Source organism: Streptomyces sp. XH2, assembly GCF_049725035.1.
GTDB classification, from domain to species: domain Bacteria; phylum Actinomycetota; class Actinomycetes; order Streptomycetales; family Streptomycetaceae; genus Streptomyces; species Streptomyces roseoverticillatus.
Genome location: NZ_JBMMMZ010000011.1, coordinates 236,612 through 292,230, shown reverse-complemented (window position 1 = coordinate 292,230; position 55,619 = coordinate 236,612). Strand labels below are relative to the sequence as shown.

Genomic DNA, 55,619 nt, shown 5'->3' with positions numbered 1-55,619 from the left:
GGGCACCGCGGTGTTCGAGCTGGCAGCAGGCCACTATCCGGCCGCCCCGCTCGACCACCAGCAGCCGGCTCGCCGGGTCCGTCACCACGGCCTCGACGCCCTCGGGGTCGGTGCGCTGGCCGTCCAGCAGGTCCGCCTCGGTCGTCCAGCCGGCGCGGCTCGCGTCACCGCGGTAGGCCGACTCGACGAGCTCCACGAGAACGGGCACGTCATCGGTGGTCGCGTCCCGGAAGCTCGTCTCGGTGCTGGTGGTGGTGTCCATCGTGTTCCTGGGGTCCTCTCCGTACGGCGGTTCCGGCTCCACGTGAACACTAACCCGGCCCCGGCGCGCGGCTGCCGCCCGCTTGCGCGCCCCTGACGTGCCACCGCGCGTGCGCGGGCGCACATCCATCCACCCGGTCCCCCTCATGTGCGCCCATGCGCCCCCATGTGCACTCGTCGCCCGGGGAATCAACCGGAGGTGGGTCTGCGCGTCCGGGGAGGTGTGCCGTGCACGGACCGCCGCTGATCGGCTGGCTGCTGGTGGCGCTGTGCGCCGCGACGGGCGCGTACTGCCTGGTGCGCCTCCACGCGGGCCCGGGAGGGGAGCGCCGGGCCGTCGGGAGCGACGCCCTCATGGGGCTCGGCATGGCCGCCATGGCCGTTCCGGCCACGGTCCTGGACACGCGGCCGTGGGGCGCCCTGCTGTTCGCCGTCGTCTTCGGGGCCGCCGGGGTGCACACGCTGGTGGCCGTCGCCCGGAGCCGCCTGGACACTCCTCACCTCCACCACGCCGTGGGCGCGTTCGCCATGGTCTACATGGCGCTGGCGATGGCCGGCGGCCCCGTGGGCGGAGGGAGCGTGCACGCGGGCACGACCGCACACGCCGCGGCGGCGCACGAGCCGGCCGGCACCCCGCTGCTGACGGGGCTGCTGCTGGTGTACTTCGCCGTGTACGTGGTCCGCACGGTGGCCGTCCTCGTCCCCGTCACCGTCGCCTCGGGGCAGCTCACGTGGCCGGGCCGGCCGGACCTCACGCACGCCTGCCGGCTGTCCATGGGCATCGGCATGCTGGCCATGCTGCTGACGCTCTGAGCGCGCGCCCCGGCCGCCCGTGGCATGCGTCACTTCGCGAACGGGACCGTACCCCTGCCCGCGCCGCCGCTCATAGGCTGACGGCCATGATGGTCCCGCTCGCGCTGCTGGTCCTCGGCGCACTGGTCGCGGCGCTGGCGCCGCGTGTGCTGACGCGCTCCGACTGGCCCGACCGCGAACCGGTCGTGGCGCTGTGGGTGTGGCAGTGCGCGGTGGCGGCCGTGCTGCTGTGCTGTCTGCTCGCCATGGCGCTGAGCGCCGCCGCGGCCTGGGAGGCCGTGCGCGGGCACGTCTTCGCCGCCGCGCCGCACGGTGTGGTCGAGGCGTACGCCCTCACCGCCTACGCCGCCTGGGCCGCTCCGCTGGCCCTGACGCTGGCGAGCGGCGCCGCGTGGACGGCGTGGATGCTGAGCCGCGAGATCCGCTGGGCGCGCGCCCGGCGCCGCAAGCGCCACGCGGAGCTGCTGGTGCGCTCCCCTCTGCTGCCCGGCGAGGAGCCCGGCGAGGACCGGCTCGTGGTCCTGGAGGGCGACCGCCCGGACGCCTGGTGGCTGCCCGGCGGCCCGGCACCCCAGCTGGTGATCACGACGGGTGCGCTGCGCCGCCTCAAGGGCTCGCAGCTGGATGCGGTGCTGGCCCACGAGCAGGGGCACGCCCGGGCCCGGCACCACTGGCTGCTGCACGTCTCCTCGGCGCTCGCCAACGGCTTCCCGCAGGTGCCGGTGTTCGCGGCGTTCCGCGACCAGGTGCACCACCTGGTGGAGCTGGCGGCGGACGATGCCGCGTCGCGCCGCTTCGGCCGGCTGACGACCGCCCTGGCCCTGGTGGAGCTGAACGAGGACCGCGGGGTGTTCGGGCCGTGCCCGTCCCGGCTGTCCCAGGTGCCGACGCGAGTGCAGCGGCTGCTGGCCCCCGCGCCCCGGCTGACGGCCGCGCGGCGGCTGCGGCTGACGGCGGTGGCGTCCCTGGTGCCGGCGGTCCCGCTGCTGGTCACGTTCATGCCGGGCCTGAGCGCACTGAGCCGGTCCGGCTCGTAAGCGCGGCGCGGCCGGATCGCCGGGGACGGGCGGTCGTTGCGAACGAGTAGCCCTGCCGGCGCACCATGGGCCACGATCACCCCATGCACGCCCCGCCGCGGCCTTCGCCCGCACTCCCCCGCTCCCCTTCCCGCACGTCCGCCCGGCCGGTGGCGCTCCGCACCGGCCTCGTCCTCGCCGCCGTGTTCGGCGTGCTGCTGGCCCTGGTGGCCTGCGCGTGGGAGCCGCTCGTCTCGCTCGACCGGCACGTCGCGGACGGGCTGCACCCCGTGGCCGTGGAGCACCGCGGCTGGACGCGGTGCGTGCGTGTGCTCTCCGACTGGCTGTGGGACCCCTGGACGATGCGCGCCGCCCTGGCCGTCGCCGCGCTGTGGCTCGCACGGCGGCGCGACTGGCTGCTCTGCGCCTGGATCGCCGGCACGTCGGCCCTGGGCACCGCGCTCCAGCAGGGGCTCAAAGCGGCGGTGGGACGGGCCCGTCCGAGCTGGCCGGACCCGGTGGCGACCGCGCACTACGCGGCGTTCCCCTCGGGGCACGCCCTGACGGCGACGGTCGCCTGCGGGCTCCTCGTGTGGCTCCTGTGGCGGCACGGCGTCCGGGCGGCGGGGCTGCGGGCCGCTCTGGCGGCCGGCGCGGTGTCGGTACTCGGGGTCGGCTTCACCCGGCTGTACCTGGGGGTCCACTGGCTGTCGGACGTCGTGGGCGGATGGCTGCTGGGCGGAGCGCTGGTGGCGGTCTCCGCGGGGTTGTTCGGCACGCTGACGGGCAGGCGGGCGGAGGGGGCGGGAACGGGTGGCGCAGTGCGGCCGTGAGCCGATTCGCGGTCTGCGGCCACCATGCCCTGCCCCCGTGCGACGCTGGCCTCTCTGACATCAAGCCGGCTTCTCCTGCATCAAGCCGGCTTCTCCGACAGCGATCAATGAGCCCGCCGTCCGCTCGCACGGACGGGGGCGAGGGGGCGTCATGACGGTCAAGGGTGTGCTCTTCGACTTCTCCGGCACGCTGTTCCGGGTCGAGTCGGCCGTGTCGTGGCTGACCGCGGCGCTGGAGCGGACGGGCGTACTGATGGGTGAGACCGACGTGGCCGGGGCCGCCCGGCAGTTGGAGGAGGCGGGCGCGCTCCCGGGCGGAACGCCGCCGCGCTCCGTACCGCCGCACCTGACCGGGGCGTGGGCCGCGCGCGACCGCAGCGCGGAGGAGCACCGTGCCGCGTACACCGGGCTGGCGCGCGAGGTGCCGCTGCCCCGGCCCGAGGTCTACGACGCGCTGTACGAGCGCCACATGGAGCCGGCCGCCTGGCGCCCGTACGCCGATGCGGCCGGTGTCCTCGGTGAACTGCGGCAGCGCGGTGTGCGAACGGCCGTGGTCAGCAACGTCGGCTGGGATCTGCGGCCGGTGTTCCTGGCGCACGGCCTCGACACATGGGTGGACGCCTATGTCCTGTCCTTCGAGCACGGCGTGCAGAAGCCCGATCCACGGCTGTTCCTGGCGGCCTGTCAGGCGCTCGGATTGGCTCCCGGGGAAGTGCTGATGGTGGGGGACGACCGCCGGGCCGACGGTGGCGCCGCAGCGCTGGGCTGTGCGGTGCATCTGGTGGACCATCTGCCCGTCGAGGAGCGGCCGGCGGGCCTGCGGCCGGTGCTCGGACTGGCCGGCTGACGGCCGCCGGCAGGCTTGCCGGCGAAGCCTGCTGCTGATGACGTCCCCGTAGCCGTATGAGCCCGCCACGCTGGTCTGGGCGGTCCCCCGCGCCGCCCAGGCCAGCCGGCACACCGGAGTCGTACCACGCCGGGGGCGGGCAGGACGGCCGGACAGCCCCTGAGTATATTGGCCCGGAGCCAGTCAACGCAGGAGTTATGGAATGTCCCCGCGCAGCGCGTCGGCCAACGAGGAGATGCGCCGCCGTTCCCGTGAGCGGCTGCTCCGGGCGACGGTCGAGCTCATCGGTGAACGCGGGTACGAGGCGACGACGCTCGCCGACATCGCCGACCGGGCGGGCACGGCGCGCGGCCTCGTCTCGTACTACTTCCCGGGCAAGCGGCAGTTGCTGCAGTCCGCGGTGCACCGTGTGATGCACTTGGAGCTCGAGGCCGGCCTGGAGCGCGCCCCGTGCGCCCGGGACGGCCGCGAGCGCCTCGCCCGCGCGATCGACGCGATCCTCGGGCTCGCGCGGGACCGGCCGCTGCTGATGCGCACCCACATGGCCGGAATCCTCCAGGCGGAAGGATTCATCCAGTGTCCCGAGCAGCAGCGCCTCGCGCACCTGCTGCACGACACGGTGGCGGCCTACGGCTCCCCCGACCCCGACACGGACTACCCGCTGCTGCGCGCGCTGCTGATGGGCGCGGTCGTGGCGGTCCTGCTGCCGGGCGCCCCCATGCCGTTCGAACGCCTGCGCGCGGAGCTGTTCCAGCGCTACGGGCTCGACTGGGAGCTGGGCGTCCCGCCCGGCCCCGAGCCGCCGCCCGCGGGCACCTGAGCCGCGGCCCCGCCCCGTCCGGCCCTCCCGAACCGGCCACGCCCGCCTGTCGCCCTGCCGTCCCGCGCCCCCCGGTGCGATCCTGGAGGGACCTGCGGGACACCTGCGGAGATCCGCGGAAAGGGGCCCACCGTGCTTCGCATCGCCGTCGTCGGGTCGGGGCCGAGCGGGGTCTACACCGCTCAGGCCCTGGTGCAGCAGCAGGACGTCCCCGGCGTGACGGTGGACGTGCTGGACCGGCTGCCCTGCCCGTACGGGCTGGTGCGCTACGGCGTCGCGCCCGACCACGAGAAGATCAAGTCGCTGCAGAACAACCTGCGGGCCGCCATGGAGCACCCGGGCATCCACTTCTTCGGCAACGTCCCGGTGGGCGACGGCCCCCGCGGCCTCGCGCCGCGCAGGCTGCTGGAGCTGTACCACGCGGTGGTCTACTGCGTCGGGGCCGCGACCGACCGGCGTCTCGGCATCCCCGGCGAGGACCTGCCCGGCAGCTTCTCGGCCACGGAGTTCGTCTCCTGGTACAGCGCCCATCCGGACGCGGCGCCGGACGGGTTCGTGCTGGGCGCGCGCTCCGCGGTCGTCATCGGCGTGGGGAACGTCGCCGTCGACGTGGCCCGCGTGCTGGGGCGCGGCCCCGGCGAGCTGCACCACACCGACGTGCCGGACGCCGCCCTGGGCGCGCTCGCGGAGAGCCGGGTGACGGACATCCACATGGTCGGCCGGCGCGGGCCGTCGCAGGCGAAGTTCACCACGAAGGAGCTGCGCGAGCTGGGCGCACTGCCGGGCGCGGAGCCGCTCGTACGGGCCGGGGAGGCGGCGCTCGACCCCGCATGGGCCGACCCCGGCGGGCTGCCCGCGGCGGGGCGGCGCAACGTCGAGGTCCTGCGCGACTGGGCCGGACGCCCTCCGGCGGACCGGCCACGCCGCATCCACCTGCGGTTCTTCCTCCGGCCCGTCGCCCTGCTCGGCGATGGGGCGGTGCGCGCCGTGCGCTTCGAGCGGACGGCCCCGGACGGTCGCGGAGGCATCGCCGGGACCGGTGAGTTCGAGGACGTCGAGGCGCAGTTGGTGCTGCGCTCGGTGGGTTACCGCGGTGTGCCGATCGCGGGCCTGCCGTTCGACGGCGAGCTGGGGACCGTGCCGCACGCGGAAGGCCGGGTGCTGCGGGACGGCGCACCGTCGCCCGGCGAGTACGTGGCGGGGTGGATCAAGCGCGGTCCGACGGGCGTGATCGGCACGAACCGCTCGTGCGCGAAGGAGACGGTGACGTCCCTGCTGGCCGACGCCGCGGCGCTCGCGGAGCGGACGCCCGCGACCGCCGAGGAGGCGCGGGCCGCCCTGCGGGCGGCGGGGCGGCAGCCCGTGGAGTGGCCGGGCTGGCTGGGCATCGAGGCCGCGGAGGCCGCTCTCGGCCGGCGGCTGGGGCGCGGGCCGGTGAAGATCCCGGACTGGGCAGGGCTGCTGTCCGCGGCGCGCGCCGGCGGCTGACGCCCCCCCCGGGCCGGAGTTTCCCGTCAGGGCGCGGCATCCAGGCGGGACGCCTGGAGCGACGCCGCCGTGAGGACGGAGTCGAGCAGCCCGGGGAACAGCTCTTCGAGGTCGTCGCGGCGCAGGGCGTTCATCTTGGCGGTGCCCCGGTAGATCTGCCGGACCACGCCGTTCTCGCGCAGCACGCGGAAGTGGTGGGTCGTCGTCGACTTGCTGACGGGGAGGTCGAAGACCGAGCAGTTCAACTCGCCCTCCTCCGCGGCGAGCTCACGCACGATCTGCAGGCGCATGGGGTCGGAGAGCGCGTGCAGCACGCCCTCCAGGTGGATGTCCGTGCGGTCGGGGTGCTCCAGGGTGCGGACGCCCGACGACGGCTGTTTCTGCGCTGACACGGCAGCTCCTCCAGGTGCGCCGGGAATCTCCACGACGCGCTCATTGTACGAGGACCCTCGTAGTTTGACATCTCTCGTAGTACGAGGGTTATCGTACGAGCAACCCGCCGTGGAGACCCCCGGCGCACCTGGAGGAGCCCGCTGTGACTGCCGTGACCGCCATGACCGCACTCTTCACTCCGTACGACCTGCGCTCGCTGACCATCCCCAACCGCGTCTGGATGGCCCCGATGTGCCAGTACAGCGCCGAGGCCTTCGGGCCGGGTGCCGGCGTCGCCCACGACTGGCACTTCACGCACTACGCCGCCCGCGCGACCGGCGGCGCGGGGCTGATCCTCGTGGAGGCGACCGCGGTCAGCCCCGAGGGCCGCATCAGCCCGGCCGACCTCGGGCTCTGGAACGACACCCAGGCCGGGGCGCTCCGCCGCATCGCCGCGTTCCTCAAGGAGCGCGGCACCGTGCCGGGCATCCAGCTCGGGCACGCCGGCCGCAAGGCGGCCACCGACCGGCCGTGGCGCGGCGGCGGGCCGGTGGGCCCGGACGAGGGCTGGCAGACGGTCGCCCCGAGCGCGCTGCCGTACGCACCGGGCCACCCCGTGCCCGAAGCGCTGACGGTGGAGCAGATCCAGCGGATCGTGCGGCAGTTCGCCGAGGCGGCGCAGCGCGCCCTGGCCGCCGGCTTCCAGGTCGTGGAGGTGCACGGCGCCCACGGCTACCTCATCCACGAGTTCCTGTCCCCGCTCAGCAACCGGCGCACCGACGCCTACGGGGGTTCGTTCGAGAACCGGGCGCGCTTCGCGCTGGAGGTCGTGGAAGCGGTGCGCGCGGTGTGGCCGGAGGAACTTCCGGTGTTCTTCCGGACGTCGGCGACGGACTGGATCGCGGAGAACCCCGAGGACGGGCGTGACGGCTGGACCGCCGACGACACCGTGCGCCTCGCGCGCGAGCTGCGGGTCCGCGGCGTGGACCTGATGGACGTCTCCACGGGCGGCATCACCTCCGGCATCCGCATCCCCACCGGCCCCGGCTACCAGGTCCCGTTCGCCCGCCGGGTCCGCGCGGAGGCGGGCCTGCCGACCGGCGCGGTCGGCCTGATCACCGAGCCGCAGCAGGCCGAGAAGATCCTCGCCGCCGGGGACGCCGACGCCGTCCTGCTCGGCCGCGAACTGCTCCGCGACCCGTACTGGCCCCACCGCGCGGCGGCCGCGCTCGGTGCGGCGAAGCGCATGCCCGACCAGTACGGCTGGGCCGTCTGAGACACAAGGGGCAGCCCTGGCGCGCGGGCCACACGTACGGCTGAATCCACCGGGCGGGAGCGGGCGGGCGTACGCGCTGCTCCCGCCCGGCCCGGCCGCCGGAGCCGGGATGCGGAAGCGACCCCTCCCTCGCGTACGATCCTAGACTTGCGCAACTGCCAGCAGTCTGTTTACAGGGAGGGGCGGCAGCTGTGGCTGCACGACCTTTGCACGAGATCGTCGAACCGGGCTGGGCGAAGGCCCTGGAACCGGTGTCCGGCCGGATCGCCGCCATGGGCGACTTCCTGCGCGCCGAGATCGCCGCGGGCCGCACGTACCTGCCGTCGGGCGCCAACGTGCTGCGCGCCTTCCAGCAGCCGTTCGACGACGTCCGGGTGCTGATCGTGGGTCAGGACCCGTACCCGACACCGGGGCACGCCGTCGGGCTGAGCTTCTCGGTGGCGCCCGAGGTACGCCCGCTGCCCGGCAGCCTGGAGAACATATACCGCGAGATGCACACCGACCTGGGGCTGCCGCGGCCGTCCAACGGCGACCTCACGCCGTGGACCCGGCAGGGCGTCCTGCTCCTCAACAGGGCGCTGACCACCGCCCCGCGCAAGCCCGCCGCACACCGCGGCAAGGGGTGGGAGGAGGTCACCGAGCAGGCGATCCGGGCGCTGGTCGAGCGGGGGCGCCCGCTGGTGGCGATCCTCTGGGGGCGCGACGCCCGCAATCTGCGGCCGCTGCTGGGGCAGGTGCCGTCCGTGGAGTCGGCGCACCCCTCCCCCATGTCGGCCGACCGCGGCTTCTTCGGCTCGCGGCCGTTCAGCCGCGCCAACGACCTGCTGGCGCGCCAGGGCGCGGCCCCGGTGGACTGGCAGCTTCCGTGATGTGCGCGGGCGCCCTTTCGGTGCGACCGGCCCGGTGAGCCCGGCGAACGGTCACGTCCTCGGCGTCGACTCCGGCGGCTCGGGGATCCGCGTCGCCCTGCGCGCGGTCCCGCGCGGCGGCCCGGACCTGACCTGGTCCTCCTCCGTCCCGGCCGCCGTCGGCGAGCAGGGCATCGATGCCCGGGACCTGCTCGGCCAGGTGCTGCCCGCGGCCCGGAGCCTGCTGGCGCGGGCCGGGGCGCAGCGCTGCGAGGCCGTCTGCGTGGGCGCCGCCGGCATGGTCTCGCTCGGGGCGGACCTGCACGCCGTCCTGCCCTCCGCCCTGCGCGAGGCCCTCGGCATGCGCAGGCTCTCTCTGGCCTCGGACGCCGTCACCGCCTACGCCGGCGCCCTGGGACAGCGGCCGGGAGCCGTCGTCGCCGCGGGCACCGGGCTGATCGCGGTGGGCACGGACCTGACCACGGAGGGCGGCTGGCGGCGCGCCGACGGCTGGGGCCATCTGCTCGGCGACTGCGGGAGCGGCGCGTGGATCGGCCGTGCCGGGCTGGAGGCGGCGATGCGGGCGTACGACGGGCGGGCCGGCGGTTCGCACGCCCTGCTGGAGCGGCTGCAGGCGGTCTTCGGCCCGCCGCCGGAGCTGCCCGCCGCCCTGTACCCCCGGGCGGACCGGCCCGCCGTCCTCGCCTCGTTCGCCCCGGAGGTGTCCCGGTGCGCCCCGGCCGACCCGGTGGCGGCGGGCATCCTGTGCCGGGCGGCACGGCACATCGCCGAGGCGGCCGCGGCGGTCTGCCCGCCGCCCCGGCCCGGCCGGGAAGCACTCCCGGCAGCAGCCGGCCGGCAGGCAGGTCTGGCGGATCCGGCCGACGAGGTGTATGGGACCGGCAATGCTTACGACGTGGCCGTTACCGGGGGCCTCCTCCGCATGGGCGACCCCCTGCTCGCACCCCTGCGCGAGGAGTTGCAGTTGCAACTCCCTCACGCACGTCCGGTCACCGCGGCGGGCGAGCCCCTGGACGGCGCATTGTGCGTGGCCGAAGCCCTGCTGACGGACGATCTGCTACTGCCGGCCGATCCGCCGATGCTCCGCGTCGTTTGCTGAACCACTCCCGACCGCGTCCGTACGCTTCTGCGATGAGCGTATTTTTGGGCGAATAAATCCGGACAGACGCCACCGGGACGCCCCCACCCGAACGGCCCAGCGCCTTGAACGACTAACATGCGGCGCCATGAGCTCCCCCACAGGGCCTGCGCCTGGCCTGCCTGTACGAATGCCGCGACCCCGTCAGCCCGGACGGCACCGGCGGCCGGAGCCGGCGGCCGCCCCCGCCGGCGCGCCGCCGCTGGTACTCGCCGTTCCGGGGGTCCCCGACACGGCGACGCGCCTCCTCGCCGAGGAGGTCCTCAGCATCGCGCGCTCCGAGCTTCCGGGCCTCGACGCCCGCATCGGCTACGTGGACGCCGACGGCGGCGCCGAGGGCTACCCGTCCCTCGAGTCCGTCCTCGCCTACGCCGCCGCGCAGCGCACCGCTCGCGCGAGCGAAGCCCGCGAAGCCGGTGCCGAGGACGGCGCCGCCGACGCCTGGGACCAGTGGCCCCCGGCCATCGTGGTGCCGCTCCTGGCCGGCCCCGACAACGCCCTCCTGCGCCGCGTCCGCCAGTCCGTCATGAGCAGCGGTTCCGCCGCCGAGCTCACCGACGCGCTCGGCCCGCACCCGCTGCTCGCCGAGGCTCTGCACGTCCGCCTGTCGGAGGCCGGCCTGGCCCGTGCCGACCGCGCGCGACTGTTCACAGTTGCAACGGCGGCGGACGGGATCATCCTGGCGACGGTCGGCGGCGAGGAGGCCGTGCAGGCCGCCGGGATCAGCGGCATGCTGCTCTCCGCCCGCCTCGCCGTGCCGGTCCTCGCGGCCGCTCTCGACGTCGACGGCGACATCGCGCGCGCGGCCGACCAGCTGCGCGGCTCCGGCTCGCGGAACCTGGCACTCGCCCCCGGCCTCATCGGCCCGGAGATCGCCGAGGGGGTCGCGGACGCCGCCGCCAAGGAGGCGGACTGCGCGGCGGCCGCGCCGCTCGGCGCCTACCCGGCGATCGGCAAGCTCGTCCTGGCCAAGTACGCGGAGGCACTGGGCATATCCGTGCAGCCGGCCCAGAGCCCGGCGCGCTGACCGTCCTCGCCGACTGCGTTTTCCGTACGGGTCCTGCGACCAGAGGGTGCCGTGACCGTCTGACCGCTCGACCCGCCCGTTTCCCGGAAGAGGGGCTCCTGCACTGCGGAGAGCCCCTCTCGGCATTCCCGGGCCCAGGGCTCGGGGCCTGGGCCCTGTTCCCGGGCCCAGGGCTCAGCGCCCCGGTCTCGGTGTCTTGAGGGCGGTGCCTCGGCTCAGTTGAAGATCACGCAGGATGCCGCCGGCACGGCGACCGTGCCGGCGAAGGCCGGTATGCCGGTGTCCGGGTCCACGGTGAACCACGAGACGTCGCCCGACCGCTCGTTCGCGGCGTACAGATACCGGCCCGACGGGTGCGGAGTCAGGTCCCGGGGCCAGACGCCCCCGCAGCCGACGACGTCGCGGAGCCCGAGGACGTCCCCCGATCCGTCGAGGGCGAGGACCGAGATGCTGTCGTGGCCCCGGTTGGCGATCCAGAGGAAGCGCCCGTCGGCGGAGACCACGGGCTCGGACGGATACGTCGGGACGCCCTCGCCGGGCGGCAGGACGCGCGTCTCGCCGAGGGGCGCAAGCGTTCCGTCCGCGCTGTTCCAGCGGCAGACGGTGACACTCGGCGCCAGCTCGTTCAGCACGTAGACGCGATCGGCTCCAGGAGCGAACGCCAGGTGCCGCGGGCCCGTGCCGGACCGCAGCCGGGTCTCGCCGTGGGGACGCGGCAGGCCCGTCACCGGGTCGAGGGCGTACGTCCACACCGAGTCCGTGCCGAGGTCCGCGGCGAGGAGCACACGGCCCGAAGGGTCGGGCACGACGGCGTGGGCGTGCGGGCCCTTCTGCCGGTCCGCGACCGGGCCGCTGCCCCGGTGGGCGAGCACCGCCGCCGGGGCGCCGAGCCCGCCGCCCCGGCGGACGGGGAGGGCGCTGACGCTGCCCGAGCCGTAGTTGGCGGTGAACACGTGGGTGCCGGTGACGGCCAGGTGGGTGGGTGCGTCGCCCCGTACGGGCACCGCCTCGCCGAGCGGCCGTGGCCGGACGGGGTCGGCGAGGGAGAACGCCGCCACGGCGCCCTCGTCGGTCTCGCTCACCGCGTACAGCACGTCGGCCCCGGGCGAGAGCGCGAGGAAGGAGGGGTTCGCCACGGCGTCCGTGGAACCCAGGAGCTTCAGCGCGCCCGTGCCGGGGTCGGTCTCGGCGACCGTGACGCCCCGGCCGCCGGCCGCCGTGTACGACCCGATGTACGCGAGCCGCCCGCGCTGCCCGGCCTGTCCGCCGCTGACCGTCATGCCGCCCTCCCCGCCCCGAAGACTGTGATCCCGACGCTACACGGCACCACCGACATACCGGACGTCAGGCCTCCGCGAACACTCCGCGGGGACCGCTGCGCAGCGGCTCGGCCAGCGAGGACAGTGCGGCCTCCAGGTCGTGCAGATGGGCGAGCGCGGCCTCGGCGCCGGGGTGGTGGTGCGGGGCCGCCCCGGGGAGCACGGCTGCCGACCGGGTTTCCCCGCCGGGTGCGACGAGGCCGAGCAGCGCCGTCTCGACGCGCTGGCAGGCGGCGGTGAGCCGGGCGTCGTGCGAGGCGTCGGGGTCCGCGGCGACGGCCGCGAGGCCGCGTGCCTGCCGGGCGCAGTCGTCGAGGTGCAGCATGACCTGCCGCGCGCGCTCCTTGCGGGTGCGCAGCGGGCTGAGCGGGTGCAGCAGCGGGGCCAGGGAGACACGGACCCTGCCGAGGAGGAGTTCGAGCTCGGCGACGTGCGGCGCGGGGTCCGCGGACGCGTCGCCGGCCAGCCGTCGCGCCGAGTCCGCCGTGCAGTGCCGCACGGCGACCAGGGCGCGCCGGATCCAGGCGTCCGTGGCGGCGTGGGTGGTGACGGGCAGGACGAGCGCGACGGCGACGGCGGCGCCTGCGGCTCCGACCAGGGTCTGCTCGAAGCGCAGGGCGAGCAGCCCGGGGTGCAGGACGCCCAGCAGCCCGTAGAGGAGACCGGCCATGACGGTCACGAAGAACATCATCCAGCTGTACGAGGGGGCCGCGGTGTAGAAGATCCCGAAGACGCAGACGGCGACGAGGACGGCGGTGGGCCCGGGCGCGCCGTGCAGCGGGACGGCCACGAGGAGGCCGGCCGCGATGCCGGCAAGGGTGCCGATGACGCGGCGGAAGCCGCGGACGAGGGTCTCGCCGCGCGAGGCGGTGTTGACGAAGATCCACCAGGCGGTGCCCACGGCCCAGTACCAGCGCTCGTCGGAGACCAGCTGGCCGACGCCCAGGGCGACGGCGCAGGCGACGGTGTTCTGGAAGGCCAGGCGGGTGGTGGGGCGGGCGAGGCCGCGCCCGGCGAGCGGGGCCGGTCCGGCGGGCGGCGGGGTGCGGCGCTCGATGCACCACAGTCCGAAGCGCACCAGGCCGCAGGCCGCGAGGGCCATGATCACGGCAGCGTAGAGGTGGGGGAGCTGGGCGGGCACGGCGTGCAGGAACTGCGTGGCGAAGAACATCATGAAGCCGAAGATGCCGAGCGCCTGTCCGCGCGGTCCCCAGCGCCGGGCGTAGACCCCGCAGAACACGACGGCGAGGAACGCCGCGTCGCGCACCAGGGGCGTGCCGTGCAGGGCCGCCGCCAGGGCGAGCACGGGGAACCCGACGGCGGGCAGCAGCGCCGTGGTGACCACCTGGCGGCCCGGCGTCGCGTCACCGACGGTGAACATCGCGAGGAGCGCCGCGAGGCCTCCCGCGATGGAGGCGGACATCGGCAGGCCGGACAGCTCCACGACGGTGACCGCGAAGCCCACGCCGATGACGGCGCGGACGGCGGTCCGCAGCCGGAGCAGGCCCGGATCCGGAGCCACGAAGATCCTCTTCAGTGCTGCCGCCCCCTTCTCCCCGATTGTGGGTACGCGCGCGCACGCACGCGTACGGATGGTTTTCTGGTTTTCGGCATGCGCTTTTCGGCATGCGTTCCGGCATGACAAAGGCGCTGCGGGGGTCCGGCGCGGCTCCTTCGCCGCCCGGCGCAGCCCATCGCAACGCCATCGATGGGTAGAGGAAAACATCTGTGACCCCAGTGGCTCAACAGCGCGCCCGATGACTGGGCCATTGGTACAGTTACCGGCCGGAAACTCCGACCACGAGGAGGCCGATGGCCCATGGCCGTGGACGCACTGGACGCGAAGATCCTCCGGTTGCTGCTGGAGCAGCCGCGGACGAGCGTGCGCGAGTACGCGCGCGTGCTGGGCATCGCCCGCGGCACGCTGCAGGCCCGGCTGGACCGGCTGGAGCGCGAGGGGGTGATCACCGGTTCGGGACCGCGTCTGTCACCCGCCGCCCTGGGCCACCCCGTGCTGGCGTTCGTGCACATCGAGGTCACCCAGGGGCACCTGGACACGGTCGCCGAGGCGCTGGCGGAGGTCCCGGAGATCATGGAGGCCTTCTCGACCACCGGGGGCGGCGATCTCCTGGCCCGGGTGGTCGCGCGGGACGCGGCGCACCTGGAGGACGTGATCCAGGTGCTGGTCCGGACTCAGGGGGTGGTGCGCACCCGTACGGAGATGGTGCTGCGCGAGCGCGTGCCGTACCGGGTGCTGCCCCTGGTGGATTCCGTGGGACGCGCGGCGCAGCGGGGCGGGTGAGGGGCTGCCGGGCCGTCTGCAGCATGCTGGTCCGCATGAGCTTTTCGCGCCATTCCCGGAGCCCTGCGGTCATTTTCGATCTCGACGGAACGCTCGTGGACAGCGAACCGAATTACTACGAAGCGGGTCGCCGGGTGCTGGAGCAATACGGCGTGCCCGGATTCAGCTGGGAGGAGCACACCCGCTTCATCGGGATCGGCACCCGGGAGACGCTGGAGGTCCTCCGCCGCGAGTACGGCATCGAAGCGCCGGTCGACGAGCTCCTCGCCGCCAAGAACAGCGCCTATCTGGAGCTGGCCGGGGCGCACACGGAGGTGTTCCCGGAGATGCGCCGCTTCGTGGACCTGCTCCACGGGGCGGGCGTACCGCTCGCGGTGGCGTCGGGCTCCTCGCGGACGGCGATCGAGGCGGTGCTGGCCCGTACGGGGCTCGGCGGGCTGCTGACCACGCTGGTCTCGGCCGAGGAGGTCGAGCACGGCAAGCCCGAACCGGACGTGTTCCTGGAGGCCGCACGGCGGCTCGGGGCGGCGCCGGGCGACTGCGTGGTGGTCGAGGACGCCCCGCCCGGCGCCGAGGCGGCCCGGCGGGCGGGGATGGAGTGCGTGGCGGTGCCCTACGTGCCGGGGACCGCCGGCGATCCCGCTTTCGCGTCGGCGGGGCTGCTTTTCCCGGGCGGCCAGAAGGAATTCGACGCCCGGCGGGCCTACGAGTGGGTCACCGAAGGAAACTGAGGCGCCCCCAGGTTCTCGCCGTCAAGGAACCGGTGCGATTATCGGCTCGCTCGGCAATACGGGCGAGTCGCATCGCCCGGCTCAACACGCGAGGAACAGAGGCATACATGGAGCGATCCGGAAGACAGGTCCGCCGCTGGGGCGCGGCCGCGGTCGCATCGACCGCAGCGGTCGCCGTCGTGCTCCCGGCGACCACCGCCGAGGCCGCGAGCGGCCCGTCGGTCAGCGCCAAGGGCGCGTTCCTGCTCGACAGCGGCAAGAACAGCGGGCTGTGGGGCAAGGACGCCGACACCAGGCGGCAGATGGCCAGCACCACCAAGGTGATGACCGCGGTGACCGTCCTGGACACCAAGGGCGTGGACCTCGACAAGAAGGTCACCATCAAGCAGTCGTACCGCGACTACGTGGCCCGCCAGGGCGCGAGCACGGCCGATCTGCGCACGGGCGACAAGCTGACCGTGCGGCAGCTGCTGTACGGCCTGATGCTGCCCTCGGGCTGCGACGCCGCGTACGCGCTCGCGGACACCTTCGGCAGCGGCGGCACCGAGGCGGCGCGGACGGCGTCGTTCATCGCCAAGATGAACAAGAAGGCCGCCGGCCTGGGCCTGAAGAACACCAAGTACGACTCCTTCGACGGCATATCCCGGGCCGGGAACAACTACACGTCCCCGCGCGACTCGGCGCAGCTGGCCCGGCACGCACTGGGCAACAGCACGTTCCGGACGGTGGTCAAGGCGCAGGCGACCCGCCAGAAGGCGGCGAATGTCAACCGCACCTACTACTGGGACAACACCAACAAGCTGCTCGGGTCGTACAAGGGCGCCATCGGCATCAAGACCGGCACCGGCACGGCCGCCGGTGCCTGCCTGGTCTTCGCCGCCGAGCGGAACGGCCGGACGGTGGTCGGCGTCATCCTCAACGACGGCGCCGACCGCTACCCGGACGCCGTGAAGATGCTGGACTGGGCCTACCGGAGCAAGACCAGCGTGAAGCTCCGCCAGCTGCCGGAGTCGGCGCAGAAGGACTGACGGACCCGGCCCCGGCGGACCACGGCGGACCACGGCGGGCCCGCCGGCTCAGCCGAGGAACGTCAGCCGCACCTGGCGGTCGGGGTTGTCCCTGTTGGTGTCGACCAGGCACACCGACTGCCAGGTGCCCAGCTCCAGCCGCCCGCCGATGACCGGCAGGGTCGCGTGCGGGGGCACGAGGGCGGGCAGCACGTGGTCGCGCCCGTGGCCGCGGCTGCCGTGGCGGTGCCGCCAGCGGTCGTCCGCCGGGAGCAGGTCGTGGAGGGCGGCCAGCAGGTCCTCGTCGCTGCCGGAGCCGGTCTCCAGGACGGCCACGCCGGCCGTTGCGTGCGGGACGAAGACGTTGAGCAGCCCGTCGCGGCCGGCGGCCGCCTCGCGCAGGAACGCCTCGCAGTCGTGCGTGAGGTCGTACACCGTCTCCGCGGAACCGGTGGCGATGTCGAGGACGTGGGTGCGGAAGGAGCCATGGGTGTCTGCCATGGCTCCATTTTCGTACGCGGGAAGAGATCTCCCCTCCCCCGGGTTAGTAGAACCATGAACAATCCTGGGGTGCGTGAAACCGAGGTCGTGGTGATCGGCGCCGGGCAGGCGGGACTGTCCGCCGCCTACCACCTGCGCCGCGCGGGGTACGAGCCGGACCGGGACTTCGTCGTCCTGGACCGCTCCCCGCGCCCGGGCGGCGCCTGGCAGTTCCGCTGGCCGACACTCACCTACGGCAAGGTGCACGGCATGCACGCCCTGCCCGGCATGGAGCTGACCGGTGCGGACGACTCCCGGCCGTCGTCGGCCGTGATCGGCGGCTACTTCGCCGACTACGAGCGCGCCTTCGACCTGCGCGTGCACCGGCCCGTCGGCGTGCGCGCGGTGCGCGAGGGGCAGGACGGGCGGCTCATCGTCGAGAGCTCCGAGGGCCCGTGGTCGGCGCGGGCCCTGATCAACGCGACCGGCACCTGGGACCGGCCCTTCTGGCCCCGCTACCCCGGCCAAGCAGCCTTCCGCGGCCGTCAGCTGCACACCGCGCGCTATCCCGGCCCCCAGGCGTTCGCCGGGCAGCGCGTGGTGGTGGTCGGCGGCGGCACCTCCGCGGTGCAGCACCTGCTGGAGATCGCCGAGGTGGCCGCCGCGACGACGTGGGTCACGCGCAGACCGCCGGTCTTCCGCGAGGGCCCCTTCGACGAGGAGTGGGGCCGCGCCGCGGTCGCCCGCGTCGAGGAGAGGGTGCGCCAGGGGCTGCCGCCGCAGAGCGTCGTCTCGGTGACCGGGCTGCCGATGACGGAGGCCATGGAGCGGGCACGGGCGGCCGGCGTGCTGGTCCCGCGGCCCGTGTTCGACCGCGTGACCCCCACCGGTGTGGCGTGGGCCGACGGCAGCTCCGTCGACGCCGACGTCATCCTCTGGGCCACCGGCTTCCGGGCCGTCGTGGACCACCTCGCCCCGCTGAGACTGCGCGAGCCCGGCGGCGGCATCCGCCTGGAGGGCACCCGCGCGGCGCGCGACCCCCGCGTCCACCTCGTCGGCTACGGGCCGTCGGCGAGCACCATCGGGGCCAACCGGGCGGGCCGTGCGGCCGTACGGGAGATCCGCGCACTGCTCGGTTCTTCACAGCCGCTGGTCCCTGCGGCAGTATGAGGCCCTCCGGATGATCACCGCGGGAACGCCGGTGACGGGATCCGCCGTGCGGTGACGGCCGCCGCCCGGCGAGCGAGGAGGGGTCATGCGCGTCGGGCTGTTCGTGACCTGCGTCAACGACACCCTCTACCCGCACACCGGCCGGGCCGTCGTCACCCTCCTCGAACGGCTCGGCGTCCCGGTGGACTTCCCCGCGGAGCAGAGCTGCTGCGGTCAGCCCCTGTTCAACACCGGCTACCGGCACCGGACCGAACCCCTGCTGCACCGCTACGCCGCCGCCTTCCGCGACCACGACTACATCGTCACCCCTTCCGGTTCCTGCGCGGCCATGGTCCGCGACAACTACCCGCGGATCGCGGCGAAAGCCGCCGCCGAGGGCCGGGGCGGAGCGGTCCCCGAGGCCGTGACCGAGGCCGCGGCCAGGACCTACGAGCTGACGGAGTTCCTGGTCGACGTCCTCGGAGTGACCGACGTGGGCGCCTGCTATCCGCACACCGTCACCTACCACCCCACCTGTCACGGACTGCGGGTGCTCGGCCTCGGCGACCGGCCGCGCCGGCTCCTGGAGCACGTCGAGGGCCTGGAGCTGCGGGAGCTGCCGGGAGCCGAGGAGTGCTGCGGCTTCGGCGGCACCTTCGCCGTCAAGAACCCGGCCGTCTCCGCCGCCATGGGCGCCGACAAGGCCCGGGCCGTCACCGCGACCGGCGCCCGCGCCGTGTGCACCGTCGACAACTCCTGCCTCATGCACCTCGGCGGGATCCTCGCCCGTGAGGGCTCGCCGGTCCGCCCCGTGCACATCGCCGAAATCCTGGCCCGGACCAAGGACGACCCGGTGCGTCCGCACGGCACGGCCCGCGGGGGAGGCGCCCGGTGACCGGCACCTACCTGGGGATGCCGTCCTTCCCGCGCGCCGCCGAGACCTCGACGCGTGACGGGCGGCTCCGCGCCAACCTCCGCCGCGCCACCCGCACCATCCGCGCCAAGCGCGACCGCGCCGTCGCGGCACTGGACGACTGGGCGCGGCTGCGCGCCGCCGGAGCCGCGGTCAAGGACCGGACCCTGCGCCACCTCGACCACTACCTCGTCCAGCTCGAGGAGTCCGTGACCCGGGCCGGCGGCACCGTCCACTGGGCGGCCGACGCCGCCGAGGCCAACCGGATCGTCACCGATCTGGTGCTGGCCACCGGCGAGCGCGAGGTGGTCAAGGTCAAGTCGATGGCCACCCAGGAGACCGGTCTCAACGGAGCCCTCGCGGCGGCCGGTATCCGGGCGTACGAGACCGATCTCGCCGAGCTCATCGTGCAGCTGGGCGACGACCTGCCCTCGCACATCCTGGTGCCCGCCATCCACCGCAACCGGTCGGAGATCCGCGACATCTTCCGCAGCCGTATGGCGGACTGGGGCCTCCCGGCGCCCGAAGGGCTCACCGACACTCCCGCCGATCTCGCCGAGGCGGCGAGGCGGCACCTGCGCGAGAAGTTCCTCCGGGCGAAGGTGGCCGTTTCGGGGGCCAACTTCGCGGTGGCGGAGACCGGCACGCTCGTGGTGGTCGAGTCCGAGGGCAACGGGCGTATGTGTCTCACCCTTCCGGAGACCCTGATCTCGGTGGTCGGCATCGAGAAGGTCGTGCCCACCTGGCGCGACCTGGAGATCTTCCTGCAGCTGCTGCCGCGCTCGTCGACGGCGGAGCGCATGAACCCGTACACCTCGATGTGGACGGGCACCACCGACGGCGACGGCCCGCGCGCCTTCCACCTGGTCCTCCTCGACAACGGCCGCACCGACACCCTTGCCGACACGATCGGCCGCCGGGCACTGCGCTGCATCCGCTGCTCGGCCTGCCTGAACGTCTGCCCCGTGTACGAGCGGGCCGGGGGCCATGCGTACGGCTCGCCGTACCCGGGGCCGATCGGGGCCGTGCTCACGCCCCAGCTCCGCGGCCTCGCCTCGCCCCTGGAGGAGTCGCTGCCGTTCGCCTCCTCTCTGTGCGGCGCCTGCTTCGAGGCGTGCCCGGTGGCCATCGACATCCCCGAAATCCTGGTCCACCTGCGGGAGCGGGTCGCCGAAGGAGGACCGGTGACGGTCCGGGGCACTCGCACCGTCATCAGGCCCGCGAAGCGGCACGGCGCCGAGCGCGCCGTGATGCGGGCCGCGGGCTGGGCGTTCGACCACCCCCGCGCGCTGCGCCGCGGCCAGCGGCTGCTGGCCCGCACCCGCGGCCTCCATCCCCGGCGGCTCCCCGGTCCGGGCCGCGCCTGGTCGGACACCCGCGACCTGCCGGACATCCCGCCCGAGTCGTTCCGCGACTGGTGGGCCCGCACCCGAGGCGGCACCGGCCGTACAGGAGGCACCTCTTGACCGGCGATTCCGGCAGGGAACGGATCCTCGGCCGGGTTAGGCGGGCGCTTTGCGACGTGCCGGCGGCGGAGCAGCCGGCCGATCACCCCGTGCCGCGCGACTACGCGGACCAGCACGGCGAGCGCTCGCACGACGCGACCGTCGGCCTCCTCGCGGAGAACCTGGCGGACTACCGCGCCCTCGTCCACCGCACGGACGCGCCGGGACTTCCCGCGCTCCTCGCCCGTCTGCTCCGCGAACGCGGCGCCCGCCGGGTGGCCGTGCCGGAGGGGCTTCCGGCCGGCTGGCTCGCCGGAGAGCCTGCCGAACTCGTCGTCGACTCCCCTGATCTGACGGCACATGACCTCGACTCCGCCGACAGCGTCGTGACCGGCTGCGCGCTGGCGATCGCCGAGACCGGGACGGTCGTGCTCGACGCGGGGCCGGACCAGGGGAGCCGCCGCCTCACGCTCGTGCCGGACCACCACATCTGCGTGGTGCGGACCGGCGACCAGGTCGTGGACTCCGTCCCGCAGGCCGTCCGGCGGCTGTCCCCGGCACGGCCCCTGACCTGGATCTCGGGACCGTCGGCGACGAGCGACATCGAGCTGGAGCGGGTCGAGGGCGTGCACGGGCCGCGCACCCTGGAAGTGATCCTCGTGACGGGCGACCCTCGCGAGCTGTGAGCAGTTTTCCATGGGCGCGACACTATGCCCGGTGCGATCGCCGGTGCGGCGGGCTGTCCACAACCCCTGTCATATGAACTGCCCGGTGGGAGGAGTCGAGTTGAAGCTGCCCCTGCACGACGTCACGGTCGTCGCCCTCGAACAGGCCGTGGCCGCCCCGTTCGCGACCCGCCAGCTCGCCGACCTCGGCGCGCGCGTGATCAAGGTCGAGAGGCCGGAGCGCGGGGACTTCGCCCGTGACTACGACCGCAGGACCAAGGGGCTCTCCGCCTATTTCGTCTGGGTCAACCGCGGGAAGGAGAGCGTCGCCCTCGACCTCAAGGCCGGGGAGGACCGCGCCCTGCTCGACCGGCTCCTGGCCCGCGCCGACGTGTTCGTCCAGAACCTGGCCCCCGGGGCGGCAGGACGGCTGGGCCTCGGGAGCGACGTGCTGCGCGCCCGGCACCCCCGCCTGATCACCTGCGACGTCTCGGGATACGGCGCAGAGGGTCCGTACCGCGACAAGAAGGCCTACGACCTGCTGGTGCAGTGCGAGACCGGGCTGGTCTCGCTCACCGGGGACGCCGGCGCCCCGGCCCGCCCCGGGATCTCCATAGCCGACATCGCGGGTGGCATGTACGCCTACACCGGCATCCTCACCGCCCTCTACGAACGGGAGCGCACCGGCGAGGGCACGGCCCTGTCGATCTCGCTCTTCGACGCGCTCGCGGAGTGGATGGGGCAGCCGTACTTCGCGGAGGCCTACGGCGGCGCTCCGCTCACCCGCAGCGGGGCACGCCACCCGTCCATCTCCCCGTACGGGCACTACCGCTGCGGCGACGGCGAGCAGGTGTTCCTGAGCGTGCAGAACGACCGGGAGTGGACGGCCCTGTGCGAACAGGTGCTGCGGCGGCCCGACCTGGTCCGCGACCCCCGCTTCGCGGACAACCCGCTGCGCCGGTCGCACGACGACGAACTCACCGCCGTCATCGAGGAGCGGTTCGCCCCGCACACGGCGGACGGGGTGGCCGCCCTGCTCGACGGGGCGGGGATCGCGAACGCCCGGCTGCGGACGGTGGCCGGTTTCACGGCCCATCCGCAGCTCGCGGCGCGTGACCGCTGGCGCGAGTTCGGCTCCCCCGCCGGTCCGCTGCGCGGGCTGCTCCCGCCGGTCGAGGTGCGGGGCCGGGAGGCCGCGATGCGGGCGGTGCCGGCGCTGGGGGAGCACACGGACGCCGTCCGCGCCGAGTTCGCCGCACCGGACGGCACGGCGGCGACGGTCTCCGAACCCGGGGAGGAGCGGAAGCCGACGGGCTAACCGGTCCGGTCGAGCGGCCGCTTCGCGGTCTCCGGGAGGATCACGTAGACGCACGCGGACACGACGCAGAGCCCGGCGACGTACCAGGGGAACGCCCCCGGGTGGCCCGCGTCCTTGAACCAGGTGCCGAGGTAGGGCGCGGTGCCTCCGAAGAGTGCCACGGTCAGCGAGTAGGGAAAGCCGATCCCCGCGGCCCGCACCCGCGCGGGGAAGACCTCGGCGTTCACGGCAGCGGCGATCGAGGTGTAGCCGGTGAGCAGCACCATGCCCGCGCACTGCACGAGCAGCAGCGACGCGAAGGAGCTGCCGATCGCGCGCAGCAGGGGGACGGCCAGGACGGCGAACCCCGCTGCGAAGCCGATCAGCAAGGGCTTGCGGCCCACGCGGTCCGACAGCAGTCCGCCGAGGGGCTGCAGCGCGGCGAAGAAGGCCAGCGAGATCGTTCCGGCCGCGAGCGCATCGCCCTTGCTGATGCCGGCGTTCATCTGGGCGTAGGTCGGCAGGTAAGTGGTCCAGGTGTAGTAGGCCAGCGTGCCGCCGGCGGTGATGCCGCAGATCAGCAGGGACTGCCGCGGGTGGCGGCGCAGCGCCTCGAAGACGGCCGGGCGCTCGGACGCCTTGCCGGGCACGTCGTGCGTCTCTTGCGCACCCTGCCGGATCCAGAAGCCTGCCAGGCTGATGAGCGCGCCGAGGAGGAACGGCACGCGCCAGCCCCAGTCCCCCATCTGGCCTTCGGTGAGGAGGTGGGCGAGCAGGGCGGCCGTGCCCGAGGCGAGTAGCTGGCCGATGGTGGTGGACACGTACTGGAAGCTGGAGAACAGCCCTCTGCGTCCCGGGCCCGCGGATTCCACGAGAAACGTCGTGGATGCGGCGAACTCCCCTCCGACCGAGAGCCCTTGGACCAGCCGGGCGACCACGAGGACCACCGGAGCGAGGATGCCCGTGGCGGCGTAGGTGGGGGTGACGGCGAGGAGCAGGCTTCCGGCGCCCATCAGCAGGATGGTGACGGTGAGGGCCGCCCGCCTGCCGCGCCGGTCGGCGACCGCCCCCATGAGCAGGCCGCCGACGGGGCGCATGAAGAAGCCGACCGCGAAGACGGCGAAGGCCGAGAGCAGCGGCACGAGGGAGTCGCCGGAGCCCTTGGGGAAGACCTGGTCGGCGAAGTAGACCGCCAGGAAGGAGTAGGCGTACCAGTCGTACCACTCCGCGGCGTTGCCGACGGACGCCGCGGCGAGCTGGCGCAGGGAAGAACGGGGCGGGGGTGGGGAGGCGTACGGGGCTCGTTCACGGCCGGTCCCGCGGGTGGTCATGCCGCCGTCGGCGGGCCCGGACAGTGGCTCGGATTGCGTCATGATCCCTTGGATCCCCCCGGCGACGACCCCGCACACCCGTACGAACCTCTTCATGGACCGGGTTTCACGCGCCGACATCACGCGCCGGCCGTCACGCGCCCTTCGTCCCGGCGCACGAGCGCGGCGTAGTGCCCGTCCCCCGCGAGGAGTTCCTCGTGGGTGCCGCGCTCGGTGACCCGCCCTCCGTCGAGGACGACGATCTCATCGGCGTTGCGGACGGTGGAGAGGCGGTGGGCGATGGTGATGGTGGTCCGGCCGGCGGAGAGGGTGTCGATGGCTTGCTGGACGGCGTGTTCGGTGCGGGTGTCCAGGGCGCTGGTGGCCTCGTCGAGGATGAGGACGGGAGGGTCGCGCAGGATGGTGCGGGCGATGGCCAGGCGCTGTTTCTCGCCGCCGGAGAAGCGGTAGCCCCGCTCGCCGACGAGGGTGTCGTATCCGTCGGGGAGGGTGTCGATGTGGTCGTGGATCTGTGCGGCGCGGGCCGCCGACCTGATTTCCTCGTCCGTCGCGTCGGGTTTGGCGAAGCGGAGGTTGTCGGCGACGGAGGCGTGGAAGAGGTAGGTCTCCTGGGAGACCACTCCGACCGCCCTGGCGAGGGTGTCGAAGTCGAGGTCGCGGACGTCGACGCCGTCGATCAGGACGCGGCCGCCGGTGACGTCGTAGAGCCTGGGGACGAGGTAGCTGAGGGTGCTCTTGCCGGAGCCGGTCGGCCCGACGACGGCGAGGCTGCCGCCCGCCGGCACGGTCAGGTCGATCCCGCTGAGCGTGGGGGCCGCGGGCTCGCGCGAGCCCGGTGCGTCGTAGGCGAAGGCCACCTCCTCGAAGCGCACTTCGCCCCGCACCTTCTCCAGCCGGACCGGCTTCTCCGGCTCGGCGATGTCCACCGGCAGGTCGAGGTATTCGAAGATGCGCTGGAAGAGCGCCATGGAGGTCTGCATCTGCACGCCCGTGGACAGCAGGCTGACGGCGGGCCGGAACATGCCCTGCTGCAGGGAGACGAAGGCCACCAGCGTGCCGGTGGAGATGCCCGGGCCGCCCGTCTGCAGGGCGACGCCCGCGGCCCAGTAGATGACGGCGGGCATGGCGGCCATGACGACGCCGATGGTCGACATGCGCCAGCGCCCGGCCATGTTCGCCCGCACTTCGAGGCCGACGAGCCGCTCGGACTCCTTGCTGAAGGCCTGGGTCAGGGAGTCGGAACGGCCCATCGTGCGGCCGAGGAGGATGCCGCTGACGGAGAGCGACTCGGTGACCATCGCGGCCATGACGGCCATCTGCTTCTGCCGCTGCGAGGTGATCCTCTTGCGCTCGCGGCCCACACGGCGGCTGATCGCGACGAACACCGGCAGCAGGAGCAGCGAGACGACGGTCAGCCGCCAGTCGAGGGCCAGCATCGCGACCACCGTGGCGATGACGCTGGTGAGGTTGGAGACGAGCGAGGTGGCCGTGGAGGTGACGGTGGCCTGCATGCCGCCGATGTCGTTGGCGATGCGGGACTGCACCTCCCCGGTGCGGGTCCGGGTGAAGAACGCGAGCGGCATGCGCTGGAGGCGGTCGTAGACGGCGGCGCGCAGGTCGTGCATGACGCGCTGGCCGACCGTCGTGGAGAGCAGGGTCTGCAGGACGCCGAAGACGCTGTTGACGACCGCGGAGACGATCATGCCGAGCGCGAGGAGGGTCAGCAGTCCCGTGCGCCCCTGGGGGAGCGCGGTGTCGAGGATCTCGCGCAGCATGAACGGCGAGGCGACGGAGACGAGCGAGGAGGCGGCGACGAGGAGGCCGACGAGGGCGAGCCGGCCGCGGTAGGGGCGGAAGAGCCGGAGGATGCGCCGGACCTGGGCGGGCTGCTCGGGGTCGGCGGGCGGTGGGGTCCAGTGCTGTTCGTCGTGGTGCATGGGCTCCTGGATTTCGGAGACGACAGGGACGGTTTCCGAGCTTAGCTCACTGTTACCTAAGCTCACAATGAATATTGCCCTGGTAACCTTGCGATCATGACCGCCCCCGACCCGTCCGGACAGCTCGCCGAGCAGCTTCTGCGGCTCACCCGCAGGCTCCACCGGGCCCAGAAGCGCTATCTGGACCCGGTCGGGATCACGCCTGCCCAGTCCCGGCTGCTGCGCACCGTCGCGCACTGCGACCACCCGCCCCGGATGGCCGACCTGGCCCAGCGCCTGGAGGTCGTGCCGCGGGCCGTCACCACTCTCGTCGACGCCCTGGAGACCGGCGGCTCGGTGCGCCGGGTGCCCGATCCCTCCAACCGCCGGGTCATCCGGATCGAGCTGACCGACGAGGGCCGCAGGGTCCTGCGGACGCTCAGGGAGGCCCGCCGCGCCGCCGTGGAGGACGTCCTGGCGCCCCTCTCCGCCGCGCAGCGCGATCAGCTGGGAAGCCTCCTGGACGAGCTGATGGCCGGCCCGGGCCCCTCGCACTGACGCACGGACCGGGCGGGCGCAGCCCCGTGGGAGCGCCTCGCGCCCGCCCGGCAGGACGGTCAGGGCCATCAGCAGGAGCGGCTGTCCTCCGTCAGTTCGCCCTGTTCGGTGGCCAGGGTCCGGTCATAGCAGGCGCCGGGCCCGAGGAGGCGGTAGCGCTCGCGCGAGACACCGGTCGCGTGCCGCTGCTCACGGGGGACGTTCTGGTTGTACGCGGCGTCACCCGTGTAGGTGTCGTCGAGCCGCGACCAGTCGATCCTCTTCCCTGCGCGGAGCGTGACGCTGTCGGAACGGTCGCCCATGGTCATCACGGTGCGCAGCCGGTCACCGGAGCCGATGGAGATCTCGCCGTCCATGCTGTAGACGCGATGGGCGCTGGTCGTGACGGCGGGTCCCCGGCCGGACACGGTGACGTTCTCGTCGTCCGTCCAGCGGGCCCTGAGCCCGTCCTTCGACTCGCCGTCGGTCCAGCGGTGGGTGGAGGCGGCGGCGACCTTGCGGGTCACCGTGGTCGCCACCCTCCCGTGCGAGGTGTCGACGTAGCCCGCGACCGTCAGCAAGTGCCCGCCGTCGGCCTTCAGCGTGTGCTCGGTGCCGGGCTCGTAAGCGGCCTTGTTCGCGGGCGCGCCGGTCGTGTGCGCGGTGAGCGCTCCGGTGACGCTGCTCGCCTCGGCGTCCTGCCACACCAGGACGTTCGTGGGGGTGCTCCAGCCGCTCTGGCCCTCGGGCACTCCGGTCACCGAGATCGCGATCCGGTGCGGCTTGCCGTCGTTGAGCTGCCCGGCGAAGGGCGTCAGGTCGTACTCCAGGGGCCGCACGTCGAAGGCGCGCGGCCCGGGGATGACGTACCACAGGAAGGGGTTGGACCAACCGCCCGTCCATACCGTGGGGAAGGGCGCGGCGATGCCGGCGAGTTTGCCGTCCACGGACACCTGGACCTCGCGGTACGGGCCGTCCTTGGCCTTGCACGAGTACGGCGCCGCGTCCGGCACCGTCAGGTACCAGAACTCCTCGCAGCCACCGCCCGAGCCCGTCGCGTACACCTCTGCCACGATCCGCTCACTGTTGCGCGGCGTGGTCAGCATGCCTTCGTAGGACGTACCGACGTTGTGCGCGCTGTCGAGAGTGAGGACTTTGTCCGGCGTCTGTGCCGGCCGGGCCCGTCCCTCGGCGGCGTAGAAGGTCAGGGTCGCCTTGACCTTGATGACGCCGGTGTAGGTCTCGTTCACCAGGTTGCCGATGAGCATCTCGACGGGCTGCCGCTCCCGGAAGGTGGCCGAGTAGCGGGTGACGTCCTTCTCCACGTGCCAGGTGATGCCTTCGGGCGAGGGCTCCGGGGTGGAGGTGCGCAGGACTTCCACCCTGCCGACCTGCAGGTAGCCGAGGCGGTCGTACTGCCGTCCGGCGACGGCGCCGTCGAGCCGCAGGACGACCTTGTTCCAGCGGTCGCCGCAGCCCTTGGGCGGCAGGTACGTGCTCTTGTAGGGCGTGTAGTCGCGGAATTCGGTGTCGGCGAGCGTCACCGTGCAGGACTTGGTGTCCGGCGTGGCGACGGGCGGGCCGGCGGTGACCGGGTCGTGCCAGTCGGTGCCGAACTCGGTCGGCGGGCCCGCGGCCAGGGCGGGGCCCGCTCCCAGCGCCAGGCCGGCGGCCGCGGCGCACACTGCCAGGAACAGTCGTCTCATGGGGCAGGAGTGAAGCGCTTCGCACTGCAGTGCGCCAGGGCCCCTTTTGGCCTGGCTCGGCACCAGTGCGCGAAAACCAGTTGAATGCGGCACTCCAGTGGCGCGAACCTTTCACAGCTCCCTGCCGGCCCGCCCAACCCCCTGGGATGTCATGCAGATTCGCGACCTTCCGTACTCCGATCCCGGCCGGCCCGACACGAGGTCGGGACCGCGCCTCCTGCTCTGGCTCGGACGGAACCAGCCGGCGGGCCAGGCCAAGGCCCTGGTGTGGGGCGTGGTGCACATGGCCGCCGTGGCCGTGCTGCCGGTGGCCCTCGGCATCGCCGTCCAGGCCGTGGTGGACCGCTCGGGAGCCCGGCTGGCGCTGGCGGGCGGGCTGATGGTGCTGCTGGGCGTGCTCATAGCGCTGGGCGACACGATGCTGCACCGAGCGGCGATCACCAACTGGATCACGGCCGCCGCCCGGCTGCAGCAGCTTCTGGCCCGCAAGACGGCCGAGTTGGGTGCCACGCTGACCCGCCAGGTCGCCGCCGGAGAGGTCGTGGCGGTGTCGACGGGCGACGTCGAGAAGATCGGCTGGTTCGTGGAGGCCCTCTCGCGCTTCGCCTCCGCGCTGTTCACCACGCTCGCCGTGTGCGTGGCCCTCGTGATCTACCAGCCCGCCCTGGGCACGCTGATCGCACTCGCGGTGCCGGCGCTGGTCCTGGCCGTGCTGCCCCTGCTGCCGCCGGCGACGAAGCGGGCCGACGAGCAGCGGGAGAAGGCGGGTTACGCCACGGAGCTGGCCTCCGACACCGTGGCCGGGCTGCGCGTGCTGCGCGGCATCGGCGGCGAGGACCTGTTCCTGGACCGCTACCGGCGCGCCTCCCAGGAGGTGCGCCGGGCAGCCGTGCGCAGCGCCCGGATGTGGGCGCTGATCGCGGCCGTCCAGGTGCTGCTGCCGGGCCTGCTGCTGATCGCGGTGGTCGGGTACGGGGTGGGGCTGGTGGAGGACGGCCGGGTCGGCGTCGGTGAACTGGTCACCGTCTACGGCGTGGTGACGTTCCTCCTCTTCCCGCTGCGGGTGTTCGAGGAGATCGCCATGGCGTACTCCTTCTCCCGCCCTTCGGCGGCGCGCGCGGCCCGTGTGCTGTCCTTGACCCGCACGGCCCGCCCGGATGCGGGTGAAGGGCCTGCAGCCGCACCGGCAGGGGATCTGTACGACCCGGAGAGCGGGCTGTCGGCCCCGGCGGGACGGCTGACCGCGGTGGTGTGCGGCGATCCGGACGTGGCGGGCAGGCTGGCCGACCGGCTGGGCGGGCACGCCTCGGCCGGTTCCGAGGGGGCGCCCTCGGCGCTGCTCGGCGGTGTCGCACTTGACGATCTGCCGCTGGAGGCGGCCCGTACCGCGGTGCTCGTCCAGGACAAGGACCCGGTGCTGCTGTCGGGGACGCTCGCCGAGCTGCTGGACGTGCCCGGCTCGGGTGCCGTAACCGCCGGAGCCGCTCTGGCCGCGGCGCAGTGCGACGACGTGCTGACCGCTCTGGCGCAGGCCTCTCCGGACGCCTCCGGCGACCCGGTGCGGACGCGGATCACCGAGCGGGGCCGCTCGTTGTCGGGAGGGCAGCGGCAGCGGCTGGCGCTGGCCCGGTCGCTGGTGACGGACCCGCAGGTGCTGGTGCTCGACGAGCCCACGTCGGCGGTCGACTCGCACACGGAGGCGCGGATCGCCGACGGGTTGCGAGCGCTGCGGCAGGGCCGTACGACGGTGGTGTTCTCCTCCAGCCCGCTGCTGCTCGACCGGGCGGACCGCGTGGTGTTCGTGCGGGAGGGCCGCGCCGTGGCGGTGGGCACGCACCGCGGGCTGCTGCGCGACGACCCGGCGTACCGCGCCGTGGTCACGCGGGAGACGGATGCCGTGCCGGCGGCGGCCGGAGCGAGGGACCCGGAGCTCTCCGAGCCCGGCAGGAGCGAACAGATCGAGGAGTCGGCATGATCGGTGTGGCACCTCCCGCGCACGACCCCGCGGCGCCGGAGTCGGCGACCACGCTCCCGGTCGCCGGGCCCTCGACCGTACGGGCCTACGTGCGCGAGCTGCTCCGCAGACACCGGAGGGCGTTCGTGCTGCTGGTGACGGTGAACGCCGTCGCCGTCACCGCTTCCATGACCGGTCCCTACCTGCTGGGCGGGATGGTCGAGGAGCTGGCGGCCGGGGCGGAGGACGTCCGCCTGGGGCGCACGCTCTCGCTGTTCGCCGTCGCCCTGGCCGTGCAGGCCGTGTTCGTGCACATGGTGCGGCTGCGCGGGTCGGTGCTCGGCGAGGAGATCCTCGCGGACCTGCGCGAGGACTTCCTCGTGCGGTCGGTGGGGCTGCCGCCGGGCATCCTGGAACGGGCCGGCACCGGTGACCTGCTGTCGCGGATCACCACCGACATCGACCGGCTGGCCAACGCCATGCGCGAGGCCGTGCCCCAGCTGGCGATCGGCTTCGTGTGGGCGGCGCTGCTCCTGGGGGCACTGGCGGTGACGGCGCCACCGCTCGCGCTGTGCGTGCTGGTCGCGGTCCCGGTGCTCGTCATCGGCTGCCGCTGGTACTTCCGCCGGGCGCCCGCCGCCTACCGTTCGGAGGCCGCGGGGTACGCGGCCGTGGCGGCGTCGCTCACCGAGACCGTGGACGCCGGGCGGACCGTCGAGGCGCACCGGCTGGGCGAGCGCCGCGTGGCGCTGTCCGACCGGCGGATCGCCGAGTGGACCGGGTGGGAGCGGTACACGCTGTGGCTGCGGTCGATCCTCTTCCCGGTGATCAACGCGACCCACTCGCTGGTCTTCGGCTCCGTGCTGATCATCGGCGGTGTCTTCGTGCTGCAGGGCTGGGTGTCGGTGGGGCAGCTCACGACGGGCGCGCTGTTCGCGCAGATGCTCGTCGAGCCGGTCGGCCTGATCCTGCGCTGGTACGACGAGCTGCAGATCGCGCAGGTGTCGCTCGCCCGGCTGGTGGGGGTGCGCGAGATCGGGACGGGGGACGCGGACGACGGCACGGACCCGAAGGGCCGGGAGGTGCGGGCCGACGAGGTGCGGTTCGGCTACCTGGCGGGCAACGACGTCCTGCACGGCGTCTCCCTGGCGGTCCGACCGGGGAGCCGGGTGGCGCTCGTCGGGCCGTCCGGCGCGGGGAAGTCGACGCTGGGCCGGCTGCTGGCCGGCATCTACGCGCCGCGCTCGGGCGCGGTGACGCTCGGCGGCGCGGAGCTCGCACGGATGCCGGCGGAGCGGGTGCGCCGCCACGTGGCCCTCGTCAATCAGGAGCACCACGTCTTCGTGGGGTCGCTGCGCGACAACCTGCTCCTCGCCCGGACGGACGCCGGGGACGGCGAGCTGTGGGCCGCTCTCGGCGCGGTGGACGCCGACGGCTGGGCGCGGGCGCTCGCGTCCGGCCTGGACACCGCGGTGGGCTCGGGCGGGCTCGCGCTCACCCCGGCCCAGGCCCAGCAGGTCGCGCTGGCGCGGCTCGTGCTCGCCGATCCGCACACGCTGGTGCTGGACGAGGCGACTTCGCTGCTGGACCCGCGCGCGGCCCGGCACCTGGAGCGCTCGCTGGCGACGGTCCTGGAGGGCCGTACGGTGGTGGCCATCGCGCACCGGCTGCACACCGCCCATGACGCGGACGTGATCGCGGTGGCCGAGGACGGCCGGATCTCCGAGCTGGGCAGCCACGACGAGCTGGTCGCGGCCGGCGGCACGTACGCGGCGCTGTGGCGCTCCTGGCACCGGTAGCCTCCCGCCGGGCGGGCCGGGGCGCCCCTGGTCAGATGAACTCCAGGGCCCCGAGCCCGCCCAGGCCGCCGAGCACGAGGAACGCCGGCATGAGGACCTTGAGCTCCACCCAGCTGCCCGCCCGGAAGCGCATGGCCTTCGGCGGTCCGACCGGGTACCAGCGCTTGCGGCCGACGGGTATGGGCCACAGGATCGGGCAGCCGGAGACGGTCAGTGCGTCGCCGATGTCGTGCACGAGGGCGCCGAGGACGATCGGCAGGCCCAGCCACAGGTACTCCTGGCCGGGGCCGGAGAAGAGCCAGCCGGCGCCGTTGCCCGGCTCGTTCAGGACGCCGGCCAGTATCCAGGCGCTGGTGGCCCCGAGGAGCCACACCAGGACGTCGCTGGAGGTGCGGGCCGCGCGCCACAGGAGGCCTTCGACCGCGAGAACGAGGTGGACGAAGAGGATGCCCAGCACGGCCCAGCGACCGCCGGTGACCGCCAGCGCCGACGTGCCCGCGCCTATGAGGACGGCCCACAGCCAGGTGTGGGTGAGCGTGCGGTGCCCGCCGTTGCGGCGCGGGTCGCCGTGCCCGCGGGTGGCCTTGTAGACGGAGTGGGACAGCTTGTCGATGACCCCGCACAGCGCGCGGGACACCGGGCCGAAGGCGCGCGATATCGTCGCGGACTTGTGGTCGAGGTCGGGGGCGAGTGCCGCTCCGGCGCAGACCAGGGCGCCGACCACGAGCACCGGCCAGGGCATCGGCTCGCCGGCGGCCGACATCGCCGCCCCCACTCCCAGCCAAGCGGCCGCTCCTGAGAGCGAGTGCGCCGGTCCCATCATGGTCGTTCCCACTTCCTCGTGCCGGACGGCGTGCGCTGTTCTGACGCCGGGTCGGCGACTCAGCGTAGCGCCCGGATGATCACCATTGGACCGGCCGGTTCCCTGATCCGGTCCGGGGCCAGGCAGTATGGAGGGGTGACCCTTATCGATCAGATGCCGAGCCATGCCGAACCCGATGCCCTCTTCGAAGCCTTCTCGACCTGGGCCGAGGAGCGGGGCATCTCGCTGTACCCCGCGCAGGAGGAGGCGCTGATCGAGGTGGTCTCCGGGGCGAACGTGATCCTTTCGACCCCCACCGGCTCCGGCAAGAGCCTCGTCGCGGCCGGTGCGCACTTCACCGCGCTCGCCAACGACCAGGTGACCTTCTACACCGCGCCCATCAAGGCGCTGGTGTCGGAGAAGTTCTTCGACCTGTGCAAGATCTTCGGCACGGAGAACGTCGGCATGCTGACGGGCGACGCCTCGGTCAACGCCGACGCGCCCATCATCTGCTGCACCGCCGAGGTGCTCGCCTCCATCGCGCTGCGGGACGGCAGGGACGCCGACATCGGCCAGGTCGTGATGGACGAGTTCCACTTCTATGCGGAGCCGGACCGGGGCTGGGCGTGGCAGATCCCGCTGCTGGAGCTGCCCCAGGCGCAGTTCATCCTGATGTCGGCGACTCTGGGCGATGTGTCCCGATTCGAGGAGGATCTGACCCGGCGCACGGGGCGTCCCACCGCCGTGGTCCGCTCGGCGACCCGGCCTGTGCCGCTGTCCTACGAGTACCGGTCGACTCCGCTCACCGACACCCTCACCGAGCTGCTGCAGACGCACCAGGCGCCCGTCTACATCGTGCACTTCACGCAGGCCGCGGCCGTGGAGCGGGCGCAGGCGCTGATGAGCATCAACATGTGCTCGCGCGAGGAGAAGGACGAGATCGCCAAGCTGATCGGCAATTTCCGCTTCACCACCAAGTTCGGCCGGAACCTCTCGCGCTACGTCCGGCACGGCATCGGCGTGCACCACGCGGGCATGCTGCCCAAGTACCGCCGCCTGGTGGAACGGCTGGCGCAGGCCGGTCTGCTGAAGGTCATCTGCGGCACGGACACCCTCGGCGTGGGCGTCAACGTGCCGATCCGCACCGTGCTGTTCACCGCGCTCACCAAGTACGACGGCCAGCGGGTGCGGACGCTGCGGGCGCGGGAGTTCCACCAGATCGCGGGCCGCGCGGGGCGGGCCGGCTTCGACACGGCCGGCTTCGTCGTCGCCCAGGCCCCCGACCACGTCATCGAGAACGAGAAGGCTCTGGCGAAGGCCGGGGACGACCCCAAGAAGCGGCGCAAGGTGGTCCGCAAGAAGGCGCCGGAGGGCTTCGTCGGCTGGACGGAGAACACCTTCGAGAAGCTCATCGCCTCCGAGCCGGAGCAGCTGACCTCGCGCTTCCGCGTCACGCACGCCATGCTGCTCGCGGTCATCGCCCGCCCGGGCAACGCCTTCGAGGCGATGCGCCGCCTGCTGGAGGACAACCACGAGCCGCGCAGGAACCAGCTGCGGCACATCCGCCGCGCCATCGCGATCTACCGCTCCCTGCTGGACGGCGGCGTGGTCGAGCGGCTCGACGAGCCCGACGCCGAGGGCCGCATCGTCCGCCTGACCGTGGACCTGCAGTCGGACTTCGCGCTCAACCAGCCGCTGTCGACGTTCGCGCTCGCCGCCTTCGAGCTCCTGGACCCGGAGTCGCCGTCCTACGCCCTGGACATGGTCTCGGTCGTGGAATCCACGCTGGACGACCCGCGGCAGATCCTCGCGGCGCAGCAGAACAAGGCGCGCGGCGAGGCCGTCGCCGTGATGAAGGCGGACGGCGTCGAGTACGAGGACCGCATGGAGCGGCTCATGGACGTGACCTACCCCAGGCCGCTGGACGAGCTGCTGACCCACGCCTACGGGCTCTACCGCAAGAGCCACCCCTGGGTCGGCGACCACCCGCTCTCGCCGAAGTCGGTCGTCCGCGACATGTACGAGCGGGCCATGACCTTCACGGAGTTCACCTCCTTCTACGACCTGGCGCGCACCGAGGGCATCGTCCTGCGCTACCTTGCCGGTGCGTACAAGGCGCTGGACCACACGGTCCCCGACGACCTGAAGTCCGACGACTTCGAGGACCTGATCGCCTGGCTGGGCGAGATGGTGCGCCAGGTCGACTCCAGCCTGCTGGACGAGTGGGAGCAGCTGGCCAACCCCGAGGAGGAGTCGGCCGAGGAGGCCCAGGACCGCGCCGACCAGGTCAAGCCGGTCACGGCGAACGCCCGCGCCTTCCGGGTGCTGGTGCGCAACGCGCTCTTCCGCCGGGTCGAGCTGGCCGCCCTCGACAAGGTCGGCGAGCTCGGCGAGATGGACGCCGACTCCGGCTGGGACGAGGACCGCTGGGCCGAGGCCATGGACGCCTACTGGGACGAGTACGACGACCTGGGGACCGGCCCCGACGCGCGCGGCCCGAAGCTGCTGCGCATCGAGGAGAAGCCGGAGGACGGGCTGTGGCGGGTCCGGCAGACCTTCGCGGACCCCAATGGCGACCACGACTGGGGCATCACGGCCGAGGTGGACCTCACCGCCTCCGACGAGGAGGGCCGCGCGGTGGTCCGCGTCGTGGAGGTCGGTCAGCTGTAGCCTCCGAGGCGCGGCCCACGCGGTCCGCCCCGGCAGCGAAGGAGGCCCGATGACCACACCGACCGACCGTCTGGTGGGTCTGCTCGACCTGGAGCGGATCGACCTCAACATCTTCCGGGGCCGCAGTCCCGACGAGTCGCTGCAGCGCGTCTTCGGCGGGCAGGTGGCAGGGCAGGCGCTGGTCGCGGCCGGGCGGACCACCGACGGTGACCGCCCGGTCCACTCGCTGCACGCGTACTTCCTGCGTCCGGGGCGGCCGGGCGTGCCGATCGTGTACCAGGTGGAGCGGGTGCGCGACGGGCGCTCCTTCACCACGCGGCGCGTGGTGGCCGTCCAGCAGGGCCGGACGATCTTCAATCTCACCGCCTCCTTCCACGAGCCCGAACCGGGCTTCGAGCACCAGGTGGCCATGCCGGACGTGCCGGCTCCGGAAGAGTTGCCGCGGCTCGCCGACGAGATCCGCGATCGCCTCGGCGAGCTGCCCAGCGCGCTGCGGCACATGGAGCGCCGGCTGGCCTTCGACATCCGCTACGTGGACCGGCTGCGCTGGACGCAGCAGGAGCTGGCGGACGCCGAGCCCCGCAGCGCGGTGTGGATGCGCGCGCTGGGGCCGCTGGGCGACGACCCGCTCGTGCACACGTGCGCCCTCACGTACGCGAGCGACATGACGCTCCTCGACGCCGTACGCATCCCGGTGGAGCCGCTGTGGGGGCCGCGCGGCTTCGACATGGCCTCGCTGGACCACGCGATGTGGTTCCACCGGCCGTTCCACGCCGACGAGTGGTTCCTCTACCAGCAGGAGTCACCGATCGCGACGGGCGCCCGGGGCCTGGCCCGCGGTCAGATCTTCGACCGCGAAGGCCGGCTGCTGGTGTCAGTGATGCAGGAGGGGCTGTTCCGCAAGGTCGGCTGAGCGCCTCCGGAGCGGCTCCCCCCAGGGCGCTCACGCGATGCGGCGCAGCCTGCGGAGCCACCCCCGCAGACCCGCCGGCGCCGCCGCTTCCACCGGTGCCGCTGCGGCCTGCACCTCCCGGCCCTCACCCAGCCCCAGCCCCTGCTCCGGGTCCGGGTCCGGCTCCGGCTCCGGAACAGGGGCCGGCCCGGCAGCAGGCCGGGGCGCGGGCACGTACCCGTCGGGCTTCGGCGCCGACCGGGCCGCGCGGGCCGTGGCCAGCGCCCGCGCGAGCCGCTCCCGGTGGCGCCCGATCTCGTCGGCGTCGACGGCGAGCGTCACCCGCTCGATGACGACCCGCGCCGCCGCCGAGTCCGTGCGGATCCCGGCGAGATCCGGGCGCAGCAGGCTCAGGTACGCCCGCTCGTACGGGTCGGGCACGGCGTCCGCCAGCTGGTCGGGGGCGAGCACGGCCGCGACGGCCGCCGCACGCTCCCAGGGATCCGCGGTCAGCACGGTGAGCTGACCGAGCCGCCGGGCGCGCCAGCTCCGGGCCCGCTGATCGTCGCGCTCCTCCAGCTCCATGCGGAGCGCGGGGTCCGTGCGACCGGTGAGGAGCTCCGGATTGGTGTCGGCGAACTCCACCAGGTCGGCGGCCAGATAGTGCCAGACCACCGCGCGGTAGCGATTGACGTAGAACCTCACGGGGGCGAAGCAGCCCGCTCTGGCGAGGCGGGCGAAGCGGGCGGGGCTCACGCCCATCAGCTCAGCGGCCTCGGCCGTGCCCACGGCCCACAGCCGGTTGCGCAAGGATTCGGGGAATCCCGCGCCGGACCGGAGCCGTTCGATCTCCTCGCGGGCGACCCGTGGTCTTCCGCCGGGGGCGACGGACACCGTCCGCACGTGCCCCAACTGCACCGCGAGCTCGAATTCGCGGGGCCTGAGCCCCAGCTCACGCGCCGCCGTCCCGCAGGCCACCGTGGCCGCCGTCCCCCGCTCCCGGCACTCCTGCACTGCCATGAAACCTCCCCCGACACCGTCCGATCACTGACAGTGACGACGATAGCGGTGGAGTACGACGGCGTTTCCGGCCTGTGGATAACCTCCCGTCAGCTCCCGCCGCCCGGGCCCCCCACCGCCCCGCTCTGCTGCCGGGCCGCGACGCCGAGGTGCTCGCCGACGCGGTTGACGAGCAGCGTCATCTCGTACCCGATCTGGCCGATGTCGGCCTCTGCTCCCCCGAGAACGCACAGACAGCTGCCGTCGCCCGCAGCGGTCACGAACAGCACGCCTTCGTCGAACTCGACCATCGTCTGCCGCACCCGGCCGGCCCGGAACTGCCGGCCCGTGCCCTTCGCGAGGCTGTGCAGCCCCGACGCGACGGCGGCCAGGTGCTCGGCGTCCTCGCGCTGCAGGCTCGTGCTGGCCCCCGTCACCAGTCCGTCGTTGGAGAGCACCAGCGCGTGCCGTATGTGCTCGATGCGCTCGGTCAGGTCGTCCAGCATCCAGTCGAGCCCCTTGCCGACTGCCATGTCCCGCCTCCCCGTTCCGCTGTTCCCCGTAACTGCCGTGCAAGCCTTGCTCACCTGCGTGCCGTCGGCAACCCGTCCCGGCCCGTCGGCACGTCTCCGTGCACAAGTTGGCACATGATGGGGACATGGCACAGGAAACGACCAAGGACCAGTGGCGCGATCCCGCCCACGTGCAGGAGTTCTTCAGCGTGCGGGCGCGCGACTGGGACGCCCGGTTCCCCGACGACGGGCCGGCCTACGACGCCGCCGTCGCCGACCTCGGACTGCGGCGGGGCGATGTGGTCCTGGACGCGGGGTGCGGCACCGGCCGGGCGCTGCCGGCGCTGCGTGCGGCCGTCGGCCCGCAGGGCGTCGTGCTCGGCGCGGACCTCACGCCCGCGATGCTGGAGGCGGCCGTGCGGGCCGGCAGGCAACGGGCCGGCCGGCTGCTGCTGGCCGACGTCACCAGGCTCCCGCTGCACGACGGTTCGGTCGACGCCGTCTTCGCCGCGGGGCTCGTCTCGCACCTGGCGGACCTGGTGGAGGGACTGTCCGAGCTGGCCCGCGTCGTACGGCCCGGCGGGCGGCTCGCGCTCTTCCACCCCGTCGGGCGGGCCGCGCTCGCCGCTCGCCACGGCCGCCGGGTGACGCCCGACGACGAGCGCGCCGAGCCCAACCTGCGCCCTCTGCTGGCACGCGGCGGCTGGCACCTCGACTCGTACACGGACGAGGACACGCGGTTCCTCGCGCTCGCGAGCCGCTCGGACCGCCCTGCGCAGAACGGGGCGGTCCTGGGCTGAGCGGCTGCGCGGGCTGAGAGGGCCCTACGAGGGCAGGAGGGACTGCCCGGCGACCGCCTCGACGAAGGCCGCGGGGTTGTCGAACATCATGTTGTGCCCGGCGCCGGGCACGGTCTCCACGACCACGCCCGAGGCCTCCAGCCCCTCGCGGTCCGGGAGTTCGCCGCTCAGCTCACCCATCAGGTACATGCGCGGAATGGCCAGATCCTGCAGCATGCGGCGCATCGTCGGCCGGGTGCCCCGCACCAGGCCGACCGCGCTGCGGTGGAGCGCCGTGGGGTCGGCCAGGCGCATCGTCGCGCGCCAGAGCGGACCCACCCGCTGCAGCGTCTCCGTGAAGCCGCCTCCGTGGACGAAACCTTCCTCCGTGTAGGAGGCGATGCCGCTGCTGCCGGCCGTGCGGGGCGGGTCGGGGTCCAGGTTCGCCTCGGCGAGGACGAGGCCCGAGACCAGCTCGGGCCGCCGGGCCGCGAGCACGATGGCGACCGCTCCGCCCATGCTGTGGCCCACGACCTCGGCCCCCGTGACCCCGGCCGAGTGCAGGGCCGCGGCCACGGCGTCGGCGTGCTCCTCCAGCGTGTAGCCGAAGTCCAGCGGGCGGTCGCTGATGCCGTGTCCCGGCAGGTCGATGAAGAGCGAACGCCGGTCGGCGAGCGCCGAGGCGGCCGCGATGTGCGCGTGGTAGACGGCCGAGGCCGATCCCAGACCGTGGAGGTAGACCCGCGCCGGGCCGCCTCCGGCGGCCTCGGTCCATCGCACACAGGCCCCCGTGGATCCGAACTCCGCCTGTCGCATGCCGTTCTCCCCTCCAGCGATTCCGTACTGGATCATCACCATACATCGATCACGATGTACCGCCATAGCGATGTACAGCGGCTGTCGGGTTGAATACCGCCATGCTCGAACTCGCCATCCTCGGATTCCTCTACGACGCTTCGCTGCACGGATACGAGCTGCGCAAACGCATCGCCGCGCTCACCGGGCACGTCAAGCCCGTGGCGGAGGGGTCGCTGTATCCGGCGATCAAGCGGCTGGAGTCGGCGGGGCTGCTGGCCCGCGAGACCCGGCCCGGCCACGGAGCCGCCCCCCGGCATGTGCTGAGCCTCACGGCGCACGGCCGCGAGGAGCTGCGCCACCGGCTGGCGGAACCGGCCCAGAGCGACATCACGGACGAGAACCGCTGGTTCACGGTGCTCGCGTTCCTGCGGCACCTCGGCGAACCGGCGGGGCAGGCCGCCGTGCTGGAGCGGCGGCTCGCCTTCCTCCAGCAGCCGGCGAGCTTCTTCTACGCCGGAGACCGGCCGCTGCGGGCCGAGGAGATCGAGGATCCCTTCCGGCGCGGAGTCCTCACCATCGCCCGCGCGACCAGCCGCGCGGAACTGACCTGGCTGCGCGAGACGATCGGCTCACTCCGCGGCGTCTGAGCCGCTCCCCGCCGGGCCGGGAGCGGCCCCGGCGGCACCGGTTCCGGCGGTCGCAGGATCCGTGGCGGACCATCCGTGCGGCACGGGGCAGACCGCGCCCTTGCGGCCGGCGGGGAACGTGCCCAGCTCCGCGACGACGTAGCCGTCGGGATAGCCCTTGATCTCGGGGTTCTGGCGCGTGTAGTGAGGGGTGCGGCGCGGCGGGAGCAGGCGTACGACCCTGCCCCGGGCCCGCAGGGCGCCCCGGACCAGCGCCCGGGTGGCGGGGTGGGGCCGCTCGTAGCGGAACGCGCGCAGCAGGGGGTCGTCGAGCAGGGCCAGGCTCGCGCCGCGCACGAGCGGGGCGAGCCGGCGCGGGTACCAGGACGCCATCAGGTCGAGCGTCGCGTCGGACACGCGCCGGCCGCCCTCGTCCCAGCCGAAGTGCTCGGCCTCGTAGTCCTCCAGGCAACGCTCGAACTCGTCGTAGGAGCCGGGGATGTCCTGGATGCCCATGTGCTTGCCGAGGGTGCGGTAGTACGCGGCGATCGCGTGCCGTTCGTGCCCGGAGAGCCTTCGCCAGCCGTACGCGTCCACCCACCTCCGCGGGACGACGACGAAGGTGCACAGGACGTAGCGCATGTCGTCGTTGCTGATGTCATAGCTGCGGTGCATCTGGTTGATTCGGCGGATCGCGGTCCGGCCGCTCTCGCTGTCGAATCCGTGCTCCACGACGGTGTCGAGCAGCAGCGCCGTGTCGTCGTAGCGCTTCTGCGGGCGGCCGGAGAACTCCCCCGTCCCGGCCAGCAGGCGGCCGATGCTGGGCACGGCATAGGTCCTGTAGAGGGCGAGTTCCAAAGCACGGGTGATGTCCCAGGGGAACTCCAGGGTCGCCGTGATCCGGTAGATCCTGAGGAAGTCCCGTTCGGGGTCCAGCCTCCGGATCTCCTCCAGCCGTTCGTAGCGCTTCACGCGGCGGTCGCCCCTTCGTTCGTCGGAGGTTCAACTCTACGGGTGGCGGGCACACTTGAACGACCACGGCACGGAACACCGGCGGAGGCAGGTGAGGATCGGTGTTCGGCAAGCTCCGCAAGCGCATCGACGAGGCCCGGCAGCCGCCGGAGCCCCGGCCGCCCGCCCGGCGGCAGCACAACCTCTTCGAGGCGGCCGCCACTTATGTGGCGGCGTGCGCCGAGGACGACCACGAGAGGAGCGCCGAGGCGGCCCGCTGGGTCTCCCCCGAAGCGCTCTGCTTCGGCGTGAACGAGCTCGCCTGCCGGGCGGTCGTCGCGCTCGCCCGGGAACACGACGAGACGCCGCAACACATGGCGCGCAAGCTGCTCAACCTGCCGGTCGCCTGACCGCGGGCCGGCCGCGGCTCAGACGCGTTCGAGCGGGACGTGCGGCCCGTCGGGCAGCTCTGCGCGTATGGGGTCTCCCGGCCGGACCTCGCCGCCTTCGAGCACGACGCCCATGACGCCGCCCTTGCGGACGACCGCCCCGCTCCCGTCCCTGCTGACGACGTGCTTGAGCAGCCCCTTGCGGAAGGCGTCGATCTGCAGGCACGGGTTGCGCAGCCCCGTCACCTCGACCACGGCCCGGTCGCCGAGGTGCAGCCGGGTGCCGCGCGGCAGGCCGAGCAGATCGATCCCGCGGGTCGTGACGTTCTCCCCCAGGTCGCCGGGCCGGACCGCGAAGCCCGCCTCGGCGACTTCGGCGAACAACTCCTCGTGGATCAGGTGCACCTGGCGGAGGTTGGGCCGAGTGGGGTCCTGGGCGACCCGCGAGCGGTGCTGGACGGTCACTCCGAGATGGGCGTCGCCCTCCACCCCCAGGCCCGCCAGCAGCGTGATGCTCCGGCTCACGGGCTTGCTGAACGTGTGCTCACCACTGCGGCACACGGCTGTCACTGTCCCCGCCACGGCAGGCCCTCCCTCTCGGTCACGCGCACCCGTGCGCATGTCAGCCAGGCTTCGAATGTAACCGGCGGCACCGACAGTTCCCGAAGCCGTCACCTCAAAGGCGTGTACATGACATACACACCGTCCTATGTTGCCCGTATGTCCCCCGCCACCAGCCACCCCCACGGACCGCGCCGCCGCCGTCCCGGCGCCCTGGGCGCGGCCCTCGGTCTCGCCGCCGCCTCCCTCGGCCTGTGGGTCCCGGACTCCACCGCGGCAGCGGCCGTCCCCACTCCCGACCACGTAGTGGTCGTGGTCTTCGAGAACCACGCCTACGACCAGGTCATCGGGAACGCGGGCGCCCCCTACATCAACTCCCTCGCCTCGGGCGGGGCCGGACTGACGGCCTCCTACGCCGAGACGCACCCCAGCCAGCCCAACTACTACGCCCTCTTCTCGGGCGACACCCAGGGCGTCACGGACGACAGCTGCGTCGACCCGGGGTTCAGCGACGCCCCCAACCTCGCCTCCGAACTGACGGCCGCAGGCAGGACCTGGGCGAGCTACAACGAGTCCCTGCCCGCCGAGGGGTCCACCACCTGCAAGAGCGGCAAGTACGCGCAGAAGCACAACCCCTGGTTCGGCTTCGGCAACGTGCCCACCGCCACCGCGCACACGATGGCCGCCTTCCCCTCCGACTACAGCAAGCTGCCGACCGTCTCGTTCGTCGTGCCGAACCTCTGCAGTGACATGCACGACTGCTCCGTCGGCACGGGCGACACCTGGTTGGAGAAAAACCTCAAGGGCTATGCGGACTGGGCCGAGTCCCACAACAGCCTGCTCCTCATCACCTTCGACGAGGACAACAGGCTCAGCGGCAACCGCATCCCGACCGTCCTGTACGGACAGCCCGTCAAGCCGGGATCCACCTCCGGCACCACCTACAACCACTACGACGTCCTGCGCACGCTCGAGGACATGTACGGCACCGCGCACGCCGGCAGGGCGGCGAGCGCGCAGGACATCACCGGCGTCTGGAACAGCTGACCGTGTACCTCGCGGACAGCCGCACCGCTTCGGGCGTCCCCGACACCGCCGGCCGGTCCCCCTCCCCCGGCCGGCGGGCCGCCGTCCCCGCGACGGTGCTCACCCTGGGCACCGTCAGCCTCGTCACCGACATCTCCTCGGAGATGGTCACCGCCGTCCTGCCGCTCTACCTCGTCGCCGAACTGGGCCTCTCGCCGCTCGGATTCGGTCTCCTCGACGGCATCCACAACGGTGTCAGTGCGCTCGTACGGCTCGCCGGCGGCCGGCTCGCCGACCGGGGCCCGGGCGGTCACAAGGCCGTGGCCGCGGCCGGCTACGGCCTCTCCGCCCTGTGCAAGCCGCTGCTGCTCCTCGTGCACGGCGTGCCCCTGATCGGCGCGGTGCTCGCCGCCGACCGCACGGGCAAGGGCCTGCGCACCGCGCCGCGCGACGCCATGATCTCGCTGGCCTGCGACCCGGCCGCCCGGGGCCGGGCCTTCGGGGTGCACCGCGCGATGGACACCGCGGGCGCGCTGATCGGGCCCCTGGTCGCCTTCCTCGTCCTGCGGGCCGCGGCGGGCGGCTACGACGCCGTGTTCATCGTGAGCGGCTGTACGGCCGCCGGCGGGGTGCTCGTCCTCCTGCTGTTCGTGCCCGGCCGCACAGGCGCCCCAGGACACCGGAGCGCGCCCGCGGAGCGGGCTCCGCTGCGTGCCGTGGCACGCCGCCCCGAGGTCCGCCGTCTGACCGCGTGCGCGGTGCTGCTGGGGCTGACCACCGTGAGCGACTCGTTCCTGTACCTCGCCCTGCAGCGGCGCCTGGACCTGTCCGAGACGTGGTTCCCCCTGCTGCCGCTGGGAACGGCCGGCGCCTGCCTGCGGGGGGCCGTACCGCGGGGCCCCGGCGCCGCCCGCTTCGGGCGGCGACGGCTGTTCCTCTGCGGCCACCTCGCGCTCCTGGGGGCCTACGGACTGCTCACCGCCCCGCTCGCAGGCTCGCCCGCCCTGCTGTGCCTCGCCCTCGCCCTGCACGGGAGCTTCTACGCCGCGACGGACGGCGTGCTGGCCGCGGCCGCCGCCGACGCCGTCCCCGAGGCCGCCCGCGGCAGCGGCCTCGCCGTCGTGCAGACCGGGCAGGCAGCCGCCCGCTTCGCCTGCTCGATCGCCTTCGGCGCGGCCTGGGCCGCGTGGGGCGACCGCACGGCACTGGAGGCGGCCGCGGCCGGGCTGGCCGTCTCAGCCGCCGTCAGCGCCCTGCTGCTGCGCCCTTCGAGGAGCCCGAAGAGCCCCGAGAGTGCGAAGAGTGCGAGCAGTCCGAAGCGCGCGAAGGACCCGGCCCGATGAAGGGCACGGCCCGATGAACCGCAGGAACCGTCTCCTGATCCTGCTCGTGGCCGTCCTGGTCCTCGGCGGCGTCGCGCTGGCCGCCACGCTGCACGCTGCCGGGCGGGCCGCCGAGAAGGACCGCGCGCGACCCGGCGACCCCGAGGTCACCCGCGGCGAGGTCACCCTGGACGCGCCCGGCCGGAGCGTCTTCCGGAACATGGCCTGGGGGCCGCACCGCGACGAGATCGCCTCGGTGCCCGCCGCCGACCCCTCGGGCCCCCGGACGTCGTCCGGGGTGCACTGCCTGCGCTTCCATTCGGCGGGCGGGACCGGCATCTGCCTGCAGGCGGTGCACGGCGGGCTCCGGGACGGCTACCGGGCCGTCGTCCTGGACGCCCGGCTGCGCGAGCTGCGCCACTACGACCTGGCCGGCATACCGACCCGGGCCCGCGTGTCCCCCAGCGGCCGTGCCGTCGCCTGGACCGTCTTCGTCAGCGGCGACTCGTACGCGGGTACGAACTTCTCCACCCGGACCTCCGTCCTGGACCTGCGCACCTGGACGCTGGACCGCAACCTGGAGGACTACCGGCTCTTCTTGGACGGGCGGCCGCACAAGGCCGCGGACACCAACGTCTGGGGCGTCACGTTCGCCGACGACACGCACTTCTACGCGACAGTCGCCACGGGCGGGCGGACCCGTCTCGTGCGCGGCGACCGCACCGGACGGACGCTGCACGCCGTGCACACCAACGTGGAGTGCCCGTCCCTCTCCCCTGACGGGACGCGCATCGCCTACAAGAAACGCGTCGAGGGCGCGCCCGACGACGCGCCCTGGCGGTTGTACGTCCTGGATCTGCGCACGCAGCGCGAGACCCCGGCGGCCGAGCGGCGCAACATCGACGACCAGGCCGTCTGGCGGGACGACCGCACCCTCGTCTACGCGCTGCCCGGCGACTACGGATCGGATCTGTGGACCGTTCCGGCGGACGGGTCCGGCAGCCCGCGGCTCACCATGCCCGCGGCGCTGGCTCCGGCCTTCACCGGCTGACCCCCGCACCGCCCGCCCCCGCACGGGGCCGCTGCCCGCGGCCTCGCGCGGCCGTCAGCGGCCGAGCTCCTTGCGCGACACCCGGCGCAGCCGCTTGCGCTGCGAGGGGTCCAGCAGCAGATACGCACCCACCGGGACGCCGACCATCACCAGCAGTGCGGCCCAGAAGGGCAGCAGCCACAGCAGGATGACTCCGACGGCCACGCCTCCGGCGGCGACCTTGGCCCTGTTGCTCATTTCCCTGCCTCCTTCGCGACGGCTGCCGCTCTGTCCGTGAGAACGCCCGGCGGCGCCGCCCGGTTCCTCACCCGGTCCGCAGCGGGGCGCCCACCTCGTGCATGTGGTGCAGCGCCTGGCGGTACGAGTCGACGATTCCAGTCTCCGTGTACGGCAGCCCCGACGCGCGGCAGTGCGCGCGGACCAGCGGCCGGGCGAGGCGCAGGTGGGGGCGGGGCATGTTCGGGAAGAGGTGGTGCTCGATCTGGTAGTTCAGGCCTCCCATGAGCCAGTCCGTGACGGCCCCGCCGCGTACGTTGCGCGAGGTGAGGACCTGGCGCTGCAGGTGTCCCCAGCGCTCGCCGCCCGGGTCGGGCATCTCCATGCCCTTGTGGTTGGGGGCGAAGACCATGCCGAGATGGAGGCCGAAGAGAGCGTGGTGGACGAGGGCGAAGACGACCGCCTTGCCGGGGGACATCGAGGACAGCAGCAGGCCGGCGTAGGCGGCGACGTGGAGGGCGAGGAGCACCCCTTCCGTCCGCCGCTCCTCCGCGGACTGGCGCCCGAGATCGCGCACGCTCGAGATCTTCAGGCTGATGCCTTCGAGCAGGAGCATGGGGAAGAAGAGGCGGGCCTGGTTGCGGGTGAGCCACCGGACGGCGGGCCCCTGGCGCTGTGCGGCCTGCCGCTGTGTCCACACGAGGGCGCCGACGCCGACGTCGGGGTCCTTGTCGACGTGGTTGGGGTTGGCGTGGTGGCGGTTGTGCTTGTCGTTCCACCACGCGTAGCTCATGCCCAGCAGGAGGTCGGCGTGGAGGAGGCCGATCAGCCGCCCCGTGCGCCGGGTGGCGGCTATCTGGGCGTGCCCGCTGTCGTGCCCGACGAAGGCGGTGCGGGCCCAGAACAGGGCGGCGGGGACGGCCAGCAGGACCGTCCACCAGGAATCGCCGCTCAGCACGATCCCGGCCGCCGTGACGGCGAGTGCCACGAGGTTCACCGCGATGCTGCGTGCGTACCAGCCCCTGCGGCGTTCGAGGAGGCCCTGGTCCCGGACCTGGCGGAGGAGAGGGGCGAAGTCACTGCCCGCAGCGGGTTTCGCGAGCAGCGTGGCGGCCTGGGGCATGGCGTCTCCGGACGGTTTGGATAGCTGGGCTGACCTCACAGAACGTACGGATCGGGGCCTGCTCGGGACCATGGCGTCACCACCCGGCTCGCGCGGGGGCAAACCCCCCGCCGGAGAGGGGGGTTTGGGTACACCCCGGCGTCTGCGGCTGTGGCCCGGCTCACCCTGCAGAGGCCTTCGCCGCGGGCGCGCTTCCTGTACCCTCGGCCGCTCCGGACCCCGACTAGTCAAATTTGAGGAATGCGCAGCGCTGTGACACCGCCCTCTGCCGCAACACCCTCCGAGATCTCCCGGCTCGCTCACTGCTCCGCGGTCTTCCTTCCCGGTGACCCCGCGCGCACCGGGCGGGTGGCCTTCTGGCTTCCGGGCAGCGAACCGCCCGCCTCCCCGGGCGGCGTCGAGGACCTGACCATCGCCGTCGCGGACGGCGCCGGCGTCGCCACGACGACCGTGCGGGCCGCCGTCCTGCCCGTGCGCGACGCCGTGCCCGTCCTCACCCGCGCCCGGGCCGCACGGGCCGACGAGGCGGCCGCCTTCTGGGGAGCCGCCGCCGTGCTCGCCCTGCAACTGGCGGCGCGCGGGCGTCTGCTGCCGGGACTGTCGGCGACCGACCACGACGCGTGGCGCGTGGGCCCGCTCACCGCCGACGACCTGGGCCGGGTGCGCGACCTGGCCGCCGCGATGCCGCCCGCGGCGCACGCCGTGCCGCTCCCGGGCACCGGCCCTCTGCTGCTCCCCGAGCCGGAGCAGCTCGTGCGCGCTTTCCTGGACGCGGTCGCCGACGGGCTGCCGCGCTCCCCCGCCGCGGCCCTCGCCGCCGGCGGGCCCTCCTTCGCCGCGCCCGAACCGCGCCGCCTGCCCGAGCAGCGCGCGTGGGCGGAGGGCGTCGCCGCCGGGCACGATGCGGGCGTGCGGCTGTCCCTGCGCGTCGAAGCGCTGGGCCCCCTCGGTGACGACGCGCACGCGGCCCCGCGCTTCCGGGCCGTCCCGCAGCTCCACAGCCTCTCCGACCCGGCCCTCGTGGCGGACGCCGCCGACGTGTGGGCCGGTGAGCCGTCGGCAGGCACCGCGCTCGGCCGGGACGCGCGGATGAAGGCGCTGCTCGCGCTGCGCCGGGCCGCCCATGCCTGGCCGGCGCTCACGCCCCTGCTCTCCGCCGCGGTCCCCGACGCCGTCGACCTCGCCGACGAGGAGGTCGGGGAGCTGCTGGGCGGCGCCTCCGCGGCGCTGGACGCGGCCGGGGTCGAGGTGCACTGGCCGACGGAGCTCGGCCGCACGGTCCCCGCGCGGGCCGTCGTCGGCCCTCCGGAGGACGACGACGGCGGCCCCGGGCCCGGCCAAGAGCGTTCCGGCATGCCGTCCTTGCTCTCGGCCGATGCGCTGCTCACCTTCCGCTGGCGCTTCGCCGTCGGCGGCCTGGAGCTGACCCAGGACGAACTGGACCGGCTCGCGGAAGCCGGCCGGCCCGCCGTACGGCTGCGCGACCAGTGGGTGCTCGTCGACCCCGAAGCGGTGCGCCGCGCCCGCGCCCGGCAGGACCGCAAGCTCACGCCGGTCGAAGCGCTGGGCGCCGCCCTGACGGGCAGGGCTCCCACCGAGGAGGGCGACGAGGACGGCCCTCAGGTGGACGTCCGGCCCACCGGCTGGCTGGCGGCGCTCCGCGACCGCATCGCCGATCCCGAGCACGACCGCGAGCCCGTGCCCCCGCCCGCCGCGCTCGCCGCCACCCTGCGCGACTACCAGCTGCGCGGCCTGGACTGGCTGCACCGGATGACCTCGCTCGGGCTGGGCGGCTGCCTCGCCGACGACATGGGGCTCGGCAAGACCGTCACTCTCATCGCCCTCCACCTGCACCGGCAGACGCTGCCCGGCGCGGCGGGCCCCACGCTGGTCGTCTGCCCCGCGTCCCTGATGGGCAACTGGCAGCGGGAGGTCGAGCGGTTCGCGCCCGGCACGCCCGTACGCCGCTTCCACGGCACGTCGCGATCCCTGGAAGGACTGTCCGACGGGGAGTTCGTGCTCACCACGTACGGCACGATGCGGCTCGACGCAGGGCAGCTGGCCGGCACGCCCTGGGGCCTGGTCGTCGCGGACGAGGCCCAGCACGTCAAGAACCCGTACTCCGACACCGCGAAGCAGCTGCGCACGATCGGCGCGAAGGCGCGCGTGGCGCTCTCCGGCACACCCGTGGAGAACAACCTCTCCGAGCTGTGGGCGATCCTCGACTGGACGACTCCCGGGCTGCTCGGCCCGCTGAGCCGGTTCCGCAGACGCTACGCCCAGGCCGTGGAGGGCGGCGCGGACCCGGCCGCGGCCGAGCGCCTCGCGGCCCTGGTCCGCCCGTTCCTGCTGCGCCGCCGCAAGTCCGACCCCGGCATCGCGCCGGAGCTGCCGCCGAAGACCGAGACGGACCGCGCGGTGGCGCTCACGAAGGAGCAGGCCGGCCTGTACGAGGCGGTGGTGCGGGAGATGCTCGCCGAGGTCGAGGCGGCGGACGGCTTCGAGCGGCGCGGCCTGATCGTCAAGCTGCTGACCGGCCTGAAGCAGATCTGCAACCACCCGGCGCAGTTCCTCAAGGAGAAGTCCCCGCGGATCGCCGGGCGCTCGGGCAAGGTCGAGCTCCTGGACGAACTGCTGGACACGATCCTCGCCGAGGGGGCGAGCGTGCTGGTCTTCACGCAGTACGTGGCGACCGCCCGGCTCCTGGAGCAGCACCTGGGGGCGCGCGGCGTCCGCACGCAGCTGCTGCACGGCGGCACGCCCGTCCCGCGCCGCGAGGAGATGGTGCGCCGCTTCCAGGACGGCGAGGTCCCCGTCTTCCTGCTGTCCCTGAAGGCCGCCGGCACGGGCCTCAACCTCACCCGGGCGGAGCACGTCGTGCACTTCGACCGGTGGTGGAACCCGGCGGTGGAGGCGCAGGCGACCGACCGCGCGTACCGGATCGGCCAGACGCAGCCGGTGCAGGTGCACCGGTTCGTCACCGAGGGCACGGTCGAGGACCGCATCGCCGAGATGCTCGTGCGCAAGCAGGCGCTGGCGGACGCCGTCCTGGGCGGCGCCGAGGCCGCCGTGACCGAACTGACCGACGCCGAACTGGCGGATCTCGTCGCACTGAGGGGGAACGGACGTTGACCGGACAGGACGTCACCGGCCGGGCGGAGCGGACCTTCGAGGCGCTGCCGCCCGAGCACGTGCGGAGCTCCGCACGGACCTGGTGGGGCCGGGCGTGGCTCAAGGCGCTGGAGGACACGGCGCTGGACGGCAGGCAGGTGAAGGCGGGGCGCAGGCACGCGCGCGCGGGCGCGGTGGGCGCGGTTTCGGTGCGGCCCGGCCGCATCACGGCCGTCGTACGGGACCCGGACGGCACCCCCTGCCGTGCCGACGTGGTGGTGCAGGAGTTCGGCGCGGCCGACTGGGAGCGCCTCCTGGAGCTGGTGGCGGGTCAGGCCGGCCACATCGCGGCGCTGCTCGACCGCGAGATACCGCCGCACCTGGCCGAGGACGCGCTGGCGGCGGGGGTGGAACTGCTGCCGGGCATCGGGGATCTGGAGCCGGAGTGCTCGTGCGGGGCCTGGGACCACTGCGCGCACACGGCGGCGCTGTGCCATCAGATGGCGCTGCTGCTCGACCGGGACCCGTTCGTGCTGCTGCTGATGCGCGGGCGCGGGGAGCGCGAGCTGCTGGACGAGCTGCAGGAGCGCAACGCCGCGTCGGGGCCGGACCGGGCGCCGGGGGGCGGCTGCGGGGCGCGCTCGGGGGTGCCGGCCGTGGACGTGTTCGCCGCGGCGGCCTCCGTGCGCCCGCTGCCGGATCCGCCTCCTGCCGTGGAGGCGCCGGGCCGTTCTCCGGTGCTCGGCGGCGACGTGACGCTCGCGCCCGGACTGGACGCGGGGGCGCTGGAGTTCCTGGTGGCGGCCGCGGCGGCGCAGGCCCGGCAGCTGCTGGCCGAGGCGCTGGCCCCGGGTCATGAGCGCGCTCCGGTCGCGCGGGAGCTCGCGCTGTGGGAGGACGCCGTACGGCTCGCGGCGGCCGGCCCGGACGAGCGGATCGCCGTACGGCTCGCGGCGGGCTGCGGCCGGGAGCGGTCCGGGCTCGACCGGGCGGTGCGTGCGTGGCGGCACGGCGGTGCCGCCTCACTCGCCGTCCTGGAGGAGGAGTGGACCCTGGAGCCGGAGGCCCTCGCGCGAGCCCGCGCCGGGCTCGCGGACGCGTGGCCGGAAGAACAGGCTCCGCAGCTGCGGGCCGTGCGCAACCGCTGGACCGTGGTGGGTGCGGGCGCGCAGCTGCGCTACGGCAGGGACGGCCGCTGGTGGCCGTACCGGAAGGAGGGCGGCCGCTGGCAGCCCGCGGGGCCGTGCGAGAGCGATCCGGCTGCTGCCCTCTCCGCGCTCCTCACGGACACACCCCCCTTCCACGGTCAGCGATTCGAAGGCGAAGAGGAATAAAAAGGAACCTTTCATAGGCAACCCCGGGGATTCTGCCTATCAGCGACAGATTATGGTGATCTACAGTTCAATCACCTTCTGGTCATGGAAAGGCCCTTTGGGATGGTTTTCGCCCTGCTCCGCCGGTTCACGCGTTTCTCCCGTCCGGAGACCACGCCGATTCCGTTCGGAGCGGGGGCCCTCGACTGCGCCGTGGCGGACACGGCGCAGTCGCCGCTGCACAGAGCCGAGGTCTCCGTGCGGGACTCCGCCGGGCAGGAAGTGGTGCACGGCCAGACCGACCCGCACGGCCGGTTCGCGACGACCCTCGCACCCGGCGAGTACAGCCTTGCGCTGTCGGCCGACGGGTTCCGGCCCGTCCTGCACACCGTCACCTGCGCGGAGGGCGTGAGCACTTCCCTCGGCACGGTCGTGATGGAGACGGCTCCGGCGCCCGCCATGCCCGCGCCGGGCGCCTGGCGCATCGACCCGGACCACACGGCGGTGCGCTTCATCGCCCGGCACATCGGACTCGCCGAGGTGCACGGGCGCTTCAACCGCTTCGAAGGCACCCTGTGGATCGGCGAGGACGTCGAGCACTCCCGCCTCGACGTCGTGATCGACACGGCCAGCATCGACACGGGGGTCGCACAGCGCGACGAGCACCTGCGTTCCGCGGAGTTCCTGGACGTCTCCCACTACCCGTTCATGCAGTTCACCAGCGAGCGCTTCGTCCACCGCGGCGGCTCGCGGTGGACCGTGCAGGGCGTGCTCAACCTGCACGGCGTCAGCCGGAACATCGCGCTCGACACCCGCTACCTGGGGATCGGCACCGGCATCATGGGCGAGACCCGCACGGCCTGCTCGGCCTCGACCGAACTGCACCGCGAGGACTTCACCCTGGACTGGCGCTCCATGCTCCGGCGCGGCATCGCCATGATCGGCGCCACCATCAGGATCGAGCTCGACATCCAGGCCGTCCCTCAGCAGGCTCCCGCCGCCTGACGGCCCGTATACAGCCGACGGTCCGTATGCAGCCGGCAGTCAGTGGCCGCCGGTGTCGCCGGAAACCGGGAACAGGCCCGTGGGAAAGCCGCTCGGCAGGGCGGTGGGCCAGGACGTGGGCAGGCTGCTGGGGAAGCCGCTGGGCAGTCCGGACGGCAGCGCCGTCGGCCACTGGGACGGGAACCCGCTGGGAACCGTCAGCGACGGCGACGCGGTCCCGCCGGGCGACGAGCCGTCACCCGGCCCGCCCTGCTTGCCGTCCTTGCTGCCGACGACGAGGACGGCGCCCAGCCCGAGCGCCGCGGCAGCCACCAGAGCGGCGGCGAGGAGCGCGGCCCGGCGCCCGCCGCCGCCCCTGCGCGGGGGTGGCGGCGGAGGGGTGCCCCAGGGCGGCTGGGCGGGCCCGAAGCCGCCCGGGGGCGGGCCCGGCGGCGGCCCGTACGGCGGTCCAGGTGGAGTGGCCATGCGGCCAGCGTCCCGCCGGGCGCGCACGCACCGGACGGCGGTGACGGTACCGCCACACGATCCGCCCCGGACCGGGACATTCCACCGACCGGACCGCGGACGCGCCGGAAGGTCCGGCGACCCGTCCGGCCGCGCGCTCAGCCTGCCGCGCGCAAGAACGCTTCGAGGCCCGCGAGGTCATCCGTGTTGAGGTAGTCCACGCCTGCGGAGAACAGCGCCCGCCACACGGCCTCGCGCGCCGGACCGGGCTGATCCGGCGTGGCCCAGAACCGTACGGTGCGGCCCTCGGCGTGCGCGGTGGAGACGATCTGCCGGAGGCGGGCCTTCTCCGGGGCCGGCATCGGGCCTGTGCCCTGCCAGCCGAAGACGCTGTTCCAGTTGTCGCTCACCAGGGGGATGAAGGACGCGGGGGCACCGGCGCCGAGGTCGGCGAGCCGGCCGTCGTAGAACGCGTGGCGCAGCCGCTCCTCCGCCATGGGCCCCCGGGCGCTCCGGTCACCCGAGATCACGGCGGTGACGGCGCCCCGGCGGATCCGGCCGTCGGCGCAGGAGGTGAACAGCGTGCCGTAGCGGCGCAGCCGCCGCGAGAGCTCCCGGTACGTGGCGGCGCCGTCGGTCTTGATGTCGACGAGCAGCTTCAGCGAGAGGTCGTAGCCCCGGTAGACCCGGCCGTGGCCGGCTCTGACCCGGCGCTGCAACGGGTCGAGGTACAGCGCTTCGAGGGTGCGGGCCGGGTCGAGACCGGAGGCGTCGTGGGCGACGAGGAGCTCGCCGTCCACGAGCCAGATGTCCGCCTCGACGCTGCCGAACCCGTGGGCGAGCGCATCGGCCAGGGGGTGGGGGTGCTCGTAGTCGTTGTGCGCGTGCGCACGGCGCAGCGGCGGCCTGCCCGGCGCGCCGGACGCGTGGCGCCCGGCCGTCGCCGGGGCGGCGGAGGCCGGCGGGGCGAAGGACCCCGCGAGCGCGGCGCCGAGGGCGGCTCCGAAGGTGGCGACGGCCGCGCGGCGCGAACGAAGGCTCATGGCAGCTCTCCCAGTTCTCCAGGAACTCCCAGGTCGGTGTGGGCCGGTGCGCGGCGGCGGGCCGTCCGCACGGGCCGGTACGTGTGAGTATCCGGGCCCGCCGGGTCCCCGGGCAGGGATGTGCCGGGAGTTGCCCGCGCCGACGCCGGTGCGTTCCCTGTCGTTCTTTCGCGTGGCCTGTCGTTCTTTCGGGGCATGGTGAACCGTTCTGCTCCGTGCCAGAGTTGACGGGACCTCTGGGGTGACTGTGAAGAGACACAGAAGACGTGTGCGCTCGGTACTGACGGTTCTGGTGGCGTGGACCTCGCTGATCGGCGGGGGCACCGCCCTGGCGGACGCGGGTGACCGGCCCGCGCTGCGGCTGGGGACCCTGGCCCCCGTCGCACCCGGTGTGGAGTACCGGGACTTCTCCCTGTCGGCCTCCCACGGCCCTGCGTACGGGCACGTGCTGAGGGTCGATCTGAGCGAGCCCGGCGTCTCGCTCGACCTGTTGTACCCGGGCTCGGTCGCCGCGCGGGCGACGGTGTCGCGGATGACGGCCGCCCGGGGCGCGGTGGCCGGGGTCAACGGCGACTTCTTCAACATCACGGAGGCCCAGCACCCGGGCGTCGAGGCCACGGGCGCGCCGGTCGGCCCGTCCGTCGCGGGCGGCCGCCGGCTCGGCGCCGCCGTGCCCGACGGCCAGCGCTTCGGGCCGGTGCTGCCCCCCGGCGCCACCACGCGGGACGTCATCGGCCTCGGCACCGACGACAGGGGCCGGCTGGACCGGCTCACGCTGAAGGGCACCGTGACCGCCAAGGGCAGGAAGCTGTCGCTGCGCGGCCTCAACCAGTACGCCCTTCCGGTCGGCGGGATCGGGGCGTACACCTCCTCCTGGGGTCCGGCGTCACGGCTCCGGGCGACCTGCGGCACGGACACCAACCGGGCCGCCCCCTGCACGGATGACACCTACGAACTGACGGTCCGGCACGGCAAGGTGACGGACGGGGCGCACAAGCCGGGGCACGGCGCGATCCCCGCCGGCACGCTGGTGCTCGTCGGGCGTGAGGCGGGGGCGCGCGAGCTGCGCCGGCTGAAGGCCGGTGACGCGGTTCGCGTCGAGGAGCGGCTGCAGCCCGCCGAGCGGGGGGCGTTGCGCTTCGCGGTCGGCGGGTTCCCCGTGCTGCGCGACGGCCGGCTCGCGTCCGGGCTGGACTCCACGACCTCCGCGGTGCGGACCTCCGCCGGCGTGGGCGGGGACGGCCGGCTGTTCTACCTGCTGGCGCTGGACGGCGGCGCCGGCTACCGCTCGGGGCTCACCGTCACCGAGCTCGCCGACCTGATGCGCGACCTGGGCGCCGACGACGCCGTGAACCTGGACGGGGGCGGGTCCAGCACGCTGGTCACCCGCGATCCTGACAGCGGGCGGACGACGGTCCGGAATCATCCGTCGGGCGGTGCGGAACGGCCGGTGGCGAACGGCATCGGAGTTTTCCTCCGAACGTAACATCATCGATCAATCCACCCTTTTGAGTGACTGCGCCCGCCGATATCCCACTGATAGCTTCGAAGGCGGTCAAGGGGAATTCTTCGGCACGCCCGCAGCCCGTCCGTAAGGGCTGCGGGCTGTCCATAACGGATGGGTGGGCATTCCGATATGACGACGTCAGTGGAGACCGGCACCGACGGCAATAACGGCCCCGGCCGGCTGAGCCTGGGCACCGAGGCCGCACGGAATCTGGCGACCACGACAAAGTCCGTACCGCAGATGCAGGGAATCACCTCACGGTGGCTCCTGCGCATGCTGTCATGGGTGCACGTCCCGGGCGGCACGTACCGGGTCAACCGGCGCCTGACACACACACTGGGCGACGGCCGGGTGGAGTTCGTCTCGACGGGCGCCGACGTCCGGGTCATCCCGGCCGAGCTGGGCGAGCTCCCGCTGCTGCGCGGCTTCGGCGACCCGGCGGTGCTCGAAGCGCTCGCGGGCCGCTTCGCCCAGCGGGAGTTCCGGCCGGGTGACGTCCTCGTGGAGGCCGGGCAGCCGGCGGACCAGGTGGTGCTGGTCGCCCACGGCAAGCTCAACAAGGTCCGCGAGGGCGAGTACGGGGATCCGGCCGTCCTCGGCGTCATCGCCGACGGCGGCTATTTCGGCGACCAGGCCCTGGCCGCGGCCTCCGAGAGCAACTGGGACTTCACCGTCAAGGCCGTCACCGCCTGCACCGTCCTGACCCTGCCCCGCCAGGCGTTCCAGGAGGTCCTGGAGGGGTCCCAGGAGCTGCGCTCCCACGTGGAGGCGTTCCGCGCGGCCGCCGCCCTTCCCCGCAACGAGGACGGGGAGTCCGCCATCGACGTGGCCGCCGGCCACACGGGCGAGCCGGCGCTGCCCGGCGTCTTCGCGGACTACGAGCTCTCCCCGCGCGAGTACGAGCTGAGCGTCGCCCAGACCGTCCTGCGCGTCCACACCCGCGTCGCCGACCTCTACAACGAGCCCATGAACCAGGTCGAGCAGCAGCTGCGGCTGACCATCGAGGCCCTGCGCGAGCGCCAGGAGCACGAGATGATCAACAACCGGCAGTTCGGCCTGCTGCACAACGCCGACCTCAAGCAGCGCATCCACACCCGCAGCGGCCCGCCCACCCCCGACGACCTCGACGAGCTGCTCGCCACGGTCTGGAAGGACCCCGGCTTCCTGC

General features: G+C 73.7%; 52 protein-coding genes (2 of these 52 running past the window's edge). 34 read left to right on the top strand and 18 right to left on the bottom strand.

The features are described 5' to 3' along the window. On the bottom strand, positions 1–262 hold the 5' end (the start) of the coding sequence (locus ACOTKD_RS23645) for a GNAT family N-acetyltransferase (protein WP_424891006.1). Its footprint begins 281 nt before the window's first position; the window shows 262 of its 543 coding nt (coding positions 1–262); it begins with the start codon at positions 260–262; the stop codon falls past the left edge of the window. A 227-nt stretch (positions 263–489) separates the two neighbouring features. Here ACOTKD_RS23645 and ACOTKD_RS23640 point away from each other — a divergent pair, with 227 nt between their 5' ends. The 6 genes from ACOTKD_RS23640 (at position 490) to ACOTKD_RS23615 (ending at position 6,078) form a co-directional block, all read left to right on the top strand. Next, positions 490–1,074, top strand: a complete 585-nt coding sequence (locus tag ACOTKD_RS23640; RefSeq protein ID WP_424891005.1) for a DUF5134 domain-containing protein — start codon at positions 490–492, stop codon at positions 1,072–1,074. Positions 1,075–1,160: 86 nt separating this feature from the next. After that, complete coding sequence (locus ACOTKD_RS23635; RefSeq protein WP_424891004.1) at positions 1,161–2,111, top strand: M56 family metallopeptidase; 951 nt, start codon at positions 1,161–1,163, stop codon at positions 2,109–2,111. 83 nt (positions 2,112–2,194) lie between these two features. After that, positions 2,195–2,923, top strand: coding sequence for a phosphatase PAP2 family protein (locus ACOTKD_RS23630; protein ID WP_424891003.1), 729 nt, complete (start codon positions 2,195–2,197; stop codon positions 2,921–2,923). Positions 2,924–3,074: 151 nt separating this feature from the next. Beyond that, positions 3,075–3,770, top strand: a complete 696-nt coding sequence (locus ACOTKD_RS23625) for an HAD family hydrolase (RefSeq protein ID WP_424891002.1) — start codon at positions 3,075–3,077, stop codon at positions 3,768–3,770. 202 nt (positions 3,771–3,972) lie between these two features. Beyond that, complete coding sequence (locus ACOTKD_RS23620; protein WP_424891001.1) at positions 3,973–4,590, top strand: TetR/AcrR family transcriptional regulator; 618 nt, start codon at positions 3,973–3,975, stop codon at positions 4,588–4,590. Positions 4,591–4,722: 132 nt separating this feature from the next. Next, a complete protein-coding gene (locus ACOTKD_RS23615; protein ID WP_424891000.1) occupies positions 4,723–6,078 on the top strand; it encodes an FAD-dependent oxidoreductase in 1,356 nt (451 codons plus the stop codon). 26 nt (positions 6,079–6,104) lie between these two features. Here ACOTKD_RS23615 and ACOTKD_RS23610 read toward each other — a convergent pair whose 3' ends face one another. Continuing rightward, entirely contained in the window at positions 6,105–6,470 is a 366-nt protein-coding gene (locus ACOTKD_RS23610; RefSeq protein WP_424890999.1) for an ArsR/SmtB family transcription factor, read from the bottom strand. A 161-nt stretch (positions 6,471–6,631) separates the two neighbouring features. Between ACOTKD_RS23610 and ACOTKD_RS23605 the strand changes: the two genes are divergently transcribed. The 4 genes from ACOTKD_RS23605 (at position 6,632) to ACOTKD_RS23590 (ending at position 10,760) form a co-directional block, all read left to right on the top strand. Continuing rightward, positions 6,632–7,726 carry an NADH:flavin oxidoreductase/NADH oxidase gene (locus ACOTKD_RS23605; RefSeq protein WP_424891071.1) on the top strand — a complete coding sequence of 365 codons (1,095 nt, stop codon included), beginning with the start codon at positions 6,632–6,634 and terminating at the stop codon, positions 7,724–7,726. Between the two features lie 191 nt (positions 7,727–7,917). Then, complete coding sequence (locus ACOTKD_RS23600; RefSeq protein WP_424890998.1) at positions 7,918–8,595, top strand: uracil-DNA glycosylase; 678 nt, start codon at positions 7,918–7,920, stop codon at positions 8,593–8,595. A 34-nt stretch (positions 8,596–8,629) separates the two neighbouring features. Then, a complete protein-coding gene (locus tag ACOTKD_RS23595; RefSeq protein ID WP_424890997.1) occupies positions 8,630–9,694 on the top strand; it encodes an N-acetylglucosamine kinase in 1,065 nt (354 codons plus the stop codon). 127 nt (positions 9,695–9,821) lie between these two features. Next, positions 9,822–10,760, top strand: coding sequence for a hypothetical protein (locus ACOTKD_RS23590; RefSeq protein ID WP_424890995.1), 939 nt, complete (start codon positions 9,822–9,824; stop codon positions 10,758–10,760). Between the two features lie 215 nt (positions 10,761–10,975). Here the strand turns inward: ACOTKD_RS23590 and ACOTKD_RS23585 are convergent, their stop codons facing one another. Next, on the bottom strand, positions 10,976–12,040 hold the full coding sequence (locus ACOTKD_RS23585; RefSeq protein ID WP_424890994.1) for a lactonase family protein: 1,065 nt from the start codon (positions 12,038–12,040) through the stop codon (positions 10,976–10,978). Between the two features lie 64 nt (positions 12,041–12,104). Next, on the bottom strand, positions 12,105–13,607 hold the full coding sequence (locus ACOTKD_RS23580; protein WP_424891070.1) for an FUSC family protein: 1,503 nt from the start codon (positions 13,605–13,607) through the stop codon (positions 12,105–12,107). A 291-nt stretch (positions 13,608–13,898) separates the two neighbouring features. Between ACOTKD_RS23580 and ACOTKD_RS23575 the strand changes: the two genes are divergently transcribed. The 3 genes from ACOTKD_RS23575 to ACOTKD_RS23565 all read left to right on the top strand — a co-directional run bounded on the left by ACOTKD_RS23575 (position 13,899) and on the right by ACOTKD_RS23565 (position 16,140). Beyond that, entirely contained in the window at positions 13,899–14,381 is a 483-nt protein-coding gene (locus tag ACOTKD_RS23575) for an Lrp/AsnC family transcriptional regulator (protein WP_424890993.1), read from the top strand. A gap of 23 nt (positions 14,382–14,404) precedes the next feature. After that, a complete protein-coding gene (locus ACOTKD_RS23570) occupies positions 14,405–15,112 on the top strand; it encodes an HAD family hydrolase (RefSeq protein ID WP_424890992.1) in 708 nt (235 codons plus the stop codon). Positions 15,113–15,219: 107 nt separating this feature from the next. Further along, positions 15,220–16,140 carry a D-alanyl-D-alanine carboxypeptidase family protein gene (locus ACOTKD_RS23565; protein ID WP_424890991.1) on the top strand — a complete coding sequence of 307 codons (921 nt, stop codon included), beginning with the start codon at positions 15,220–15,222 and terminating at the stop codon, positions 16,138–16,140. Between the two features lie 48 nt (positions 16,141–16,188). Here ACOTKD_RS23565 and ACOTKD_RS23560 read toward each other — a convergent pair whose 3' ends face one another. Then, on the bottom strand, positions 16,189–16,620 hold the full coding sequence (locus ACOTKD_RS23560) for a YjbQ family protein (RefSeq protein ID WP_424890990.1): 432 nt from the start codon (positions 16,618–16,620) through the stop codon (positions 16,189–16,191). A gap of 54 nt (positions 16,621–16,674) precedes the next feature. Between ACOTKD_RS23560 and ACOTKD_RS23555 the strand changes: the two genes are divergently transcribed. The 5 genes from ACOTKD_RS23555 to ACOTKD_RS23535 all read left to right on the top strand — a co-directional run bounded on the left by ACOTKD_RS23555 (position 16,675) and on the right by ACOTKD_RS23535 (position 22,089). Further along, the gene (locus ACOTKD_RS23555; protein WP_424890989.1) at positions 16,675–17,769 is read left to right on the top strand and encodes an FAD-dependent oxidoreductase; all 1,095 of its coding nucleotides are present in this window, start codon (positions 16,675–16,677) and stop codon (positions 17,767–17,769) included. 85 nt (positions 17,770–17,854) lie between these two features. After that, positions 17,855–18,643, top strand: a complete 789-nt coding sequence (locus ACOTKD_RS23550; RefSeq protein ID WP_424890988.1) for a (Fe-S)-binding protein — start codon at positions 17,855–17,857, stop codon at positions 18,641–18,643. Continuing rightward, on the top strand, positions 18,640–20,127 hold the full coding sequence (locus tag ACOTKD_RS23545; protein WP_424890987.1) for a lactate utilization protein B: 1,488 nt from the start codon (positions 18,640–18,642) through the stop codon (positions 20,125–20,127). Before ACOTKD_RS23550 ends, ACOTKD_RS23545 begins: the two co-directional genes overlap by 4 nt. Then, the gene (locus ACOTKD_RS23540) at positions 20,124–20,792 is read left to right on the top strand and encodes a LutC/YkgG family protein (RefSeq protein WP_424890986.1); all 669 of its coding nucleotides are present in this window, start codon (positions 20,124–20,126) and stop codon (positions 20,790–20,792) included. The genes ACOTKD_RS23545 and ACOTKD_RS23540 overlap by 4 nt, the downstream gene beginning before the upstream one ends. Positions 20,793–20,892: 100 nt before the next feature. Then, positions 20,893–22,089, top strand: coding sequence for a CaiB/BaiF CoA transferase family protein (locus tag ACOTKD_RS23535; protein ID WP_424890985.1), 1,197 nt, complete (start codon positions 20,893–20,895; stop codon positions 22,087–22,089). Here the strand turns inward: ACOTKD_RS23535 and ACOTKD_RS23530 are convergent. Next, entirely contained in the window at positions 22,086–23,399 is a 1,314-nt protein-coding gene (locus tag ACOTKD_RS23530) for an MFS transporter (RefSeq protein WP_424891069.1), read from the bottom strand. The two genes, ACOTKD_RS23535 and ACOTKD_RS23530, sit on opposite strands and share 4 nt — an antisense overlap. Before the next feature lie 119 nt (positions 23,400–23,518). Beyond that, positions 23,519–25,336 (bottom strand): ABC transporter ATP-binding protein, encoded by a 1,818-nt coding sequence (locus tag ACOTKD_RS23525; protein ID WP_424890984.1) that lies wholly within the window; start codon positions 25,334–25,336, stop codon positions 23,519–23,521. Positions 25,337–25,432: 96 nt separating this feature from the next. Between ACOTKD_RS23525 and ACOTKD_RS23520 the strand changes: the two genes are divergently transcribed. Then, positions 25,433–25,873 (top strand): MarR family winged helix-turn-helix transcriptional regulator, encoded by a 441-nt coding sequence (locus tag ACOTKD_RS23520; RefSeq protein WP_424890983.1) that lies wholly within the window; start codon positions 25,433–25,435, stop codon positions 25,871–25,873. Positions 25,874–25,941: 68 nt separating this feature from the next. Here the strand turns inward: ACOTKD_RS23520 and ACOTKD_RS23515 are convergent, their stop codons facing one another. Next, entirely contained in the window at positions 25,942–27,558 is a 1,617-nt protein-coding gene (locus ACOTKD_RS23515; protein WP_424890982.1) for a peptide-N4-asparagine amidase, read from the bottom strand. A gap of 151 nt (positions 27,559–27,709) precedes the next feature. On the opposite strand from ACOTKD_RS23515, the gene ACOTKD_RS23510 reads away from it, so the two are divergent. After that, the gene (locus ACOTKD_RS23510) at positions 27,710–29,533 is read left to right on the top strand and encodes an ABC transporter transmembrane domain-containing protein (protein ID WP_424890981.1); all 1,824 of its coding nucleotides are present in this window, start codon (positions 27,710–27,712) and stop codon (positions 29,531–29,533) included. Beyond that, on the top strand, positions 29,530–31,311 hold the full coding sequence (locus ACOTKD_RS23505) for an ABC transporter ATP-binding protein (protein ID WP_424890980.1): 1,782 nt from the start codon (positions 29,530–29,532) through the stop codon (positions 31,309–31,311). Before ACOTKD_RS23510 ends, ACOTKD_RS23505 begins: the two co-directional genes overlap by 4 nt. A 31-nt stretch (positions 31,312–31,342) precedes the next feature. Here ACOTKD_RS23505 and ACOTKD_RS23500 read toward each other — a convergent pair whose 3' ends face one another. After that, the gene (locus ACOTKD_RS23500) at positions 31,343–32,134 is read right to left on the bottom strand and encodes a metal-dependent hydrolase (protein WP_424890979.1); all 792 of its coding nucleotides are present in this window, start codon (positions 32,132–32,134) and stop codon (positions 31,343–31,345) included. Between the two features lie 135 nt (positions 32,135–32,269). Between ACOTKD_RS23500 and ACOTKD_RS23495 the strand changes: the two genes are divergently transcribed. Both ACOTKD_RS23495 and ACOTKD_RS23490 read left to right on the top strand, forming a co-directional pair. Beyond that, positions 32,270–34,783: a DEAD/DEAH box helicase gene (locus ACOTKD_RS23495; protein WP_424890978.1), complete on the top strand. Its 2,514-nt coding sequence runs from the start codon at positions 32,270–32,272 to the stop codon at positions 34,781–34,783. A 49-nt stretch (positions 34,784–34,832) separates the two neighbouring features. Beyond that, on the top strand, positions 34,833–35,696 hold the full coding sequence (locus ACOTKD_RS23490; RefSeq protein WP_424890977.1) for an acyl-CoA thioesterase: 864 nt from the start codon (positions 34,833–34,835) through the stop codon (positions 35,694–35,696). A gap of 30 nt (positions 35,697–35,726) precedes the next feature. On the opposite strand, the gene ACOTKD_RS23485 is transcribed toward ACOTKD_RS23490, so the two are convergent. Beyond that, the gene (locus ACOTKD_RS23485; RefSeq protein WP_424890976.1) at positions 35,727–36,695 is read right to left on the bottom strand and encodes a DUF6397 family protein; all 969 of its coding nucleotides are present in this window, start codon (positions 36,693–36,695) and stop codon (positions 35,727–35,729) included. 89 nt (positions 36,696–36,784) lie between these two features. After that, the gene (locus ACOTKD_RS23480) at positions 36,785–37,207 is read right to left on the bottom strand and encodes a roadblock/LC7 domain-containing protein (RefSeq protein WP_424890975.1); all 423 of its coding nucleotides are present in this window, start codon (positions 37,205–37,207) and stop codon (positions 36,785–36,787) included. A 125-nt stretch (positions 37,208–37,332) separates the two neighbouring features. On the opposite strand from ACOTKD_RS23480, the gene ACOTKD_RS23475 reads away from it, so the two are divergent. After that, a complete protein-coding gene (locus ACOTKD_RS23475) occupies positions 37,333–37,986 on the top strand; it encodes a class I SAM-dependent methyltransferase (RefSeq protein WP_424890974.1) in 654 nt (217 codons plus the stop codon). A 24-nt stretch (positions 37,987–38,010) separates the two neighbouring features. Here ACOTKD_RS23475 and ACOTKD_RS23470 read toward each other — a convergent pair whose 3' ends face one another. Continuing rightward, a complete protein-coding gene (locus tag ACOTKD_RS23470; RefSeq protein ID WP_424890973.1) occupies positions 38,011–38,781 on the bottom strand; it encodes an alpha/beta fold hydrolase in 771 nt (256 codons plus the stop codon). 101 nt (positions 38,782–38,882) lie between these two features. Here ACOTKD_RS23470 and ACOTKD_RS23465 point away from each other — a divergent pair, with 101 nt between their 5' ends. Beyond that, complete coding sequence (locus ACOTKD_RS23465; protein ID WP_424890972.1) at positions 38,883–39,410, top strand: PadR family transcriptional regulator; 528 nt, start codon at positions 38,883–38,885, stop codon at positions 39,408–39,410. Here ACOTKD_RS23465 and ACOTKD_RS23460 read toward each other — a convergent pair. Then, positions 39,393–40,361, bottom strand: a complete 969-nt coding sequence (locus tag ACOTKD_RS23460) for an oxygenase MpaB family protein (RefSeq protein ID WP_424890971.1) — start codon at positions 40,359–40,361, stop codon at positions 39,393–39,395. The two genes, ACOTKD_RS23465 and ACOTKD_RS23460, sit on opposite strands and share 18 nt — an antisense overlap. 101 nt (positions 40,362–40,462) lie before the next feature. Between ACOTKD_RS23460 and ACOTKD_RS23455 the strand changes: the two genes are divergently transcribed. Next, on the top strand, positions 40,463–40,750 hold the full coding sequence (locus ACOTKD_RS23455) for a hypothetical protein (protein ID WP_424890970.1): 288 nt from the start codon (positions 40,463–40,465) through the stop codon (positions 40,748–40,750). 18 nt (positions 40,751–40,768) lie between these two features. On the opposite strand, the gene ACOTKD_RS23450 is transcribed toward ACOTKD_RS23455, so the two are convergent. Then, entirely contained in the window at positions 40,769–41,350 is a 582-nt protein-coding gene (locus ACOTKD_RS23450) for an MOSC domain-containing protein (RefSeq protein ID WP_424890969.1), read from the bottom strand. A 99-nt stretch (positions 41,351–41,449) separates the two neighbouring features. Between ACOTKD_RS23450 and ACOTKD_RS23445 the strand changes: the two genes are divergently transcribed. From ACOTKD_RS23445 to ACOTKD_RS23435, 3 genes are read left to right on the top strand one after another with little or no spacing between them, the layout of a single operon-like run. Further along, the gene (locus ACOTKD_RS23445) at positions 41,450–42,337 is read left to right on the top strand and encodes an alkaline phosphatase family protein (protein WP_424890968.1); all 888 of its coding nucleotides are present in this window, start codon (positions 41,450–41,452) and stop codon (positions 42,335–42,337) included. A 2-nt stretch (positions 42,338–42,339) separates the two neighbouring features. Next, entirely contained in the window at positions 42,340–43,659 is a 1,320-nt protein-coding gene (locus tag ACOTKD_RS23440; RefSeq protein WP_424890967.1) for an MFS transporter, read from the top strand. Between the two features lie 13 nt (positions 43,660–43,672). Then, positions 43,673–44,689, top strand: coding sequence for a TolB family protein (locus ACOTKD_RS23435; protein WP_424890966.1), 1,017 nt, complete (start codon positions 43,673–43,675; stop codon positions 44,687–44,689). Between the two features lie 54 nt (positions 44,690–44,743). Here ACOTKD_RS23435 and ACOTKD_RS23430 read toward each other — a convergent pair whose 3' ends face one another. Together ACOTKD_RS23430 and ACOTKD_RS23425 are read right to left on the bottom strand one after the other, a co-directional pair. Further along, the gene (locus tag ACOTKD_RS23430) at positions 44,744–44,926 is read right to left on the bottom strand and encodes a hypothetical protein (RefSeq protein ID WP_030364874.1); all 183 of its coding nucleotides are present in this window, start codon (positions 44,924–44,926) and stop codon (positions 44,744–44,746) included. Positions 44,927–44,993: 67 nt separating this feature from the next. Next, positions 44,994–46,028 (bottom strand): fatty acid desaturase family protein, encoded by a 1,035-nt coding sequence (locus ACOTKD_RS23425; RefSeq protein WP_424890965.1) that lies wholly within the window; start codon positions 46,026–46,028, stop codon positions 44,994–44,996. Between the two features lie 240 nt (positions 46,029–46,268). Between ACOTKD_RS23425 and ACOTKD_RS23420 the strand changes: the two genes are divergently transcribed. The 3 genes from ACOTKD_RS23420 (at position 46,269) to ACOTKD_RS23410 (ending at position 51,457) form a co-directional block, all read left to right on the top strand. After that, positions 46,269–49,160: a DEAD/DEAH box helicase gene (locus ACOTKD_RS23420; protein WP_424890964.1), complete on the top strand. Its 2,892-nt coding sequence runs from the start codon at positions 46,269–46,271 to the stop codon at positions 49,158–49,160. Continuing rightward, positions 49,157–50,473: an SWF or SNF family helicase gene (locus tag ACOTKD_RS23415; protein WP_424890963.1), complete on the top strand. Its 1,317-nt coding sequence runs from the start codon at positions 49,157–49,159 to the stop codon at positions 50,471–50,473. Before ACOTKD_RS23420 ends, ACOTKD_RS23415 begins: the two co-directional genes overlap by 4 nt. A 102-nt stretch (positions 50,474–50,575) precedes the next feature. Next, positions 50,576–51,457, top strand: a complete 882-nt coding sequence (locus ACOTKD_RS23410; RefSeq protein ID WP_424891068.1) for a YceI family protein — start codon at positions 50,576–50,578, stop codon at positions 51,455–51,457. Between the two features lie 39 nt (positions 51,458–51,496). Here the strand turns inward: ACOTKD_RS23410 and ACOTKD_RS23405 are convergent, their stop codons facing one another. Both ACOTKD_RS23405 and ACOTKD_RS23400 read right to left on the bottom strand, forming a co-directional pair. Further along, positions 51,497–51,922 carry a hypothetical protein gene (locus tag ACOTKD_RS23405; RefSeq protein WP_424890962.1) on the bottom strand — a complete coding sequence of 142 codons (426 nt, stop codon included), beginning with the start codon at positions 51,920–51,922 and terminating at the stop codon, positions 51,497–51,499. A 137-nt stretch (positions 51,923–52,059) separates the two neighbouring features. After that, complete coding sequence (locus ACOTKD_RS23400; protein ID WP_424890961.1) at positions 52,060–52,944, bottom strand: phosphatidylinositol-specific phospholipase C/glycerophosphodiester phosphodiesterase family protein; 885 nt, start codon at positions 52,942–52,944, stop codon at positions 52,060–52,062. A 268-nt stretch (positions 52,945–53,212) separates the two neighbouring features. Between ACOTKD_RS23400 and ACOTKD_RS23395 the strand changes: the two genes are divergently transcribed. Both ACOTKD_RS23395 and ACOTKD_RS23390 read left to right on the top strand, forming a co-directional pair. Continuing rightward, positions 53,213–54,430: a phosphodiester glycosidase family protein gene (locus tag ACOTKD_RS23395; RefSeq protein ID WP_424890960.1), complete on the top strand. Its 1,218-nt coding sequence runs from the start codon at positions 53,213–53,215 to the stop codon at positions 54,428–54,430. Between the two features lie 150 nt (positions 54,431–54,580). Further along, positions 54,581–55,619: the 5' portion of a family 2B encapsulin nanocompartment shell protein gene (locus ACOTKD_RS23390; RefSeq protein ID WP_424890959.1), read on the top strand. It continues 374 nt past the right edge of the window; 1,039 of the gene's 1,413 nt are visible here — the first part of the coding sequence; the start codon lies at positions 54,581–54,583; the stop codon falls past the right edge of the window.

Bases quoted from the DNA above. Each gene is read 5' to 3' on its own strand.
- ACOTKD_RS23635 (WP_424891004.1), top strand. From the start codon at position 1,161: ATGATGGTCCCGCTCGCGCTGCTGGTCCTCGGCGCACTGGTCGCGGCG.
- ACOTKD_RS23630 (WP_424891003.1), top strand. From the start codon at position 2,195: ATGCACGCCCCGCCGCGGCCTTCGCCCGCACTCCCCCGCTCCCCTTCC.
- ACOTKD_RS23625 (WP_424891002.1), top strand. From the start codon at position 3,075: ATGACGGTCAAGGGTGTGCTCTTCGACTTCTCCGGCACGCTGTTCCGG.
- ACOTKD_RS23620 (WP_424891001.1), top strand. From the start codon at position 3,973: ATGTCCCCGCGCAGCGCGTCGGCCAACGAGGAGATGCGCCGCCGTTCC.
- ACOTKD_RS23605 (WP_424891071.1), top strand. From the start codon at position 6,632: ATGACCGCACTCTTCACTCCGTACGACCTGCGCTCGCTGACCATCCCC.
- ACOTKD_RS23590 (WP_424890995.1), top strand. From the start codon at position 9,822: ATGAGCTCCCCCACAGGGCCTGCGCCTGGCCTGCCTGTACGAATGCCG.
- ACOTKD_RS23585 (WP_424890994.1), bottom strand. From the start codon at position 12,040: ATGACGGTCAGCGGCGGACAGGCCGGGCAGCGCGGGCGGCTCGCGTAC.
- ACOTKD_RS23575 (WP_424890993.1), top strand. From the start codon at position 13,899: ATGGCCGTGGACGCACTGGACGCGAAGATCCTCCGGTTGCTGCTGGAG.
- ACOTKD_RS23570 (WP_424890992.1), top strand. From the start codon at position 14,405: ATGCTGGTCCGCATGAGCTTTTCGCGCCATTCCCGGAGCCCTGCGGTC.
- ACOTKD_RS23565 (WP_424890991.1), top strand. From the start codon at position 15,220: ATGGAGCGATCCGGAAGACAGGTCCGCCGCTGGGGCGCGGCCGCGGTC.
- ACOTKD_RS23560 (WP_424890990.1), bottom strand. From the start codon at position 16,620: ATGGCAGACACCCATGGCTCCTTCCGCACCCACGTCCTCGACATCGCC.
- ACOTKD_RS23555 (WP_424890989.1), top strand. From the start codon at position 16,675: ATGAACAATCCTGGGGTGCGTGAAACCGAGGTCGTGGTGATCGGCGCC.
- ACOTKD_RS23550 (WP_424890988.1), top strand. From the start codon at position 17,855: ATGCGCGTCGGGCTGTTCGTGACCTGCGTCAACGACACCCTCTACCCG.
- ACOTKD_RS23530 (WP_424891069.1), bottom strand. From the start codon at position 23,399: ATGACCACCCGCGGGACCGGCCGTGAACGAGCCCCGTACGCCTCCCCA.
- ACOTKD_RS23525 (WP_424890984.1), bottom strand. From the start codon at position 25,336: ATGCACCACGACGAACAGCACTGGACCCCACCGCCCGCCGACCCCGAG.
- ACOTKD_RS23520 (WP_424890983.1), top strand. From the start codon at position 25,433: ATGACCGCCCCCGACCCGTCCGGACAGCTCGCCGAGCAGCTTCTGCGG.
- ACOTKD_RS23515 (WP_424890982.1), bottom strand. From the start codon at position 27,558: ATGAGACGACTGTTCCTGGCAGTGTGCGCCGCGGCCGCCGGCCTGGCG.
- ACOTKD_RS23510 (WP_424890981.1), top strand. From the start codon at position 27,710: ATGCAGATTCGCGACCTTCCGTACTCCGATCCCGGCCGGCCCGACACG.
- ACOTKD_RS23505 (WP_424890980.1), top strand. From the start codon at position 29,530: ATGATCGGTGTGGCACCTCCCGCGCACGACCCCGCGGCGCCGGAGTCG.
- ACOTKD_RS23500 (WP_424890979.1), bottom strand. From the start codon at position 32,134: ATGATGGGACCGGCGCACTCGCTCTCAGGAGCGGCCGCTTGGCTGGGA.
- ACOTKD_RS23490 (WP_424890977.1), top strand. From the start codon at position 34,833: ATGACCACACCGACCGACCGTCTGGTGGGTCTGCTCGACCTGGAGCGG.
- ACOTKD_RS23485 (WP_424890976.1), bottom strand. From the start codon at position 36,695: ATGGCAGTGCAGGAGTGCCGGGAGCGGGGGACGGCGGCCACGGTGGCC.
- ACOTKD_RS23480 (WP_424890975.1), bottom strand. From the start codon at position 37,207: ATGGCAGTCGGCAAGGGGCTCGACTGGATGCTGGACGACCTGACCGAG.
- ACOTKD_RS23475 (WP_424890974.1), top strand. From the start codon at position 37,333: ATGGCACAGGAAACGACCAAGGACCAGTGGCGCGATCCCGCCCACGTG.
- ACOTKD_RS23470 (WP_424890973.1), bottom strand. From the start codon at position 38,781: ATGCGACAGGCGGAGTTCGGATCCACGGGGGCCTGTGTGCGATGGACC.
- ACOTKD_RS23465 (WP_424890972.1), top strand. From the start codon at position 38,883: ATGCTCGAACTCGCCATCCTCGGATTCCTCTACGACGCTTCGCTGCAC.
- ACOTKD_RS23450 (WP_424890969.1), bottom strand. From the start codon at position 41,350: ATGCGCACGGGTGCGCGTGACCGAGAGGGAGGGCCTGCCGTGGCGGGG.
- ACOTKD_RS23445 (WP_424890968.1), top strand. From the start codon at position 41,450: ATGTCCCCCGCCACCAGCCACCCCCACGGACCGCGCCGCCGCCGTCCC.
- ACOTKD_RS23435 (WP_424890966.1), top strand. From the start codon at position 43,673: ATGAACCGCAGGAACCGTCTCCTGATCCTGCTCGTGGCCGTCCTGGTC.
- ACOTKD_RS23430 (WP_030364874.1), bottom strand. From the start codon at position 44,926: ATGAGCAACAGGGCCAAGGTCGCCGCCGGAGGCGTGGCCGTCGGAGTC.
- ACOTKD_RS23425 (WP_424890965.1), bottom strand. From the start codon at position 46,028: ATGCCCCAGGCCGCCACGCTGCTCGCGAAACCCGCTGCGGGCAGTGAC.
- ACOTKD_RS23420 (WP_424890964.1), top strand. From the start codon at position 46,269: ATGCGCAGCGCTGTGACACCGCCCTCTGCCGCAACACCCTCCGAGATC.
- ACOTKD_RS23410 (WP_424891068.1), top strand. From the start codon at position 50,576: ATGGTTTTCGCCCTGCTCCGCCGGTTCACGCGTTTCTCCCGTCCGGAG.
- ACOTKD_RS23405 (WP_424890962.1), bottom strand. From the start codon at position 51,922: ATGGCCACTCCACCTGGACCGCCGTACGGGCCGCCGCCGGGCCCGCCC.
- ACOTKD_RS23400 (WP_424890961.1), bottom strand. From the start codon at position 52,944: ATGAGCCTTCGTTCGCGCCGCGCGGCCGTCGCCACCTTCGGAGCCGCC.